This window comes from Streptomyces sp. NPDC050534, assembly GCF_044457745.1.
Taxonomy (GTDB): domain Bacteria; phylum Actinomycetota; class Actinomycetes; order Streptomycetales; family Streptomycetaceae; genus Streptomyces.
The window spans coordinates 1-57,671 of the sequence record NZ_JBITHF010000020.1; the positions used below are offsets into that span (position 1 = coordinate 1).

Consider the following 57,671-nt stretch of genomic DNA (forward strand, 5'->3'; position numbering starts at 1 on the left):
TGACTTTTGGCACGCTGTTGAGTTCTCAAGGAACGGACGCTTCCTTCGTACTCACCCTCTCGGGCTTTCCTCCGGGCGCTTCCCTTCGGTCTTGCTTTCCCGACTCTATCAGACCGTTTCCGTATCCGATTTCCTCGGCGCTTTCCAGGTTCCCGCTTTCGCGTTTCCCTTTCCGGCGGATCCGACTTTATCAGAGATTCTGAGTCGGATTTCCCGCCCCGCTCGGGGACTGGTTCCGGCGCACGAAGCGTCCGGGTTCCCGATCGGGCGGAGCCGTAAACGTACTGGAGCGGGGCGCCCCGATGCAAATCGAGGCGCCCCGCTGCCAGTTGACGCGTCCGTGGCGTCGAGTGTCGGTCAGACCTCCACGACCACCGGCAGGATCATCGGCCTGCGGCGATACGTGTCGGAGACCCACTTGCCCAGCGTGCGGCGGATGAGTTGCTGCAGCTGATGGGGCTCCACCACGCCGTCCTGCGCGGAGCGTTCGAGGACCTCGGTGACCTTCGGGATCACGGCGGTGAAGGCCGAGTCCTCGATTCCCGAGCCGCGGGCCTGGACGTGCGGGCCGCCCGTGATCTTGCCCGTGGACGAGTCCATGACCACGAAGACCGAGATGATGCCCTCGTCGCCGAGGATCTTGCGGTCCTTCAGGGCCGGCTCGCCGACGTCACCGACCGAGAGTCCGTCGACGTAGACGTAGCCCGCCTGGACCTTGCCCGAGATCTTCGCCTTGCCCTCGACGAGGTCGACGACCACGCCGTCCTCGGCGATGACGATGCGGTCGTGCGGGACGCCGGTGAGGGCTCCCAGTTCGGCGTTGGCCCGCAGATGGCGCCATTCGCCGTGCACCGGCATCAGGTTCTTCGGCCGGCAGATGTTGTAGAAGTACAGGAGCTCGCCCGCCGAGGCGTGGCCCGAGACGTGGACCTTGGCGTTGCCCTTGTGGATGACGTTGGCACCCCAGCGGGTCAGGCCGTTGATCACGCGGTAGACCGCGTTCTCGTTGCCCGGGATGAGCGACGAGGCCAGGATGACCGTGTCGCCGTCGACGATCCGGATCTGGTGATCGCGGTTGGCCATCCGGGACAGGGCCGCCATCGGTTCGCCCTGGGAACCCGTGCAGACCAGGACCACCTCGTGGTCGGGGAGGTCGTCGAGCGTCTTGACGTCGACCACGAGGCCCGGCGGGACCTTCAGATAGCCCAGGTCCCGGGCGATGCCCATGTTGCGGACCATCGAGCGGCCGACGAAGGCGACCCGCCGGCCGTACTCGTGGGCCGCGTCCAGGATCTGCTGGATGCGGTGGACGTGGCTGGCGAAGCTCGCCACGATGATCCGCTTGCGGGCGTTCGCGAAGACCTGACGCAGGACGTTGGAGATCTCGCGCTCGGGCGGGACGAAGCCCGGGACCTCGGCGTTGGTCGAGTCGGCGAGGAGCAGGTCGATGCCCTCCTCGCTCAGTCGCGCGAACGCGTGCAGATCCGTGAGGCGGTGGTCCAGCGGGAGCTGGTCCATCTTGAAGTCGCCGGTGTGCACCGCCATGCCGGCCGGTGTGCGGATGGCCACGGCGAGGGCGTCCGGGATCGAGTGGTTGACCGCGATGAACTCGCAGTCGAAGGGGCCGACGCGCTCGCGGTGTCCCTCGGCCACCTCCAGGGTGTAGGGGCGGATGCGGTGCTCCTGGAGCTTCGCCTCGATGAGGGCGAGGGTCAGCTTGGAGCCGATCAGCGGGATGTCGGGCTTCTCGCGGAGCAGGAAGGGGACACCGCCGATGTGGTCCTCGTGGCCGTGCGTGAGGACGATGCCGTCGATGTCGTCGAGACGGTCCCGGATCGACGAGAAGTCCGGGAGGATCAGGTCGATTCCGGGCTGCTCCTCCTCGGGGAACAGAACGCCGCAGTCGACGATCAGAAGACGGCCGCCGTATTCGAAGACCGTCATGTTTCGGCCGATCTCGCCGAGTCCGCCGAGCGGGGTGACCCGCAGGCCGCCTTCGGGGAGCGGCGGCGGCGAGCCGAGTTCAGGATGCGGATGACTCAAAAGACTCTCCTCACCACGCGCGCCACGTACCGGTGGGCACGTGGCGCGCGTGACGTTCGTGCATGAGCAGTTGTCGTTGTGGGGTGCAGGCACCGGTGGCCCGCCTATTCAGTTGTGAAGCCTGTGGTGCCAAGTCTGTTGTCAGAGCTGTACCCCGCCGGCGGCAAGATCGATCTTGAGCTGTGCAATCTCCTCGAGCGTGCACTCGACCATGGGTGCGCGCAGGGGTCCCGCGGGCAGGCCCTGGAGGGCGAGGGCGGCCTTGGTCGTCATGACGCCCTGGGTGCGGAACATGCCCGTGTAGACCGGGAGCAGCTTCTGGTGGATCTCGGTGGCCTTCTGTACGTCGCCCGAGACGAACGCGTCGACCAGGGCGCGCAGGTCGGGCGTGACGACGTGTCCGACGACCGAGACGAAGCCGACGGCGCCCACGGAGAGCAGCGGCAGGTTCAGCATGTCGTCGCCGGAGTACCAGGCGAGGGCGGAGCGTGCGATGGCCCAGCTGGAGCGGCCGAGGTCGCCCTTGGCGTCCTTGTTGGCGACGATGCGCGGGTGCTCGGCGAGCCGGACGAGCGTCTCGGTGTTGATCGGGACGCCGCTGCGGCCGGGGATGTCGTAGAGCATGACCGGCAGCTCGGCGGCGTCGGCGACGGCCGTGAAGTGCCGGTACAGGCCCTCCTGCGGGGGCTTGTTGTAGTACGGCGTGACGACGAGGAGGCCGTGCGCGCCGACCCTCTCGGCGGCCCGGGCCAGCTCGACGCTGTGGTGGGTGTCGTTGGTGCCGACGCCGGCGACCACGTGGGCCCGGTCGCCGACCGCCTCGAGGACCGCCCGTACGAGATCCGTTTTCTCCGCGTCGCTGGTGGTCGGGGACTCACCGGTGGTGCCGTTGATGATCAGGCCGTCGTTGCCTGCGTCCACCAGGTGGGTGGCGAGCCGCTGTGCGCCGTCGAGGTCGAGTGCGCCGTCCGCCGTGAAGGGCGTGACCATGGCGGTGAGGACCCTCCCGAAGGGGGTCTGCGGAGTCGAGGTCGGAGCCATGGGTAACACGCTACTCGCTGCTCCGTGTGCGGTCTGCCCTAGGGGTACGGGATAAGTCAGGACAAATGCGGAGCCCGGTACTGCCTGCTCGGGGGTTCAAGCAGTACCGGGTCCGTTTGATCAGGCTAGATGAACTTCTCCAAATGCCGCAATACGGACACTTCGCCAGACTGACCCGTACGTCTGTGCCCTGTCGGGGGGATGGGATTTGCTACGGCGCCACACGGCCGTTCGCGTTGAAGGCGGCGTACGTGAGGGGCATGAGCCTGGCCCACTCGGCCTCCATCTTCTCGCCGACCATCTCGATCTCGCGCTGCGGGAAGGAGGGGACCTTCGCCAGCTCGTGCTGGGTGCGCAGGCCGAGGAAGTGCATCAGCGAGCGGGCGTTGCACGTGGCGTACATCGAGGAGAACAGGCCCACCGGCAGGACCGCGCGGGCGACCTCGCGGGCGACGCCCTCCGCGAGGAGCTTCTGGTAGGCCGTGTACGCCTGCTCGTAGGTCTCCGCCAGCACGCTTGAGACCGAGGCCTGTTGTGCCGGCGTGCCCTCGACGAAGACGTACTTGCCCGGGCGGCCTTCCTGCACGAGCTTGCGCGACTCGCCGGGGACGTAGAAGACCGGCTCGAGCTCCCGGTAGCGGCCCGACTCCTCGTTGTACGACCAGCCCACGCGGTGCCGCATGAACTCGCGGAAGACGAAGATCGGGGCGCTGATGAAGAAGGTCATCGAGTTGTGCTCGAACGGGCTGCCGTGCCGGTCGCGCATCAGATAGTTGATCAGCCCCTTGGAGCGCTCGGGGTCCTTCTTGAGCTCCTCGAGGGACTGCTCGCCAAGGGTCGAAACGCGGGCAGCGAAGAGGACGTCGGCGTCCGATGCGCTGGATTTCACCAGCTCGACGGTGACATCACTGCGCATGAACGGCTTGGGGGCGTCGCCGGAGGTCACGAGGGTCCTTCCATCACGTCTTGGGTTCGCGCCCACTTTACGGGGAGCCCTCCACCACCGAGGCAGTACCTCAACTCTGTGACTTGTCGGAAATGCGGCACCTTTTGGGGCTCTCGACCGTCTGTGTAAATGACAGTCGTTCGTTCGATCCCCGAAGGGAGACGTAGCGTCCATGTTCCGTCGTCGTGAGCCCGTCCCGTTCGCCTTCGTCGCCGAGGCCGACAGGTTCCGCGGCAATGTCGCTCCACCGCCCCGTGAGCGGGCGTCCTTCGGTCAGATGGCCGCGCGCTCGCTGCTGGGGCTGACCATCCTCGCCGGGCTCGTGGGCGCGCTGGTCCTCGGTATGCCGGCGCTGTCCACCGACACCCACGCACCGGCCCAGCAGTCACAGGCCTCCCAAGGGCGCTGACTCCATCGGCCCCCCAAGGCTGGTGAGCTGGGACACAGCCGGATAACCTCACCGGGCACTGCCTACGTATGGAACGAGTGAGGACCAGCCGTGCCCCTGCCCTTCCTGACGGCCGACCGAGCTTTCGACACAGCCGACGATCTCGCGCTGCCGCACCACGACCGCGACCGCTGGCAGCGGCCCTACCGGCCCGGCCCGTGGCGCGTGGGCGCCGCCGCGCTGTGGCTCCTGCTCGCCTCGTTCGTGCTGTTCGCCGCGGTCATCATCGCGTTCACCGCGTCCGCCGCCGAGGCCGCCGTGGTCTTCGGCATCGCGCTGGCCGTCATCGTGGGTGCGCTGCGGCTGCTTCGTGTGGGCGCGTGGGTGAGTACGCGCGGGCTGCGCCATGTGAGCTTCTTCGGCACCCGTACGACGCCCTGGGACCGGGTCGGCGCCGTGCGGACGGTGCAGCAGCCGGTGCGCTGGCTCGGACTGCCGCGCACGGTGCAGGGTCAGGCGCTGATCCTCGTCCGCAAGGGCCGTACCGAGCAGGACACCTTGATGCTGATGACCACGCACAACGCCGACTTCCTGGCGCGGCACGGGTCGTTCGACCGGGCGGCGGACATGATCGAGGCGTGGGCGGCGGAGAACGGGCGGCACTGACCCGGCGCGCACGACGGTCACGTCGAAGGGGCCGGTCCGCGACAGCGCGGACCGGCCCCTTCGACGTACGAGAAGCCCTACGAGGGGTCAGGCTCCGGCCGGCTTGCCGTCGTGCAGCGCGATGGCCCGCTGCATCGCCTTGCGGGCCCGCGGGGTGTCGCGGGCGTCGTGGTAGGCGACCGCGAGCCGGAACCAGCTGCGCCAGTCGTCGGGGGCCGACTCCGTCTCGGCCTTGCGCTTGGCGAACACCTGGTCGGCCGAGTCACGGTCGATACGGCCGGAGGGTGTGCGCTCGAGCTCGTCGACGGGCAGGCCACCCTCGGCGTCGAGTTCGGCGGCGAGGGCGTTGGCCTTGCGGACGAACTGGGTGTTCTTCCACAGGAACCACAGGCCGATCACCGGCAGGATCAGCACCGCCACGCCGAAGGTGACGGTCAGCAGCGTGCCGGTCTGGATGAGCAGGACGCCGCGGCTGCCGACCAGGACGAAGTAGAAGACCAGGACGGCGGCCGTGATGACGTAGGAGATCTTCGCGCGCATGACGGTCGGTCGCTCAGCCCAGGTCCAGGAAGTGTTCCAGGCCGAAGGTCAGGCCCGGGGTCGTCACCACGCGGCGGGCGCCGAGCAGGATGCCCGGCATGAAGCTGCTGTGGTGCAGGGAGTCGTGGCGGATCGTCAGCGTCTCGCCCTCGCCGCCGAGCAGGACCTCCTGGTGGGCGAGGAGCCCGCGCAGGCGGACGGCGTGCACCGGGACGCCGTCGACGTTCGCGCCGCGCGCGCCGTCCAGGGCCGTCTCGGTGGCGTCCGGCGCGGGCGCCGAACCGGCCTTCCTGCGGGCCTCGGCGATGAGCTGGGCCGTGCGCGTGGCGGTGCCGGAGGGGGCGTCCACCTTCTTCGGGTGGTGCAGCTCGACGACCTCGACGGACTCGAAGTAGGGCGCGGCGATCTGCGCGAACTTCATGGTGAGGACGGCGCCGATGGAGAAGTTGGGCGCGATCAGCACACCGGTCTCCGGGGAGGCGGACAGCCGGTCCCGCAGCTGCGTGAGGCGCTCGTCGGTCCAGCCCGTCGTACCGACGACCGCGTGGATGCCGTGGCCCACGCAGTATTCGAGGTTGGCCATCACCGAGTCGGGGGTGGTCAGCTCGACGACCACCTGCGCGCCGGTCTCCGCGAGCGTCCCCAGCTGGTCGCCCCGGCCGAGGGCGGCCACCAGCTCCATGTCCTCGGCCGCCTCGACGGCCCGTACCGCCTCGGAGCCGATGCGTCCCTTCGCACCGAGGACCGCCACGCGCAGCTTGCTCATGTCTCTTGCTTCCTTACGGGAGTTACCGACGACGGATGTCAGGCGACGGCGTCGTGCAGACGGGACGCCTGCTTGTCCTTGAGCGGGCCGATGACCGACAGGGAGGGCCGCTGTCCCAGGATGTCGCGGGCGACCGCGCGGACGTCGTCCGGGGTGACCGACGCTATCCGGGTCAGCATGTCGTCGACGGACATCTGCTCGCCCCAGCACAGCTCGCTCTTGCCGATACGGTTCATCAGCGCGCCGGTGTCCTCAAGGCCCAGGACCGTGGAGCCCCGGAGCTGGCCGATGGCGCGGCCGATCTCCTCGTCGGTCAGACCGTGCTCGGCGACGTGGTCGAGCTCGTCGCGGCAGATCTTCAGCACGTCGTGGACCTGCGAGGGCCGGCAGCCGGCGTAGACGCCGAACAGGCCGCAGTCGGCGAAGCCGGAGGTGTACGAGTACACGCTGTAGGCCAGGCCGCGCTTCTCGCGGACCTCCTGGAACAGGCGGGAGGACATGCCGCCGCCGAGGGCGGTGTTCAGCACGCCGAGGGCCCAGCGGCGGTCGTCCGTGCGGGCCAGGCCGGGCATGCCGAGGACGACGTGCGCCTGTTCGGTCTTGCGGCCGAGCAGTTCGACGCGGCCCGAGGTGCGGATGGAGCGGCGGCCGTCGCGCGGGGCGATGGGGGTGGCCCCGGCGTCGCCCAGGGCGCCCGCCTTCTCGAAGGCGGCACGGACCTGCCGTACGACCTTGCCGTGGTCGATGTTGCCCGCGGCGGCCACGACCAGGTGGGTCGGGTCGTAGTGCTTCCGGTAGAAGCGGCGGATGCGTTCCGCGGTGAGGGCGTTGACCGTGTCGACGGTGCCGAGGACCGGGCGGCCGAGGGCGTTGTCGCCGAACATCGTGTGCGCGAACAGGTCGTGCACGCAGTCGCCGGGGTCGTCCTCGGTCATGGCGATCTCTTCGAGGATCGCGCCCCGCTCGACGTTGACGTCCTCTTCGAGGATGAGCGAGCCCGTCAGCATGTCGCAGACGACGTCTATGGCGAGCGGCAGGTCGGTGTCGAGCACGCGCGCGTAGTAGCACGTGTACTCCTTCGCCGTGAACGCGTTCATCTCGCCGCCCACCGCGTCGACGGCGGCGGAGATGTCCAGCGCGGACCTGCGACCGGTGCCCTTGAAGAGCAGGTGCTCCAGGTAGTGCGTGGCGCCGTTCAGGGCGGGGGTCTCGTCACGGGAGCCGACGTGCGCCCAGATGCCGAAGGTCGCGGAGCGGACCGAGGGCAGGGTCTCGGTGACGATGCGCAGGCCGCCCGGGAGGGTGGTCTTGCGGACCGTGCCGATGCCGTTCTCGCCCTTGATGAGGGTTTGGGTACGGGCGACGGCCCGCGCCTCCGAAGAGGTGCGGGCCGTCGCCTTGAAGCCACGGGACGTCACTTGTCGCCGTCGTCCTTCTTCTCGTCGCCTTCTTCGCCCTCGATGACCGGGATCAGGGAGAGCTTGCCGCGGGAGTCGATCTCGGCGATCTCGACCTGGACCTTGTGGCCCACACCGAGGACGTCCTCGACGTTCTCCACGCGCTTGCCGCCGGCGAGCTTGCGGATCTGCGAGATGTGCAGCAGACCGTCCTTGCCCGGGAGCAGCGACACGAACGCACCGAAGGTGGTCGTCTTCACGACCGTGCCCAGGTAGCGCTCGCCGACCTCCGGCATGGTCGGGTTGGCGATGCCGTTGATCGTCGTACGGGCGGCCTCGGCGGCCGGGCCGTCGGCGGCACCGATGTAGATGGTGCCGTCGTCCTCGATCGTGATCTCGGCGCCGGTGTCCTCCTGGATCTGGTTGATCATCTTGCCCTTGGGGCCGATGACCTCGCCGATCTTGTCGACCGGGATCTTGACCGTGATGATCCGCGGCGCGTTCGGGGACATCTCGTCCGGCGTGTCGATCGCTTCCATCATCACGTCGAGGATGTGGAGGCGGGCGTCGCGGGCCTGCTTCAGGGCGGCGGCCAGGACGGAGGCCGGGATGCCGTCCAGCTTGGTGTCGAGCTGGAGGGCGGTCACGAACTCCTTGGTGCCGGCGACCTTGAAGTCCATGTCGCCGAAGGCGTCCTCCGCACCGAGGATGTCGGTGAGGGTGACGTAGTGCGTCTCGCCCTCGATCTCCTGGGAGATCAGGCCCATGGCGATACCGGCGACCGGGGCCTTCAGCGGCACACCGGCGTTCAGCAGCGACATGGTGGAGGCGCAGACCGAGCCCATGGACGTCGAGCCGTTGGAGCTCAGCGCCTCGGAGACCTGGCGGATCGCGTACGGGAAGTCCTCGCGCGTCGGCAGGACCGGCACGAGGGCGCGCTCGGCGAGGGCGCCGTGGCCGATCTCGCGGCGCTTCGGGGAGCCGACGCGGCCGGTCTCACCGGTGGAGTACGGCGGGAAGTTGTAGTTGTGCATGTAGCGCTTGCGGGTCACCGGGGAGAGGGTGTCCAGCTGCTGCTCCATGCGGAGCATGTTGAGGGTGGTGACGCCCAGGATCTGGGTCTCGCCACGCTCGAACACCGCGGAACCGTGCACCCGCGGGATGGCCTCGACCTCGGCGGCGAGCGTACGGATGTCCGTGACGCCACGACCGTCGATGCGCTTCTTCTCCTTGATCACGCGCTCGCGGACGAGCTGCTTGGTCAGGGAGCGGTACGCGGCGGAGATCTCCTTCTCGCGGCCCTCGAACTCCGGCAGGAGCTTCTCGGCGGCGAGCGCCTTGACGCGGTCCAGCTCGGCCTCGCGCTCCTGCTTGCCGGCGATGGTCAGCGCGGAGGCGAGCTCCGGCTTGACGGCGGCGGTGAGGGCCTCGAGGACGTCGTCCTGGTAGTCCAGGAAGATCGGGAACTCGCCGACCGGCTTGGCGGCCTTGGCGGCGAGGTCGGACTGCGCCTTACACAGCACCTTGATGAAGGGCTTCGCGGCCTCGAGACCGGCGGCGACGACCTCCTCGGTGGGGGCCTCGGCGCCGCCCTTGACCAGCTGGATGGTCTTGTCGGTGGCCTCGGCCTCGACCATCATGATCGCGACGTCGCCGTCCTCCAGGGTGCGGCCCGCGACGACCATGTCGAAGACGGCGTCCTCGAGCTCGGTGTGCGTCGGGAAGGCCACCCACTGGCCGTTGATCAGCGCGACGCGGACGCCGCCGATCGGGCCGGAGAAGGGCAGACCGGCCAGCTGCGTGGACGCGGAGGCGGCGTTGATCGCCACGACGTCGTACAGGTGGTCGGGGTTGAGGGCCATGATCGTGCAGACGACCTGGATCTCGTTGCGCAGGCCCTTCTTGAAGGACGGGCGCAGCGGGCGGTCGATCAGACGGCAGGTGAGGATGGCGTCCTCGGAGGGACGGCCCTCACGGCGGAAGAAGCTGCCGGGGATCTTGCCGGCGGCGTACATCCGCTCCTCGACGTCCACCGTCAGCGGGAAGAAGTCGAGCTGGTCCTTGGGGTTCTTGGAGGCGGTGGTGGCCGACAGCACCATGGTGTCGTCGTCCAGGTACGCCACGGCGGAGCCGGCGGCCTGCTTGGCCAGGCGGCCCGTCTCGAAGCGGATGGTGCGGGTGCCGAAGGAACCGTTGTCGATGACGGCCTCGGCGTAGTGGGTCTCGTTCTCCACTAGCGTTTTCTCCTCGTCTTCGTCCCTCCTCGCCCGTGTGGCGGGGGGACGGTTGCGGAGAAGCGCTCCTTCTGGTGCGGGCCGGTCTTCGATCGAAGCACCCGGGGCTCGCCCGGGGGCCACTACCGAGGACCGGCGGCGGCGAGGCAGCGCTTCTCCTCGTTGTTTCTCGTGATGCCTGCCCCTGTGGGCACGGCACATCACGCTGTGTCGTACGTATTGCGTTGTGCTTCCACACTACAAAGCGGGAGTGACACTCCGCACGTTTCCATACGTACGGCAAAGGGAGCGGTCCCCACACCCGCGGGAACCGCTCCCTTCACGGCGTCTTACTTGGCGCCCGCCGCACCGCGGCGGATGCCCAGGCGGTCGACCAGCGCACGGAAGCGCTGGATGTCCTTCTTGGCCAGGTACTGCAGCAGGCGACGGCGCTGACCGACCAGGATCAGCAGACCACGGCGGGAGTGGTGGTCGTGCTTGTGGGTCTTGAGGTGCTCGGTCAGGTCCGAGATCCGGCGCGAGAGCATGGCGACCTGGACCTCGGGGGAGCCGGTGTCGCCCTCCTTCTGGCCGAACTCGGTGATGATCTGCTTCTTCGTAGCGGCGTCGAGCGACACTCGTACTCCTCGTGGTCTTCGTGACGGCCTTCGAGTGCCCCCGGTCTTTGTCTCGGGGGAGCTTCCGTAACTCGGGAGGCGGGGATCCGCTGGGCGCGGCCTCCAGAACCTGCAGATCTCTGCGATGGCTCCGGGGGTGCGTACACAAACGGCCGTCAGCCAGGGTACCAGGCAGTCGGGGGCCCTTTTGCCCAGGTCCGCGAAGCCGGAGGAAACCGGGAGAAAGCCGGAAGGCCGCGCGGACGCCCCCACTAGTGTGAGCGCACAGATCGTTCGCGTGCGCCGGGAACGCGCACGCAGGGAAGGGGTCGCTGCGCATGGCGGAGACGGAAGAGCAGATCAAGGCGCGCAAGGCGCGGGAGCGGGACGAGCTGTACGCCCTGGACATCTCCGGCGTGACGTGGCAGAGCGCGCCCGGCACCGAGGAGGACGAGGAGCGGGTCGAGATCGCCTACCTCCCCGACGGCGCCGTGGCCATGCGCTCCTCGCTCGACCCCGGCACCGTGCTGCGCTACACCGAGGCCGAGTGGCGTGCCTTCGTCCTCGGCGCACGGGACGGCGAGTTCGACCTGGAGTCCGCGCCGCACAGCGGGGGCCGGGCGGCCGACGCGTAGTTCCGGTGCGCGACGGGGTGGGGCCCCGTCCCGTCGCGCACCGCACAGCCCCTCGTCGCTCGCCTACTTCGCCGCGTTGCTCTCGATGCCGAGGACGAGGTACACCCACCTGGGCCGGCCCTTGGCGGGGCCGTCGACCTTCTTGACGCCGAAGAAGAGGCGCCCGTCCTCGACGAGGATGTCGTTGTACTCCGTCATCGTCATCAGCTCGGCCTCCTGCGGCAGTTCGTAGTAGAAGTACGGCGTCTCCCTGCCCGTCCGCGGGTCCAGGGCGACCAGCGCCGAGGGCGTGATGTGGTCGTCGGTCTGACGCAGGGCGAGGAGCCGCCCTCCGCTCATCCGCACGGGGTACAGCAGCGAGCCGGTGCCCGAGTCGAACTTCTTGGTGGTGTTCCCGGTCGCCAGGTCGAAGCCGATGATCCAGTTGGAGTTGGCCTTGTCGCCCGACTCCTTGCTGCGCAGGAAGACCTGGCCGTCGCCGACCGCGATGGTCGGGCAGTCGTCGATGGCGAGGTAGTCGTCGTAGGAGCACTCGCCCACGTAGGTGCCGCTCTGGAGGCGGATCGTGGCGCGGTTCCTGCCCCTGTCGTCGAGCGAGAGCATCTCCGAGATGCCGATCTGGCCGGCCTGGACGGCGAGGACGGCCGGTTTCGCGGACGGGATGTCGAGGTCCCGGATGCCCTTCGCGGCGGAGTAGGTCCACAGGACCCTGCCCGTCCTCGGGTCCATCTTGCGCGCCTTGTAGGTCACGGCGTCCGTCGAGTCGGCGGGGGCGTTGTCGTGCCAGCACTCCTGGCGGACGAGCAGCGCGCCGCCGCCCGCGGCGCCCATGTCCTGGCAGGGACCGGCCGACGTCGTGCGCCACAGCCGCCGGCCGGTGTCCATGCTGTAGCCGTCGGTGCCGCCGCCCCAGGTGACGGCGACCGTGCCGTGCGCCAGGGTCACGCTCGGGGTGTCCTGGTCGTCGCCGCCCGTCGCGAGGCCCTGCGCGTCTCCGTACTTGGAGTAGGGGAAGTCGGTCTCCCAGATCTCGCGGCCGTCGTCGAGGTCGAAGAAGGCGACGTGGTTGCAGTAGGCGCCGCCCCGGTCGTTGGCGCGGAAGAGGACGGCGGTGCGGTTCTCGCCCGTCACATGGCGGGTGTAGCCGCATATCGGGCCGTCGAGGGGGAGCTTCCACCTCTCGTCGCCCGGGGAGGCGTCGGTGCCGATGGACAGGCCGATGACGGTCTTGTTGATGCCCTTGGCGAGGATCTTGTCCGTGGCCCACATGCCGGGCATCTCGTAGTGCTCGCCCGGGCTCATGTCGTCCACCGAAAAGCGGAAGGCCATCTTTCCGGTGGTGCTCGCGGGCCGCCGCTCGACGGTCTCCCGAACGTCCAGCCGCCCCTGGCCGGTGGCGACCGGCCGGTCCGTCTTCGTACCGCCGTCACCGCCCCACAGGAGCCACCCGCCCGTGCCCAGCGCTGCGACGAGGACGGCCGCGAGCGGCAGCAGCAGCCACTTCCGGCGGCGCCTCTTCTCCTGCGTCCCCGCGTTGAGGGCGGACTGGGTGTACATCGAGGGGGGCGGGCCGAAGCTCACGCTGGGGTCCTTTTTCTGTGAAGCGGTCACGGAGGTTTTTGCGAAGTGGTCACGGAAGCGGCTCCCTATTTTGCCGGGCGGCGTGATCTCGTACGCGGGCGGGTGAGGTCCGCGGGCGTCAGGAGCCTTGTGCGGTACGGCAGTTCGAGGGATCGCGGGCGACCGCTTTCCTTCACGTCGTGTGCGCGGAGTTCACGAACAACGCCCGATTTGTTCACCAATACGTGGGCTGCGTAGGCCACTTCTGCGCTGGTTGTGACACAGCGGTCAGTCGCTCATGGGTGGGCGGGCCTGCCTGGATGAGGCTTCTGGTGATTAGGCTGGGAGAGTGCGCGTCGCCGGAGCCATGGACCAGGCGGCGGCGGCTCAGGGGGAAAGCCGGTGGAATCGGACGACCTCAGAACGACACAGGACGACAAGCAAGGGTCGCCCCAGCACGGCATGAGGGTGCTCGAGCACACCAGGAGGAATTGTGAGCAGCGATCGGGACGGGATCCGCGGGGGCTGGGCCACACCCGGCGATGACCAGCCCGACGCGGAGTCCGCCGTCGAGACGACGGGCGAGTTCACCATCGACTACGCGCCGCCCGCTTGGTACACGCAGAACGCGTCCGAGGGCGCGGGCGGTGGCGGTGGCGATGGCGATGCGTCCGAGGGCACGGCGTCCGGGAGTACGGCGTCCGGGGGTACGGCGTCGGCGTCGGGTGGTACGCCCGGTGACGGCGCGGGACGGCCCGGAGCCGCGTCAGGGGCTCCGTCCGCGCCGGGGTCTCCCTCCGACTTCTCGCTCTCCTCGCTGCCGGGGCTGACTCCGCCGGCTCACTCGTTGCCGAAGCCGGCCGCGTCCGACGGTCCGGCTCCGGCGGCGCCGGCTCCCGGAGCGCCGTTCACGCCGCCTCCGCCGGCACCTGCGCCCGGGACTCCCTTCACGCCTCCCGCCGCGGCACCCGCGCCGGGGGCGCCTTTTACGCCGCCTGCGCCTGCGCCTGGCGCGCCGTTCACACCTCCTGCGCCGTCGGCGCCGCCCGCTCCCCCTACGCCACCCACGCCACCCACGCGGCCGAGCGGTGGGCCGGGGGCGGTGCCCAGGCTTCCGGTGGGGAGCGGGTTCGAGCCTCAGCGGGAGGCTGCCCCTACCGCGGAATCCGCTGGCTCCGCCCCCGGGGAGGAGCCCGGGAGCGGCGATCTGGAGAGCGGCGCCACCATGCGGTTCTCCTCCGTCGCACTGAAGCGGGAGATCGCGGAACGCGCCGCCGCCGCCGAGGCGGAGGCCAAGCTGTGGCAGCCGGGCGGGGCCGCCGCGGAGAGCACGGCTCCCGAAGAGGCCGAGGGTGACGGCGACGAGGTCACGGACGTGGCCGCGTCTCCCGAGGCCGATGCCGAGGGTGAGGAGGTCGAGTCCGGCGAAGGCAACGACGGCGGCGCCGAGTTCGGCTCGGCCGACACGTCCGGCTCGGCCGACACGTACGACGTGGCCGACGTGTCCGACGTTGCCGAACTCCCGGAGCCCTCCGATGCCCCGGCGGAAGCCGAGGACGACTCCTCCGAGGAGGAGGTCGCGGAGCCCGCGGCGGCCACGCCCGAGGACGACGGCGTGCCGGAGGAGGACGAGGCAGCTCCGGCGGCGGACGACGCAGCTCCGGCGGAAGCCGAGGCAGAAACCGAGACCGGGGCCGAGCCCGCCGACATGGTGGTCGAGGACGCGGTGCCCGAGCGTGCCGAGCCCTCCGACGCCGTGCCCGCGGACGCGCCTTCCGAGACCGCTGATCCCGAGGCCGGCGAGCCCCAGGACGCGGCTCCTGAGAGCGCCGAGCCCCAGGACGCCGTCCCGAGCGCGGCCGACGTCCCGCAGGACGCGCCGCCCGTCTGGACTCCCCCGCCGGCGCCGCAGGGCGGGCTCCCGCCGTTGCCGCCGTCGTACCAGCCCGCCGCGCCCGCTCCCGCCGCCCACTGGCCCGCACAGACGCAGCCGCCGCAGCAGCCCCCGCAGGCGGCTCCCCCGGTACCCGCGGCGCAGCAGCCCGCGGGCGCCGGCCAGAGCGGTCCGTCCGTGCCGCCGCAGCAACAGCCGCCGCAGCAGCCGCACTTCCAGCCCCAGGCCCCGCAGCCGGCGCCCGCGGCGTGGAACCAGCCGCCCGCCCCCGCGCCCAACCCGCAGGGTGGCTACGGCTTCCCGCAGCCCGGCGAAGCCCCGCCCCCCGCGCCGAACGCGCAGGGCGGCTACGGCTTCCCGCAGCCCGGCGAAGCCCCGCCCCCCGCGCCGAACGCGCAGGGCGGTTACGGCTTCCCGAACCCGGGCGCCCCCGCGCCCACTGCTCCGCCGACCCCCAACTCCCCAGCACAGCACGGCGGTTACGGCTTCCCGCAGCCCCCGGCACCGCAGGCGCAACCTCAGCCCGGCCTCCCCCCGCAGCCGCCGCAGCCTCATGCACCGGCGCATGGACAGGCCCCCCAGCCCGCTCCGCCCGCCCCCGGCGGATACGGCTTCCCGCAGCAGCCCCCGGCCCACCCCGGCGCCGCCCCGCAGGGACAGCCCCAGCCGAACCAGCAGGCCCCGCAGGCACCGCAGCAGCCGCAAGCCCCGCAGGCACCGCAGCAGCCGCAGACCCCGCAGCAGCCCGTGGACCCGCGGGCCGGGGCCGCCTGGCCGCAGCCCATGCAGCACGACCAGCGGCAGGTGACCAACCCCGGTGCCGCACCGCTGGGTTACACCGCCGCCGTGGAGCTGTCCTCGGACCGGCTGATCAACAAGAAGCAGAAGGCGAAGAGCGGGCGGCCCGCGGCCGCGCCGAGCCGGTTCAAGATCGGCGGGAAGAAGGAGGAGGCCGAGCGGAACCGCAAGCTCGAGCTGATCCGGACGCCCGTGCTGTCCTGCTACCGGATCGCGGTCATCAGCCTCAAGGGCGGTGTCGGCAAGACCACGACCACCACCGCGCTCGGCTCCACGCTCGCCACGGAGCGGCAGGACAAGATCCTCGCGATCGACGCCAACCCGGACGCCGGCACGCTCGGGCGCCGGGTGCGCCGCGAGACCGGGGCGACGATCCGTGACCTCGTCCAGGCGATCCCGTACCTCAACTCGTACATGGACATCCGCCGGTTCACCTCGCAGGCGCCGTCCGGCCTCGAGATCATCGCCAACGACGTCGACCCGGCCGTCTCCACGACGTTCAACGACGAGGACTACCGGCGCGCGATCGACGTGCTCGGCAAGCAGTATCCGGTCATCCTCACCGACTCGGGCACGGGCCTGCTCTACAGCGCCATGCGCGGTGTGCTCGACCTCGCCGACCAGCTCATCATCATCTCGACGCCGTCCGTGGACGGTGCGAGCAGCGCCTCTACGACGCTGGACTGGCTGTCCGCGCACGGGTACGCCGACCTGGTGTCGAGGTCCCTCACCGTCATCTCCGGCGTACGCGAGACCGGCAAGATGATCAAGGTTGAGGACATCGTCGGCCACTTCGAGACGCGCTGCCGCGGTGTCGTGGTCGTGCCCTTCGACGAGCACCTCGCCGCCGGTGCCGAGGTCGACCTCGACATGATGCGGCCCAAGGTGCGGGAGGCGTACTTCAACCTCGCGGCGATGGTCGCCGAGGACTTCGTACGGCACCAGCAGATGCACGGCCTGTGGACGAGCGACGGCAACCCGCCGCCGGTCGCCGCCCCGCCGATGCCGGGCCAGCAGTACGCCCCCGGTCAGCCGGTTCCCGGGCAGCAGGCCCCGGGTCAGCCGGGGCCGTACCCCCAGGCACCCCAGCCGCCCCAGCCCGGCCCGCAGCCGTACCCGCAACCGGGCGGGCAGCCCTACCCGCAGCAGCCGGGACAGCCGGGACAGCCCTACGCCCAGCCGGGACAGCCGCCGGTCCAGCAGCCGCCCGCCCAGCCCGGGCAGGCGTACCCGCCGCAGCCGGGAGCTCCCGAGCAGCCCGGCTACGGCTACCCGCAGGCCCCTCCCCCGCCGCAGCAGTAGCCCGTGAAACACGAAAGGGCGGCCGGTGCCCACGGGCACCGGCCGCCCTTTCGTCGTCGTAGAAGGAACTACTCCGCGGCCGCCACCAGTTCGCGGCACCGCTTCACGTCCTCGCCCATCTGCTCGAGCAGGGCCTCCAGCGATTCGAACTTCGCCTGTCCGCGCACGAAGGCGAGGAAGTCGACGGCCACGTGCAGGCCGTAGAGGTCAAGGCCGACGCGGTCGATGGCATACGCCTCCACCGTGCGCTCGGTGCCGTCGAACTGCGGGTTGGTGCCGACGGAGATCGCGGCCGGCATCGACTCGCCCTGGGCGTGCAGCCAGCCGGCGTAGACGCCGTCGGCGGGGATGGCGGTGTGGGGCAGCGTCTCGACGTTGGCCGTCGGGAAGCCCAGTTCACGGCCGCGCTGGGCGCCTCGCACCACCACGCCCTCCACACGGTGCGGACGGCCCAGGATCTCCGCCGCGCCCTCGACGTCGCCCCCGGCGACCAGGCGCCGGGTCAGGGTGGAGGAGAAGGGTTCGCCGCCGCCCGCCTCGCCGCTGACGTACAGGTCTACGACCTCGACGTCGAAGTCGTAGACCTTGCCCTGCTCGACGAGGAACTCGACGTTGCCCGCGGCCTTGTGGCCGAAGCGGAAGTTGGGGCCCTCGACGACCGCCTTGGCGTGCAGCTTGTCGACCAGGACCTTGACCACGAAGTCGGCCGGCGACAGCTTCGAGAACTCGGTGGTGAAGGGGAGGATGAGCACCGCGTCCACACCCAGCCCGGCCATCAGCTCGGCGCGGCGGTGGTGCGGGGCGAGCAGCGGCGGGTGGCTGCCGGGGCGGACGACCTCGCTGGGATGGGGGTCGAAGGTGACGACCACGGAGGGAACGCCCAGCTCGCGCGCGCGGTCCACGGCATGCCGGATGATCAGCTGGTGACCGCGGTGGACTCCGTCGTAGGAGCCGATGGTGACGACGCTGCGCCCCCAGTCCTCGGGGATGTCCTCCATGCCACGCCAGCGCTGCACTGTGACCGCTCCTCGAACCCGTATCCGTATCTTTCGACCTCTTACGCAGGTCTAAGGGTGCCATGCCGGGCGCGGACCGCCCTCATCGGCATGGTGGCTGTGACCCGACGCACGCGGGAGCACGGCTCAGGCGGGCACGCGTACGCCCGAAAGGTTCTCGATCGTCCGGCGGGTACTGGGGCCGACCACCGCAGCCCATGCCTGGGGGGCGTCGGCCAGCCAGCCGGCCATGCGGGCGGCGAAGCCGGGGACGTGCCGGCCCAGGTCGACCAGTCCGCGGTCGAAGCGGGTCGCGCCGTCCGGGGTCCGGACCAGGAGGAGGCCGGTGCGGTGCACCAGGTCGCGCACGTCGTCCCCGGAGCGCCGTCCCGTGGCGTGCAGCAGGGCGTCCAGGACGGCGGGGGCCTCCTCGCGGGCCAGGAGGAAGTCGAGGAGCTCGCGGCGCAGCAGGCGGGAGGCGGGCGCGCCGGGGGCTGCGACGACGGCGGCGAGCGCGGCCCGCACCTCTTCCGGGCCGCCGTCGAGGAGCCCGGTGACCAGGGGCAGGAGCACGGCCCGGGCGGGCGGCCCCTGGTCGAGCCGCCGGTCTACGTAGGCGGCGACGTCCGCGGCGGTCTCCGGGTGCTCCCGCACCGCCTCGCGCACCAGGACGGCGACCCTTCGCGCGAGCGAGGGCGTGGTGACGTCGGCGAGCGTGCGCAGCGCCCGCCCGGCGCCCGGCCTGCGCAGCCGCTCGCGGAAGGCGTCGAGGACCGGCTCCGGGTGCGTGGCCAGCGCGGGGACCAGTGCGCTCGGCGGGAAGCGCGGGTCGTCGGCCGCGAAGTGCCGCAGCGCCCGCGGGAGATGGCGGGCACGCGTGCGTGGATCGCGTACGAGGAGCGCGAGCGCGCCGCCGTGCAGCGTGCAGTCGGCGGGGCGCGCGAGCAGGGCGAGGGCGGCGTACCGCAGCAGTTCGCGGTCGGCCTCGATGCGGACGTGCGGCGCGGCGCACAGGCCGTACGACACCGCCGCCACCCGCCGCGCGGGCCGCTCGTCGTGGGCCCACCGGTCGACGGCCCGGCACACCGCGGAGGGCTCGTCCTCCGCCAGCACGGCGAGCAGTTCGTCGGCCCGCCGGTGCGCGCTCTCGACGAGCACCTCGGTCAGTTCGTCCAGGGCGAGATGCCGATGCGTGTGCAGCAGCGCCTGCGCCGCCTCGGCGACGGTCGCGTGCGGCGTCGCGGGGAGCGGCCGGTCGTCGTCGAACCACTGGGTGAGGAGCGACTGTACGGCGGTGGGGTCCGCGGCGAGGAGGTGTGAGACGGCGTCCAGGAAACGGGGGCCGGTCTCCTGCGGGGGGCCGTCGGCCAGGAGGAGACCGCGGAGCAGGTCGAGGCGGCCGGCCTGCGGAAGGGCCAGGGCGGTCCAGAAGCCCGGGCCGAAGGCGGCCAGGGCGTCGGGGACGGCACGTGAATCGCCTTCGGGTTCCGGGGAGTTCGGGCCGTCCTGCCCGCGCGCCGCCACCAGCCGCTCCACGAGCAGGCCCAGGACCTCCTCGTAGGGCGTGGCGTCCGGTACGCGCAGCAGGGTCTCCGTGAGGAGGCGGGCGGCCCACCAGGACCGCGGGTCCGCGTCCAGGGCGAGTGCCAACTCCCGCAGCCGGTCGGCGAGTCGGTGGGGTCCGTGCTGCCGGGCGAGCAGGAGCAGGGCCTGCACGACGGGGCCGATGCGGTGGTGCGGGACGGAGAGGAGGCGGTCGCCGTCCGGGGTGCGGCGGTGGACCAGCGCCTTGAGGGCCTCGTCGAGGTCGAGGTGCATGCCCTGGATCCAGTCGGCGAGCTCCTCGTGGGCGAAGCGGTAGCCGCTGCCCGCGGGGACCAGGAGTCCCTCGGTGAGGACGGCGGACGCCCAGCCGGTGCCGCCGCCCAGCCGCGCGGGCGCCTGGCCCCAAGGGAACACCGCCTCGAACGTCTCCCGGTCCAGCTCTCCCTGCCCGGGGCCGAGGCTGCGGCGGGCGGCCTCGTGGACCTGTCCGGCGACCTTCGCGGCGAGACGCCGTACGGCGGTGCCGCGCAGGCCGTTCTCGGCGGCCAGCCGCACGGCGACGCGCAGGCACATCAGGTCGAGGTGCGCGGAGAGGACGTCGTCGCGGTCCACGCGCGCGTGGGAGGCGTCGGGGAGGGCGGCGCGGACCTCCGAGAGCAGCCGCAGGGTGAGGGGGTGGCAGGCGTCGGAGTCCGCCAGGGCGCCCTCGGGGATGCCGTACCGCGCGTGGGCCGTGCGTGCCTCGTCCGCCCGCAGGTCGCCGAGGCGCACGCACGACGGCAGCCCTCCGAAGGCGGCTCCTCCGTACAGCGACTCCTCCGGGAACTCCGCTCCGGCCCGCTCCCAGTACTCCGCCCGGCACGCCACCACGAGCCGCGCCCCGGTCTCCCCCAGCCAGCTCGCGGTCCCCTGCGTCCACTCCCGCAGGCCGTGGGCCAGCACGGGCGGCATCTCCTCGGGGCCGTCCAGGAGGAGCAGCAGCGGACGGCCCGCGGCCCGGGCGACCTCCGCCAGGCGCTCCGGAGTGAGGTCGCCGGGCTCTCCGGCCGGCCCGGACGACGCGACGATGCGGGCGGCGCGGGTCAGCGCCCGGCGGGCCGCGTCCGCGACCGAGGTGTCGTCGTCCTTCAGGTCGGCGCCGCGCAGCCACAGGGTGGGGGCCGGTGCGGCGCCGCGGGCGCGCCGGGCGGCGAGGGACGCGAGTTCCGTCGTACGGCCGCTGCCCGGTGCCCCGACGAGGCCGAGGACGGCGGCCGGGCCGCGCTCGAACGCGGCGAACTCCCGTGCCGTCACGTCCCGTTCGACCGGCTCGACCGCGTCGCCCGCCCGTCCGGCGTGCGTCGCCAGTGCTCCCGGAGGTCCGTCCTGGCCCACCGATGTGGCCGTCAGCTCCAGTACGCCCGCCAGGTTGAGGTCGGCCCCGTAGGCGGGCACCGTCGCCGCGTTCCGGGCGAGCAGGTCGGCGAGTGGGCCGCCGGGTGCGGCGAGGGTCCCCTCGTCCGGGCGAAGCGGGGAGTGGGGGCGGAGCGGGACGGCGAACCCGACGTCGCGGTGGCCGGAGTGGAGCGCGGTGCCGAGGACGCCCACCACGGCGCCGGTCCCGGCGTCCAGCACCGGTCCTCCGGCCGCCCCGCCGCCCAGCCGCAGCGCGTCGCGGCCGTCCGTGCCGATCGCCAGCTCCATGGCCTCGTCGAGGAGGTGGAACCGGTCCGTCGCCGCATAGGTCACGGAGGTCGCGTGGAGCACCCGTGCCTCGCGCCAGCATCCGGCGGCGATCCGCACGTACGTGCCCGACTCGACCCGGTCCCGCACCGTGACCGGCAGCGGGTCCACGTCCAGGCCCTCGGTGCGTACGAGGGCCAGGTCCAGGGCGGGCAGCGGGGTCACCGCGTCCGCGGTCACCAGGCAGGTGCGGTCGCCGGAGGCGTGCAGGACCAGCCGGGCGAGACCGTCGACGGCCTCGTGGCTGGTGATCACGGTGCCGTGGTGGTCGGCGACGAAGCCGGTGCCGCGGGGGCGGCCGGCCAGGTCGCGGATGCGGACCACGGCGGCGTCCAGGACCGGAGGGTCCACGGCACGCGCGCGTCCGGTCCGCACGTCGTCCGTCTGCCGGTGTCCGCCCCCGGTCGTCCGCGGGCCCCGTCCCGCCATGGCCGAACCTCCCCGCCGTACACCTGTGCCCACACTTCGACGGTAGGCGCGTGGTGATCAGCGGGACAGATCGCAGTGCGAACGCGCCCCCTTCCGCTCCCTCGGTTCACTCCGAGCGCCTGCCCGCACGGGTGAACAGGCGGGGGCGGGTGGATACACCCTAGGGGTGGGGGAACCGAGGGGGGACCGTGGAGCGGCGGCGCAACCCCGTGTTCGCCGCTCCACGGACACACGGCCCCGGTGCCCCTCGCGATGCCTCAGCCGAAGACGGCCAGGCTCTTCGCCTTGCCCTTCTGTTCCTCGACGAGCGCGAGCAGGCTCCCGTCGGGGTCGAAGACGGCCACGGGGCCGCCGCCCGCGTACACCTCGGGCATCTCGAGCCGTACGCCGTTGGTGAGCAACCGGGCCCTGCGGGCGTCGACGTCCCAGCGCGGGAACGCGGCGGCGGCCGCCTCGGCGATCGGCAGCACGGCCAGCTCCTGCTGGAGCTGCTCCAGCGTCCGGGCGGCGTCCAGCTTGTACGGGCCGACGCGGGTGCGGCGCAGCGCGGTGAGGTGGCCGCCGACGCCCAGGCCGGCGCCCAGGTCCCGGGCCAGGGCCCGGATGTAGGTGCCGGAGGAGCAGACGACGGAGACCACGAGGTCCAGCACCGGGGTGCCGTCCTCGGCGACGGCGTCCCGCATGTCGTACACCTCGAAGGACGAGACGGTGACCGGCCTGGCCGGGATCTCGAACTCCTCGCCCTCCCGGGCCCGCTTGTAGGAGCGCACGCCGTCGATCTTGATGGCGCTCACCTTCGACGGCACCTGCATGATGGCGCCGGTCAGCTTGGCGATCCCGGCGTCGACGGCCTCGCGGGTGACCTTCGAGGCGTCGTGCGACCCCGTGATCTCGCCCTCTGCGTCGTCCGTGACCGTCGTCTGCCCGAGACGGATCGTGCCCAGGTACTCCTTCTCGGTCAGCGCGAGGTGACCGAGCAGCTTGGTGGCCCGCTCGACGCCGAGCACGAGCACGCCCGTCGCCATGGGGTCGAGGGTGCCGGCGTGCCCGACGCGGCGGGTGCGGGCGATGCCGCGCATCTTGGCGACCACGTCGTGCGAGGTGAAGCCCGAGGGCTTGTCGACGACGACAAGCCCGTCGGGCGTCCGGATCTGCTGGGTCATTCGGTGGCGTCGTCCTCGTCCTCGCCCGGCTTCCTGTACGGGTCCGCGTCGCCCGCGTAGGTGGCGCCGGCCGAGACCTCGCGCACCTGCTCGTCGGACATCCGGGCCTTGTCGAGGAGGTCCTCGATGGTCTTGGCGGTGTCCGGCAGGGCGTCGGCCACGAAGGTCAGCGTCGGCGTGAACTTCACGCCCGCCGCCGCACCGACCGCGGAGCGCAGAACGCCCTTGGCGCTCTCCAGGCCGGCGGCCGCCGCCGCCCGCTCCTCGTCGTCCCCGTACACCGTGTAGAAGACGGTCGCCTCCCTCAGGTCCCCGGTGACCCGGGTGTCCGTGATGGTGACGTTCGAGCCGAGCCGCGGGTCCTTGATCCCGCGCAGCAGCTTCTGGGCCACCACCTCTCGGATGAGGTCCGCCAGCCTCTTGGCGCGCGCGTTGTCGGCCACTGGTCCGTCTCCTTAAGTGCTTTCTTCTTGCTTCAGTCTTCGTCGCTGTGGAGCCTGCGTCGAACCGAGAGCAGTTCCACCTCGGGCCGCCCGGCGACCAGCCGCTCGCAGCGGTCCAGTACGTCGGTGAGGTGCTCCCATTCCCCCGAGACCACCGCGAGCCCGATCTCGGTTCTGCGGTGGAGGTGCTGATGGCCCGTCTCCGCCACGCTCACCGCGTACTTCCGCTGGAGCTCGGCCACGATCGGACGGACGAGAGAGCGTTTCTCCTTGAGCGAGTGGACGTCGCCGAGGAGCAGGTCGAAGGACAGTGTCCCCACATACATGTGTGTACCCGGATGTCCCGCCGGTTCGGGGTATGGGCGCCGCTCCGACGCCGATACCGGAACCGTACACGCAACGGCCGGGGCCGATCGACGGAAATTCGCTCCCGCCGACCGGCCCCGATCGCGTGCTGGATCAGACGCGCGGCTTCTCCCGCATCTCGTACGTCGCGATGACGTCGTCGACCTTGATGTCGTTGAAGTTGCCGAGGTTGATACCGCCCTCGAACCCTTCGCGAATCTCGGTGACGTCGTCCTTGAAGCGACGCAGACCCTCGATGTTGAGGTTCTCCGCGATGACCTTGCCGTCGCGGACGAGGCGCGCCTTGGTGTTGCGCTTGACCTCGCCGGAGCGGATGAGAACACCCGCGATGTTGCCCAGCTTGGACGACTTGAAGACCTCGCGGATCTCCGCCGTACCGAGCTCGACCTCCTCGAACTCCGGCTTCAGCATGCCCTTCAGGGCCGCCTCGATCTCCTCGATCGCCTGGTAGATGACCGAGTAGTACCGGACGTCCACACCCTCGCGCTCGGCCATCTGCGCCGCGCGGCCGGCCGCGCGGACGTTGAAGCCGATCACGATGGCGTCGGAGCCCATCGCCAGGTCGATGTCCGACTCCGTGACCGCACCGACGCCGCGGTGCAGGACGCGGATGTCGACCTCTTCGCCGACGTCCAGCTGGAGCAGGGACGACTCGAGTGCCTCGACGGAACCGGAAGCGTCACCCTTGATGATGAGGTTGAGCTGCTGGACCTCGCCGGCCTTGAGCACCTTGTCCAGGTCCTCGAGGGAGACACGGCGCGTGCGCTTGGCGAACGCGGCGTTGCGCTCACGGGCGGCACGCTTCTCGGCGATCTGACGGGCCGTACGGTCCTCGTCCACCACCAGGAAGTTGTCGCCCGCACCCGGGACGTTGGTCAGGCCCAGGACCTGGACCGGCGTCGACGGGCCGGCCTCGGCGACGTTGTTGCCGTTGTCGTCGAGCATGGCGCGCACACGGCCGTAGGCGTCGCCCACGACCATCGTGTCGCCGACCCGCAGCGTGCCTCGCTGGACGAGGACCGTCGACACGGCACCGCGGCCGCGGTCGAGGCGGGACTCGATCGAGATGCCCTGCGCGTCCTGGTTCGGGTTGGCCCGCAGGTCGAGCGAGGCGTCCGCGGTGAGGACCACGGCCTCCAGCAGCGAGTCGATGTGCAGACCCTGCTTGGCGGAGATGTCGACGAACATGGTGTCGCCGCCGTACTCCTCGGCCACCAGGCCGTACTCGGTCAGCTGACCGCGCACCTTGGTCGGGTCGGCACCCTCGACGTCGATCTTGTTGACCGCGACGACGATCGGGACGTCGGCCGCCTTGGCGTGGTTGAGCGCCTCGACCGTCTGCGGCATGACGCCGTCGTTGGCCGCGACGACCAGGATCGCGATGTCGGTCGACTTCGCACCACGGGCACGCATGGCGGTGAACGCCTCGTGACCCGGGGTGTCGATGAAGGTGATCTTGCGCTCTTCGTCGTTGACCTCGGTCGCGACCTGGTAGGCACCGATGTGCTGGGTGATGCCGCCGGCCTCGCCCGCGATGACGTTCGTCTTGCGGATGGCGTCGAGCAGTCGGGTCTTACCGTGGTCGACGTGACCCATGACGGTCACGACCGGCGGACGGACGACCAGGTCCTCTTCGCCGCCCTCGTCCTCGCCGAACTCGATGTCGAAGGACTCGAGCAGCTCGCGGTCCTCCTCCTCGGGGCTGACGATCTGAACCGTGTAGTTCATCTCGTCGGCGAGAAGCTGCAGCGTCTCGTCGGAGACGGACTGCGTGGCCGTGACCATCTCGCCGAGGTTCATCATGACCGCGACGAGCGACGCCGGGTTGGCGTTGATCTTCTCCGCGAAGTCGGTGAGGGAGGCACCGCGCGACAGGCGAATGGACTCGCCGTTGCCGCGAGGCAGCATCACGCCGCCGACCGACGGGGCCTGCATGGCCTCGTACTCCTGGCGCCTCTGCCGCTTCGACTTGCGGCCACGGCGCGCGGGACCGCCGGGACGGCCGAAGGCGCCCTGCGTGCCACCACGACCGCCCGGACCACCGGGACGACCGCCGAAGCCGGGACGGCCACCGCCGCCACCGGGACCGCCGGGACGACCGGCGAAGCCGCCGCCGCCACCGCCGCCACCGGGACGACCGGCGAAGCCGCCGCCACCGCCGCCGCCACCGGGACGACCGGCGAAGCCGCCGCCGCCCGGACGACCGCCGCCGCCACCACCGGGACGACCGCCGCCGCCGGGACCGCGGCCACCGGGGCCACCGCCGCCGGGACGCGGGCCGGCAGCAGGACGCTGCGGCATCATGCCGGGGTTGGGACGCGGGCCGCCGGGGCCGCCGCCGGGACGGGGACCGCCGCCCTGCGGGCGAGGCATGCCGCCCGGGGTCGGACGCGAGCCGCCCGGAGCCTGCGGACGGGGACCGCCCGCGGCACCCTGCGGACGCGGGCCCTGACCGGCGCCCTGCGGACGCGGAGCGCCACCGGGGGCACCCGGGCCGCCGGGACGCGGGGCACCGCCCGGACGGGGCGCCTGCGGGCGCGCCATGCCGGTGGAGCCGCCGGAGGTGAAGGGGTTGTTGCCCGGACGGGGACCGGCCGGACGGGCGCCGGGCCGCTGGCCCTGGCCGCCGGGACGTCCACCGCCGGAACGCTCGCCGCCACGGCCCTGGCCACCCTGGCCGGAACCGGCCGGACGGGCGCCGGGACGCGGAGCCTGGCCGCCCGGACGCGGAGCGCCGGGACGGGCACCGGCGGCCGGAGCACCGGCAGCCGGGGCGGCTGGAGCCGCCGGAGGTGCCGTGAACTCGGGCGCGGCCGGAGCCGGGGACGCCGGGGCGGGCCGCGGCGCGGGCTTCGGGCCCGGAGTGGGACGGGGGCCGGGAGCAGCCGGCGCGGCGGAGGCCGCGGGCTTCTCGTCGGCGGCCGGCTTGGGGGCCGGCGGGCGCGGGGCAGCCGGACGGGCGGCCTGCGCGGAAGAGGGGGCTGCCGGCCTCGCCGGGGCAGCCTTGCGGGCGGAGGCGGGCTTGCCGCCTCCGTTGCCCTGCTGGAGGGCGTCCGTCAGCTTACGGACTACGGGCGCTTCGATGGTCGAAGACGCCGAACGGACGAATTCACCGAGTTCTTGGAGCTTGGCCATGACGACCTTGCTCTCCACCCCGAACTCCTTGGCGAGTTCGTATACCCGGACCTTAGCCACTTCGCTCCTTTTAGGTCCGGGTGCGTCCGGACCGTCGCTACTTCATGGGCGTACTCATCGCGTGCTCATCGAGTGCTCATCGCAATCTCGACCTACTTCCAACTCGCGGGGTACCAGGGCCGCACGGGGTTCCGTACGACGCTTCTTACGGTGTCGGCTGCTCGACGTAGAGGCGCAACGCCTTGGTGTCGAGCGCTCCCGGGGCGCGCAGCGCCCGCGTGAACGCCCGGCGACGTACCGCCAGGTCGAGACAGACCACGGCGGGGTGCACGTAAGCACCCCGGCCGGGCAGCGTACCGCGATGATCGGGGACGCATTCACCCTCGACCGCCACAGTGCGCAGCAGATCCTTCTTGGCCGCTCGCTGCCTGCACCCCACACAGGTGCGTTCAGGGCATGCGCGGGCGCGCGTCCGGCCAGACACTCCTAAGTCTACCTCCCCGGAGCGACCTCACCCCTTTGGGGCAAGAATCGAACACTTCCGCGCATACAACTGTCGTGATCTGAGCCATACGCGGCTCGGATCTATTCCCCGCGCTGCTCCCCGTGCTGCTCCGCGGGCTGCTCGGTGTCGGGGCGGATGTCGATCCGCCAGCCGGTGAGCCGGGCCGCAAGCCGGGCATTCTGCCCTTCCTTGCCGATCGCCAGCGACAGCTGGTAGTCCGGCACCGTCACGCGCGCGGAGCGGGCGGCGAGGTCGACGACCTCGACCTTGGAGACCCGCGCCGGCGACAGCGCGTTCGCCACCATCTCGGCCGGGTCGTCGGACCAGTCGACGATGTCGATCTTCTCGCCGTTCAGCTCGCCCATCACGTTGCGCACCCGGCCGCCCATGGGGCCGATGCAGGCGCCCTTGGCGTTCAGGCCCGAACGGGTGGAGCGGACGGCGATCTTGGTGCGGTGGCCGGCCTCACGGGCGATCGCGGCGATCTCCACGGAGCCGTCGGCGATCTCCGGCACCTCCAGGGCGAAGAGCTTCTTCACCAGGCTGGGGTGGGTGCGAGAGAGGGTGACGGACGGGCCGCGGACCCCCTTCGCCACTCGTACGACGTACGAGCGCAGCCGCATCCCGTGCGCATACGTCTCGCCCGGCACCTGCTCCTGCACCGGCAGGATGGCCTCGAGGCGGCCGATGTCCACCAGCACGTTCTTTGGGTCGCGGCCCTGCTGGACCACGCCGGTGACGATGTCGCCCTCGCGGCCGGCGTACTCGCCGAGCGTCGCGTCGTCCTCGGCGTCGCGCAGCCGCTGCAGGATGACCTGCTTGGCGGTGGTGGCGGCGATACGGCCGAAGCCGGACGGGGTGTCGTCGAACTCGCGGGCCTCCTGGCCCTCTTCGAGGTCCTCGGGGTCCTCCTTCGCCCACACGGTCACATGTCCGGTCTCCCGGTTGAGCTCCACGCGCGCGTGTCGGCGGCTTCCCTCGGTGCGGTGATAGGCGATGAGGAGGGCCGACTCGATCGCCTCGACCAGCAGGTCGAAGGAGATCTCCTTCTCCCGTACCAAGCCCCGCAGGGCACTCATGTCGATGTCCACGGCTACGCCTCCTCTTCCTTCTGGTTGGGCTTCTCGTTGTCCTTGCGGCTGAACTCGACCTGCACGCGCGCCCTGCCGATATCGGAGAAGACGAGTCTGCGGCTGGTGGCCTTGCGGCCCTTGACCCCGGGCACCTCCAGGTCGAGGCCCTCGTCGTCGACCTTCAGGATTCTGGCCACCAGCTCGTCACCCTCGGCCAGTTGGAACTTCACCAGGCGGTCCAGGGCACGCACGTAGTGCCGGTGCTCCGTGAGGAGACGCTCCGCGCCGGGGGTTCCGACCTCGAGGGTGTACTCGCCGGCGCCCATCGCGTCCGTCTCGTCGAGCTTCGCCGAGAGCTCACGGCTCACATCGGCGATCTGGTCCAGGTCGGCACCCGTGTCCGAGTCGACGACCACGCGCAGCACCCGCTTCCGTCCGACGGAGTCCACTGCGATCTCTTCGAGATCCAGCCCCTGGGAGGTGACGAGCGGTTCCAGGAGCTCTCGCAGCCTCTCGCTCTGGGTGGTGCTCATCCGGGTGACTCCTCGGCCGCGTGTGCTGTTGTGGGAAGGTCGCGTGTCTGGTCAAAGGGTATCCGGTCGCAGAGGGTGTTGCGTCCTGCCTCCGGCGGTGGGGCCACGGCGCCGTCCGGCCCGGGGGGCCGCTCTGCTCGGGCGAGTGCGGGTCGTGTGTGGTTGATCGCGCAGTTCCCCGCGCCCCTCGAGGCGGGCTGTCGAGCCGGTGATATGACGTGGGCCACTTCGCGGGTAACGTGATCAACGGCGGTTCCCGCCCATGTGTTCGTACGCACCCCCCGAGGACGTCAGCCGTGTCGTACCCCCCACCCTTGCGGGTCCCCTCGGGGCCTCGCCGAAGAGCCCTGCTCGTCTCCGCCGCCGGGGCCGCCCTGCTGGCGGGATGTACCGGCGGCCGGGAGTCCGAGGAGAGTGCCGCCGGGAGCCAGTCGGTGACCCGCAAGGCGCGGGCGCTGGCGGCGCGTGAGAGTGCGGGGATGGTCGGGCGGTACGACGCCGTGATCGCCACGCATCCGCAGGTGGCCGAGCGGCTGGGGCCGTTGCGGGCCGAGGTCGTGCGGCATACGGAGGCGTTCGGGGGGACGTCCGCGAAGGGGAGCACGGGGACGGCGTCGCCGTCGGCGTCCGGCGCGGTCTCACCCACCCCGGCCACCGAGAAGGACGCCCTGGCCGAGCTCGCCGCCGCCGAACGGGCCCTGTCCGACCGGCGCATGGCGGCGCTCCTGGACGTGCCGGGCGAGCTGGCGCGGCTGCTGGCCTCGGTGGCGGCGGCCGGAGCGGCGCACGCGTACCTGCTGACGGAGGATGCCGGATGAGCGGCGGGACGGACGAGAAGGAGCTCAAGGCCCTGCAGGCGGCGCTGGCCGCCGAGCATGCGGCCGTGTACGGCTACGGCGTCGTCGGCGGGCGGATCCGCGAGGGACGGCGTGCCGAGGCGCGGTCGGCGTACGACGCGCACCGGGCCCGGCGGGACGCGCTGACCCGCCGGGTCCGGGACCTGGGCGGCACCCCGGTGGCCGCGGCGCCCGCGTACGCGCTGCCGTTCCCGGTGCCGGACTCGGGCGCGGCCCTGCGGTTCGCCGGCGAGCTGGAGGAGCGGGTGGCCGCGGTGTACTCCGACCTCGTGCGGGCAACCGGGGGCGAGCAGCGGCGTTCGGCCGCCGAGGCGCTGCGGGAGGCGGCGGTGCGGGCGGTGCGCTGGAGCGGCGAGAGCGTAGCCTTCCCTGGGCTCGCCGAGCGGGCGACCACGGCCTCGCCCTCGTCGGCGCCCACGGCGTAACGCGTACTGGAAGGGAACGACTCGCGCATGGCTTTCGAACCGCCGCAGCGTCTGGTCAGGGCGCTCGGCGAGACGGCACCCGACGGCGACGACTGGCTGGAGAAGCTGCCCGAAGTGGCGCAACAGGCCGTCGCGCTACGCGAGTTGACCGTGGAGCGGGTGCAGGTGCCCGGTGGGCGCAGCAGCCTGGTCCTGCTGGTGCGCAGGCCGGGCGGCACCCCCGCGGTGCTCAAGCTGGCACCGCCCCGGGCCCGGCCGGAGAGCGAGCGGGGCGCTCTCGCGCACTGGGGCGGGACGGGTGCGGTGCAGCTGCTCGACGAGCCCCCGTTGGAGGGTGTGCTGCTGCTGGAGCGGCTGAACCCGGACGTGTCCGTGCGGTCGCTGCCCGAGGCGAAGGCGTTGCTGGAGGCGGCGGGGACGCTGCGGCGGTTGTGGGTCGAGCCGCCTGCCGCCCACTCCTTCGAGACCGTCGCCGAACGGACGGGGCGGCAGGCCGGAGCGATGCGGGCGACCGCGTCCGGCTTCGGCGACGTGGCGGCGCTGGTGGACGCGGCGCTGGCCGCGCGCGAGTCGCTGCTGGCGGCGCCGCCCGAGCACCGGCTGCTGCACGGGACGTTCCGGCAGAGCAAGGTGCTGGCCGCGGAGCGGATGCCGTGGCTGGCGGTCGGGCCCGATCCGGTCGTCGGTGAGTGTGCCTTCGACCTGGCGCGGCTGGTGCGGGACCGGGTGGAGGACCTGATCGCCTCGCCGTCGGGGGCGTCGATCATCAGGCGGCGGGTGAAGCGGCTCGCGGAATCGCTGGACGTGGATCAGGAGCGGTTGCGGCGGTGGACGCTGTTCCGGGCCGTGGAGTCCGGTGTACGGGCGCTCCGGGTGGGGCGGTCGAAGGACGCGGAGCTGCTGCTGGAGTTCGCCGGCTGGCTCTAGGCCGGGGGTCGCTGCGGGTTTTGGGTGCGCCCCCGCCGCGCAGGCCGCCCGGGCCGCCACCTGAGCGGACTCAGGTGGCGGTGCACGGGCCCGGAGAGCTTCCTGAGGAGGTTCCTCAAGCGGTCAGGCGGGCGATCGCCTCGTCCACCGTCAGCTCCTCGCGCTCACCGGTCCTGCGGTCCTTGAGCTCCAGCACCCCGTCGGCGGCGCGGCGGCCCGCGACCAGGATCTTCGGTACGCCGATCAGCTCGGAGTCGGTGAACTTCACGCCCGGGGAGACCCCGGCCCGGTCGTCGACCAGGACGCGCAGCCCGGCCGCCCGCAGTTTCTCGGAGACCTCGAGGGCCAGCTCGGTCTGCAGGGCCTTGCCCGCGGCGACCACGTGCACGTCGGCCGGCGCGACCTCGGCCGGCCAGCACAGGCCCTGCTCGTCGGCGGTCTGCTCGGCGAGGGCCGCGACCGCGCGGGAGACGCCGATGCCGTAGGAGCCCATGGTGACGCGGACCGGCTTGCCGTTCTGGCCGAGGACGTCGAGCTTGAGGGCGTCGGCGTACTTGCGGCCGAGCTGGAAGATGTGGCCGATCTCGATGGCGCGGTCCAGCCTGAGGCCGGTGCCGCACTTCGGGCAGGGGTCGCCGTCCTGGACGACCACGACGTCGACGTACTCGCCGACCTCGAAGTCCCGCCCGGCCACGACGTTCTTGGCGTGCACGCCCGGCTTGTTGGCGCCGGTGGTCCAGGCGGTCCCGGGGGCCACGCGCGGGTCGGCGATGTACTTCACCTTCTCGCCCAGGCCCTGCGGGCCGACGTAGCCGCGGACCAGGTCCGGGCGGCCCGCGAAGTCGGCCTCGGTCACCATCTCCACGAGCGCCGGGGCGAAGTGCGCCTCGACCTTGCCCATGTCGACCTCGCGGTCGCCCGGGACACCGACGGCGACGATCTCGCCGTCGACCTTCACCAGGAGGTTCTTCAGCGTGGCGGAGGCCGGGACACCGAGGAACGCGGCGAGCGTCTCGATGGTCGGGGTGTCCGGGGTGTCGAGCTCCTCGACGGCCGGCACACCGGAGCCGTCCACCGGCTTCAGCTCGTACGTGATCGCCTCGGTGTTGGCCGCGAAGTCGCAGTTCGGGCAGTCGGCGAAGGTGTCCTCGCCGGCCTCGGCCGGGGCGAGGAACTCCTCCGACTTGGAGCCGCCCATGGCGCCCGCGGTCGCGGCACAGATGCGGTAGTCGAGGCCGAGGCGCTCGAAGATCCGCTGGTAGGCCTCGCGGTGCAGGGCGTAGGAGCGGGCGAGCCCCTCGTCCTCGGTGTCGAAGGAGTACGAGTCCTTCATCAGGAACTCGCGGCCGCGCAGGATGCCGGCCCGCGGACGGGCCTCGTCACGGTACTTGTGCTGGATCTGGTAGAGGACGACCGGCAGGTCCTTGTACGAGGACGCCTGGTCCTTCACCAGGAGGGTGAAGATCTCCTCGTGGGTCGGTCCGAGGAGGTAGTCGCCGCCCTTGCGGTCCTTGAGGCGGAACAGCTCGGGGCCGTACTCCTGCCAGCGGCCGGTCGCCTCGTACGGCTCCCGCGGCAGCAGGGCGGGGAGCAGCACTTCCTGGGCGCCGATCGCGTCCATCTCCTCGCGGACGATGCGCTCGACGTTGGCGAGGACCTTCTTGCCGAGCGGCAGCCAGCTCCAGATCCCGGCCGCGGTACGGCGGACGTAGCCGGCCCGGACGAGCAGTTTGTGGCTGAGGACCTCGGCGTCCGCCGGGTCGTCACGCAACGTCTTGGCCATCAACTGGGACATGCGCTGGACCGGTGCGTTCGCCATGGTTCTCGTACTCCTGCTGCGTCTAGGTGATGGCAGGAGGTTAGCCGGGGGGCCGCATCCGGTGGAAATCGGTTAACGGTGGCGCAGCGGCAGCGGGGCGCCCATCACCGCGTACGGCTTCGGGGCGCTCGGGAAGAGGACCTGGCGGGCGAGGTCCTCGTAACCGAGGGAGTGGTAGAGGCCGCGGGCCGGGCTGTCCACGTCGATCGCCGAGAGGATCGAGCGGGGCTCGGCGGCGCCGTCGGTGATGGTCGTGATCAGACTGCGGCCGATGCCGCGGTTCTGGTGGCCCGGGTGGACGTGCAGTTCGGTGATCACGAACGAGTCGTCGAGCCAGCTCTCGTGGCCCTGCGCGCGCACGTACGGCTCCACGACGGTGGACCACCAGTGCGTGCGGTCGTTCGGCATGCCGTAGACGAAGCCGACCAGGCGGTCCTCGATGGTGGCGCCGAGAGCGCGGGCCCCCGGATACGTCATGTGCCGCAGGACGATCTGCCGGCGTACGGCGACCTCGTCGGCGCCCAGTCCGAAGGCCAGGGCCTGCACGGCGAGCGCCTCGTCGACCCGGGCGGACAGATCGAGGGGGCCGATCACGACGTCGTCGGGCCGGCGGTGTCCGTGGCCGGGAAAGCGCAGCATGCCGGGGAGACTACAGGGCTCGTACGAGGGTCAGAACAGCACTGTGAGGTGCGGCTAGAACAGAACACTCATGAACGCGCCGACCTCCTGGAAGCCCACCCGCCGGTACGCCCTGCGCGCCGGGGTGTTGAAGTCGTTGACGTAGAGGCTGGCGATCGGGGCCACGTCGGCGAGCGCGTAGCGGAGCACGGCCGCCATGCCGGGGGCGGCGACTCCCTGCCCACGGTACTCGGGCGCCACCCACACGCCCTGGATCTGGCAGGCGTGGGCGGTGGCCGCGCCGATCTCGGCCTTGAAGACGACCTTGCCGTGCTCGTCGAGGCGCGCGAACGAGCGGCCGGAGCCGACGAGTTCGGCGACCCGCGCCTGGTACAGCAGCCCGCCGTCCCCGGCCAGCGGCGAGACGCCGACCTCCTCGGTGAACATCGCCACGCACGCCGGCATGATCGTCTCCACCTCGTCCTTGCGGATGCGGCGGACGTACGGATCCGGGGCGATGCCGTCGGGCATGCGGTCGGTGACCATGAGGGGCTGCTGGGCGCGGACCTCGCGGGCCGGGCCCCAGCCGGGTTCCAGCAGGCTCCACAGCTGGGCGGTGGGCTCGACGGGCCCGACGATCGACGAGCAGCGGCGGCCGGCCCTGCGGGCGCGGTCGGCGAAGGCGCGCACGGCGCGCGGAGTGGCGCAGATCGGGACGAGGTTGGCGCCCGCGTAGCAGAGGGAGGTCAGCATGCCCTCCTCGTAGAAGCCCCACATCTCGCCGCCGAGGCGCCACGGGTCGAGGCCCGCGACCTGGACCCGTGACGTCACGAAGGCGTTCGCGACAGGCTCACGATCGAGGATGGCGAGCGCGGAGTCCAGGTCGCTCGGTTCGAGCACCCGGGAGGTGGTCTGGGTCAACACTCGGGGGGCCTCACGCTGCGGGTTCTGCTGATCTCCGCACTGTACCTGCGGAAGCTTTGCAGCGCCGCCCCCGTCCGTCGTCAAGTGGGGCTTGGCTGTTGTGGCCGTCCGGGGGCTGCGCCCCCGGGCCCCCGCTTCGGCCTGGACGGCCTCGTCCTCAAGCGCCGGACGGGCCGAGATCGCCGACCGGCGCTGCGAAACGTTTCGGTCAGCCCGCCACCGAGACCGACGGCTCTCCGGACTCCGTGCCCTCCGCCTGCATCTGCTCGGCGATCTTCATCGCTTCCTCGATGAGGGTCTCGACGATCTTGGACTCGGGGACGGTCTTGATGACCTCGCCCTTGACGAAGATCTGGCCCTTGCCGTTGCCGGAGGCGACGCCGAGGTCGGCCTCGCGGGCCTCGCCCGGGCCGTTCACCACGCAGCCCATGACGGCGACGCGCAGCGGGACCTCCATGCCGGTCAGGCCCGCCGTGACCTCCTCGGCCAGCTTGTAGACGTCGACCTGGGCGCGGCCGCAGGACGGGCAGGAGACGATCTCCAGGCCGCGCTGCCTGAGGTTCAGGGACTCCAGGATCTGGTTGCCGACCTTGACCTCCTCGACCGGCGGGGCCGACAGGGAGACGCGGATGGTGTCGCCGATGCCCTGGGAGAGGAGGGCGCCGAAGGCGACTGCCGACTTGATGGTGCCCTGGAAGGCGGGGCCGGCCTCCGTCACGCCGAGGTGCAGCGGGTAGTCGCACTGGGCGGCGAGCTGCTTGTACGCCTCGATCATCACGACCGGGTCGTTGTGCTTGACCGAGATCTTGATGTCGCGGAAGTCGTGCTCCTCGAAGAGGGACGCCTCCCACAGGGCGCTCTCGACGAGGGCCTCGGGGGTCGCCTTGCCGTACTTCTGGAGCAGGCGGCGGTCGAGGGAGCCGGCGTTCACGCCGATGCGGATCGGGGTGCCGTGGTCCTTGGCCGCCCGCGCGATCTCCTTGACCTTGTCGTCGAACTGCTTGATGTTGCCGGGGTTCACGCGGACCGCGGCGCAGCCCGCCTCGATCGCGGCGAACACGTACTTCGGCTGGAAGTGGATGTCGGCGATGACCGGGATCTGCGACTTCTTGGCGATGGTCGCGAGCACGTCCGCGTCGTCCTGCGTAGGACAGGCGACCCGCACGATCTGGCAGCCGGAGGCGGTGAGCTCGGCGATCTGCTGGAGCGTCGCGCCGACGTCGGACGTACGGGTCGTGGTCATCGACTGCACGGACACGGGGGCGTCCCCGCCCACGGCCACGGATCCGACCTGGATCTGCCGGCTCTTGCGCCGCTCGGCGATCTTGGTCGGAACGGACGGCATGCCGAGAGAAATCGCAGTCATCTGCTGTGCAACCCCAAGTCGTGGATCAAGGTCCGGTCCCGTCAGCAGCGGGCTCCAGACTTTGAGATTACGGCACGTGCGCAGGCCCGGGCACATCGCAGCCTCAAACCCACTCAATGGGAGGGCGGCCCGGAACAAAGCGTTCCAGGCCGCCCCGAACACCACATGACTAGGTGATTTTCACCGGGTTGACGACGTCAGCGACCAGCACGAGGAGCGTGAAGCAGACGAACACCCCCGCCACCACGTACGCCACCGGCATGAGCTTCGCCACGTCGAACGGGCCCGGGTCCGGGCGGCGCAGGACTCGGGCGAGGTTGCGGCGCAGGGACTCCCAGAGGGCGCCGGCGATGTGGCCGCCGTCGAGAGGGAGGAGGGGGAGCATGTTGAACAGGAACAGCGAGAGGTTGAAGCCGGCGATCAGCATCAGGGCCGTGGCCAGCTGCTGCGTGGGCGGGATGTCGAGGGTGAAGATCTCACCGCCGACGCGGGCCGCGCCGACCACACCCATCGGGGAGTCCGGCTGGCGGGGGGCGCCGTCGAAGGCCGCGTTCCACAGGGCCGGGATCTTGCCGGGCAGGGCCGCGAGGGAGTCGACGGCCTCGCCGATCCGGTCGCCCATCCAGGTCACGGACTCGCCGAAGTCCTGGCGGACCACACCGTTGGCCGCGCTGAAGCCGAGGAAGCCCGCGGTGACGAACTTGCCGGGGACCACCTGGCCGCTGGAGTCCTTCTTGGCGACCTGGTTGCTGGCGATCTTCGCGTGCAGCGTGACGTCCTGGCCCTTGCGGTCGACGACGATCGCCACGTCCTTGCCCGGGGTGGCGCGGATGAGGTCGGAGAGCTTGTTCCAGTCGTGCGTCCGCACCCCGTTGAAGGAGACGATCTTGTCGCCGGCCCTGAGGCCCGCAGCCGCGGCCGGGGACGCCGGGTCGCCCTTCTTGCAGGCGTCGCGGTTCTGGCTCTGGGCGATGACGCACTTCGAGACCGAGCTGACCGTGGTGGTCTGCTGGGCGATGCCGAAGCCCATCAGGACCGTGAGGAACAGCGCCACGGCCAGGATGAGGTTCATGAAGGGTCCCGCGAACATCACGATGACCCGCTTCCAGGGCGAGCGCTTGTAGAAGAGCCGGGACTCGTCCCCGGGCTGGAGCTCCTCGAAGGCCGCCGAGCGGGCGTCCTCGATCATGCCGCGCCAGGGGGACGTGGAGCGCGCGGTGATCCGGCCGTCGTCGCCGGGCGGGAACATGCCGATCATGCGGATGTAGCCGCCGAACGGGATGGCCTTGAAGCCGTACTCGGTGTCGCCCTTCTTCCGTGACCAGATGGTCGGGCCGAAGCCCACCATGTACTGCGGCACACGGATGCCGAAGAGCTTGGCGGTGGACAGGTGCCCCAGCTCGTGCCACGCGATCGAGACCAGCAGGCCGACCACGAAGATCACTATGCCGAGGACCATCATCAGGGATGTCATGCACGCGCCTCCGCGGTGGCCGAAGCCGTCTGCGCCGTCAGTTCCCGGGCCCGGGCCCGTGCCCAGGTCTCCGCTTCGAGGACGTCCGGCACGGTGAGTGAAGTTCCCGTGGGCGGGGTGCCGTGTTCCTCGACCACTCTGGTCACGGTCTCCATGATCCCGTTGAAGGGCAGCGCTCCGCTGCGGAACGCCTCCACGCACTCCTCATTGGCCGCATTGAACACCGCCGGGGCGGTGCCCGCGAGTTCACCCACGTGCCGGGCGAGGTTCACCGACGGGAAGGCGTCGTTGTCCAGCGGGAAGAACTCCCACGTCGACGCCTTGCTCCAGTCGAAGGCCGGGGCCGCGTCGGGGATCCGCTCGGGCCAGCCGAGGCCGATGGCGATCGGCCCGCGCATGTCGGGGGGCGTCGCCTGGGCGATCGTCGATCCGTCCGTGAACTCAATCATCGAGTGGACATACGACTGGGGATGCACGACCACCTCAATGCGGCTGAAGGGAATGTCGTAGAGGAGGTGCGCCTCGATCACTTCCAGCCCCTTGTTCACCAGGGTCGCCGAGTTGATCGTGATCACCGGGCCCATGGCCCAGGTGGGGTGCGCGAGCGCGTCCTCGACGGTGACGTTCGCCAGCTGCTCCTTCGTACGGCCGCGGAAGGGGCCGCCGGAGGCCGTCACGACGATCTTCCGTACGTCCGCGCGCGTGCCGGCCGCCAGCGCCTGGAACAGGGCCGCGTGCTCGGAGTCGACCGGGATGATCTGCCCGGGCTTGGCGAGCGCCTTGACGAGCGGGCCGCCGACGATGAGCGATTCCTTGTTGGCGAGCGCGAGGGTGCGGCCCGCCTCCAGGGCAGCGAGGGTCGGGGCGAGGCCGATGGAGCCGGTGATGCCGTTGAGGACGGTGTGACAGTCGGAGCCTGCAAGCTGACTGGCCGCCTCCGTGCCGGCGAGGATCTCCGGCAGCGGCTCCCCCGCGCCGTACCGCGCGGCGAGCGCCTCGCGCAGCTCGGGCACCGCGTCCTCGCGGGCGACCGCCACGGTCCGCACCCGCAGCCGGTGCGCCTGCTCCGCGAGGAGGGCGACCCGGCCGCCGTTGGCCGAGAGCCCGGTGACCCGGAAGCGGTCGGGATTGCGCAGTACGAGGTCGATGGCCTGGGTGCCGATCGACCCGGTGGAGCCGAGGATCACCACGTCCTTCGGGCCGCTGCCCCCCACGGGGTCGTAGACGAGGTGCGGGTCGGCGAGTGGGGCTGGACTGTCGCTCATCCCTCCATTGTCGCCGAGGCGCGCCGCCAGGAGGACAGTGCGTCGCTCGGTTGGGTGGCTTGTCGGGCTCCGCCGGGTTGCGGCGGGATCTCCCCTTGTGTGGACGGCATGAAGATCATGCGCCGGGGGGATCCCGCCGGGACGTGCGGCGGGTCAGCCGATGGGGCGGTGCAGGTTGTCCCCCTGTGAGGGTCCGGGGTCGGATGCGGCGATCCAGGGCCCCTCGCCCGAGGGGTCGACGATGCCCTCCTCCAGCCACTCGTAGGTGCCCGACATCACGCCCTTGACGACCTTGCGGTCGAGGTCGTCGGTGTTGTTCCACAGGCGCCCGAAGAGCTCCTCGACGCGGATGCGGGACTGGCGGCAGAAGGCGTCGGCGAGCTGGTAGGCCTCTCGGCCGTGGTCGCCCTGGCTGCGCAGGAGTTCGGCCCGTACGCAGGCCGCGCTCATCGCGAACAGCTCGGCGCCGATGTCCACGACGCGGCCCAGGAAGCCCTGCTTGGTCTCCATCTTCCCCTGCCACCGGGACATGGCGTAGAAGGTGGCGCGGGCCAGCTTGCGGGCGTGCCGCTCGACGTAGCGCAGGTGCCCGGAGAGGTCGACCTCGCGCTTGAACTCGCCGTAGGAGACCGGGAGCTGGCCGGGGCCCGCGACCAGTTTCGGGAGCCACTTGGCGTAGAAGACGCCCGCGTTGGCGCCCGCCTTCGCCTTGTCCTGGAGGGACTTGTCGGGGTCGATGAGGTCGCCGGCGACGGTGAGGTGGGCGTCGACCGCCTCGCGGGCGATCAGAAGGTGCATGATCTCCGTCGAACCCTCGAAGATGCGGTTGATCCGCAGGTCGCGCAGGACCTGCTCGGCGGGCACCGCGCGCTCGCCCCGGGCCTTGAGGGACGCCGCGGTCTCGAAGCCGCGGCCGCCGCGGATCTGGACGAGTTCGTCGGCGATGAGCCAGCCCATCTCGGAGGCGTAGAGCTTGGCGAGCGCGCCCTCGATGCGGATGTCGTTGCGGTTCTCGTCGGCCATCTGGCTGGAGAGGTCGAGTACGGCCTCCAGGGCGAAGGTCGTCGCCGCGATGAAGGAGATCTTGGCGCCGACGGCCTCGTGGTGGGCGATGGGCTTGCCCCACTGCTCACGGGCCGCGGACCACTCGCGGGCGATCTTCAGGCACCACTTGCCGGCGGCGACGCAGGACGCGGGCAGCGACAGGCGGCCGGTGTTCAGCGTGGTGAGCGCGATCTTCAGGCCCGCGCCCTCGGGGCCGATGCGGTTGGCGGCGGGGACCCGGACCTGGTGGAAGCGGGTGACGCCGTTCTCGATGCCGCGCAGGCCCATGAAGGCGTTGCGGTTCTCGACGGTGATGCCGGGCGAGTTGGTCTCCACGACGAAGGCGGTGATGCCGCCCTTGCGGCCCTCGCCCTTCGGTACCCGCGCCATCACGACGAGCAGGTCTGCGACGACGCCGTTGGTGGTCCACAGCTTCACCCCGTCGAGGACGTAGTCGTCCCCGTCGGGCACCGCGGTGGTCGCGAGGCGGGCCGGGTCGGAGCCGACGTCCGGCTCGGTGAGCAGGAAGGCGCTGATGTCGGTGCGGGCGCACCGGGGCAGGAACTGGTCCTTCTGCTCCTGCGTGCCGAACAGCTTCAGCGGCTGCGGTACGCCGATCGACTGGTGCGCCGACAGCAGCACCCCGATCGCCGGGCTGGCGGAGCCCGCCAGGGTCAGTGCCTTGTTGTAGTACACCTGGGTGAGGCCGAGGCCGCCGTACTTGGTGTCGATCTTCATGCCGAGGGCGCCGATCTCCTTGAGGCCGCTGATGACCTCGTCGGGGATGCGGGCCTCGCGCTCGATCAGCGCCGCGTCGACCTTCGTCTCGCAGAAGTCGCGCAGTTTGGCGAGGAACTCCTCGCCGCGCTGGGCGGCCTCGTCGGTCGGCATGGGGTGGGGATGGATGAGGTCGAGCCGGAAGCGGCCGAGGAACAGTTCCTTGGCGAAGCTGGGCTTGCGCCACTCCTGTTCCCGGGCCGCCTCCGCCACCTGGCGGGCCTCACGTTCGGAGACGGTGGGTTTGCTGGATGGTGCGGACATGAGGCACACCTCGCCGCGAATCGGGATCTTGGGCCTTATCGGTTACCGACGGGTTCTACCCGATCGTATGTACCCGATCCGGGGCGGCCTCACCACCCCTGGGGCACGGTCGTTGAGCCGAATTGACGAAGTACCACCCGCCGTCCGGGCGCCGGGCTCTTGCACACGGGGTCCCTTCGGGGGGACGGTTCGGGTTCGGGAGACTCCCGCAGAGGAATGATGTCGAAGCGCTTCGACAACCTATGGACACCCACTCCCGCTGAAGCTAGTGTCGAACCACCCTCACCCGCCCCTGTTCGCACTGCGCACTGTCGAAGCGCTTCACATCACTTGGAGAGCTGGATGGTCACCCTCGCCGAGGTCGCCCAGCACGCCGGAGTCTCGGCGAGCACGGTGAGCTATGTCCTCAGCGGCAAGCGGTCCATCTCCACGGACACCCGGCAGCGGGTCGAGCAGAGCATCCGCGAGCTCGGCTACCACCCGAACGCGGGCGCGCGGGCCCTGGCCAGCAGCAGGTCGAACATCATCGCCCTGATGGTCCCGCTGCGCACCGACATGTACGTGCCGGTGATGATGGAGATCGCCATCGCGGTCGCCACCACGGCCCGCACGCACGGGTACGACGTCCTGCTGCTGACCGGCGAGGAGGGGCCCGACGCGGTGCGCCGGGTCACCGGCAGCGGGCTCGCCGACGCGATGATCCTGATGGACGTCGAGCTCGACGACGAGCGGCTGCCGCTGCTGCGGGGGAGCGGGCAGCCGTCCGTGCTCATCGGGCTCCCCGCCGACACCACCGGACTGACCTGCGTCGACCTGGACTTCAGGGCGACGGGCGCGCTGTGCGTCGAGCACCTGGCGATGCTCGGCCACCGCGACATCGCTGTCATCGGCGAGGCGCCCGCGGTCTACGAGCGGCACACCGGCTTCGCGGAGCGCACGCTCGACGGACTGCGTTCCCGCGCCCAGGAGCTGGGCGTACGGCTGCTGCACCGGCCGTGCGAGGGCGGATACGACGCCATGGCCGTCACCCTCGCCCGCATCCTCGACGAGCGCCCGGGCACCACGGGCTTCGTCGTGCAGAACGAGTCGGCGGTCGAGCCACTGCTCGCCCTGCTGCGCCAGCAGGGCCGCGCCGTGCCCGAGGACGTCTCGGTGGTCGCGGTCTGCCCGGAGCAGGTCGCCGTCCAGGCCTCGGTGCGGCTGACGTCGGTCGCCATCCCCGCGCAGGAGATGGGCCGGCACGCGGTGGAGCGGCTGGTCGCCAAGCTCGACGGCCGCGGGGCCGACGAAGTCGTACTGATCTCCCCCGAGTTGACGGTCCGGGCGAGCACGGGCCCGGCGGCCTCGAGCCCGTCCTGATCTCCGTCTTCCTTGCCCTCCGGGCACCCTCATGTCCTTTCGGGAGCACCCTTCGTGAATCAGCCTGCCGAAAACCAGACCCAGGTCAGCCTCGCGCAGTCGTCCCCCACCGTCGGCACGTTCCGCGAGCGGGACGGCGCCCTGGAGTGGAGCGGCCGTCAGGAGACCCTTCGCATCGAGCCGTGGGGCCCGGACGCGGTCCGGGTCCGGGCCCGGCTCGGCGGACCGCTCCTCGAAGGGCTGCCGGGCGCCCTGCTCGAGGAGCCTCCGGCCACCGAGAGCTCGGTCAAGATCGGTGACGCGGAAGCGCAGTTGACGGTCGGCGCGCTGACCGTCCACGTCGGCGCCGAGGGCCTGATCCGCTTCCTGCGCACCGACGACCTCTCGGAGATCCTGGCCGAGGAACGCGCCCACTTCTGGTGGCCGGGCTCGCGCCTCTACACCGCCGTCGGAGGCGGCCACCACCGTCTGGAGCAGCGCTTCGCCGCCTACGACGACGAGAAGCTCTTCGGCCTGGGCCAGCACCAGCACGGCCGCCTCGACCAGAAGGGCCTGGTCGTCGACCTGGTCCAGCGCAACGCCGAGGTCAGCGTCCCGGTGCTCTCCTCCAGCCGCGGCTACACCCTGCTGTGGAACAACCCGGCGATCGGCCGCGTGGAGCTGGCGTACAACGGCACGCGCTGGGTGGCCGACTCGGCCCGCCAGATCGACTACTGGATCACCGCGGGCGGTCCGGCCGACGGCCAGCGCCGCTACAGCGCGGTCACGGGCCGGACGCCGATGCTGCCGGAGTGGGCGGCGGGCTTCTGGCAGTGCAAGCTTCGCTACCGCACCCAGGACGAACTCCTCGCCGTGGCACGGGAGTACAGGCGGCGCGGCCTGCCCATCTCCGCGATCGTCTGCGACTTCTTCCACTGGACCCACCTCGGCGAGTGGAGGTTCGACCCGGCCGAGTGGCCGGATCCGGCGGCGATGGTCCGCGAACTGGACGACATGGGCGTCAAGTTGGTGGTCAGCGTCTGGCCGTCGGTGTCGCCGCTGAGCGAGAACCACCCCGTGATGGAGCAGCGCGGCCACTTCATCGGCACCCAGTACGGCCCGACGGCCCACGCCGACTGGCCGGACAAGGACGTCGCCTCCACCGTCCAGGTCGCCTTCTACGACGCCACGAACCCCGAGGCGCGTGAGTTCGTCTGGTCGAAGGTCCGCGACAACTACCTTGTGCCGTACGGCATCACGGCCTTCTGGCTGGACGCCTGCGAGCCCGAGCTCAAGCCCGGCTTCCAGGAGAACCTGCGCTACTGGACGGGCCCCGGCCTGGAGGTCGGCAACAGCTACCCGGCGGAGAACTCCCGTACCTTCCACGAGGGCCTGCGCGCGTCCGGTGAGACCGAGGTGGTCACGCTCAACCGCTCGGCCTGGGCGGGCAGCCAGCGCTACGGCGCCGCCCTGTGGTCCGGCGACATCGGCACCGACTTCCCGACCCTGCGCCGCCAGATCGCGGCGGGTCTCAACACCGCGCTGTCCGGCATCCCCTGGTGGAACACGGACATCGGCGGCTTCCACGGCGGCGACCCGGACGACCCGGCCTACCGCGAGGTCATGATCCGCTGGTTCCAGTTCGGCGCCCTGTCCCCGCTGATGCGTATGCACGGCTTCCGCGACCCGGGCATGCCGCTGGGCCCGGGGATGACCGGCGGCCCGAACGAGGTGTGGTCGTACGGCGAGGAGGCCGGCGCGATCATGGAGCGGTATCTGCGGCTGCGTGAGCGCCTGAAGCCCTACGTCCTCAAGGTCATGCGGGAGGCGCACGAGGAGGGGCTGCCGGTGATGCGGCCGCTGTTCCTGGAGTTCCCCGACGACCGGACGGCCTGGACGGCCGACGACGCGTACCTCTTCGGCCGGGACCTGCTGGTGGCACCGGTGCTCACGGCCGGCGCCACGGCCCGGTCGGCGTACCTTCCGGCGGGTGCGGCCTGGACGGACGCGTGGACCGGTGAGACGTACGACGGCGGCCGGACCGTGACGGTGGACGCCCCCCTGGAGCGGATCCCGCTGTTCCTGCGGGACGGGGCGCGGTTGCCCGTCGCCGGGTGAGACGCGCCGCCGCGCCGCCCCGCACGGCGGGCGGCACGGCGGCGATCAGGCTCAACTGCTGCTGACACTCTCGCTGTTGACGGTGAAGTTCAGGCCGCCGGACGAGGACGTGATCTCGAAGCCGAACTGCAGGTCTCCGACGGTCACGTTGCCGAACCAGCCCTTGGTGTCCTTGATCCACTTCAGGATCGGCAGGATGTCGACGGTGCCGGAGCTGGAGTTGGAGGTGCGGACGAACGAGAACACGTCGTTGGAGCCGTTGTTGCCCTTGTAGACGGTCCAGGTGTGACCGCCCAGCGTGAGGGTGCCCTGCGAGGTGCCGAGCGGACCGACGGCTCCGGTCTTGTTCATCCAGAGCATGATCTCGTACTTGTAGTTGGTGTCCCAGATGTCGTAGGCGGTCTCGTACGCGCCGGACGACGGGACCGTGACGTTGTAGCCGCTGGAGAGCGAACCGAGCGAGGTGATCGACTTGTTGATCACCTTCTTGGCGTTGGGGTAGGACTTGATGCCACCGGTGTTGGGGTGGTTGGCGTTGACCCCCCAGTTGGTGCCGGAGTTGGCCCAGATGCACTGGGTGCCGGCGCCGGAGCCCCAGATGTCGTTGTAGAGCGTGTAGCCGCCCAGGGTGGTGCTGCCCCACTGGTCGCAGGAGCTCCAGACGGCGGCCGAGGCCGGGGCGGAGGCGAGGCTCACGGTGGCGCCGAGTGCGAGCGCGGGGGCGATCAGCGCCATGGTGATCCTGCGGGCGAGTGTGCGTGTTGCCATGGTGTCCCTTCCATGGGTGGGGGGAAGTGCACGGTTCACCACGTCCTCAGAGTGAGGACGTGGTCCTCTCCGGCGACCAGGTCGAGCGGGCGGGCGCCGGAGGAAGTCCGGAGTTCGACGCGGTGGGTACGGCTGGGGCGGATCACCGCGGTCGCTTCGTGCGGGGTCCAGATGAGGTCGAGCGCGGCCCCGAACCGCGTGCGTACGCCGAGGAGTTGTCCCTGCGGGTACGCGGCCGGGAGCGCGGGCAGCAGGACCAGCCGGTCCGGGGTGGACTGCACGAGCATCTCGACGAGCACGGCGGGCAGGGTGTGCGAGGCGTCCGCGTTGTAGACGTCGCGGCGCGGGTAGTGCGCGCTCATCAGGGAGGCGTGGAAGAAGTCGCCTCCGAGCACCTGGCCGAGCGCGTGCGCGACCCGCTCGCCGTCCCGCAGCCGGGCGGCGACCAGGGCGTGGTGCAGATGGCCGTGCGCGGAGTCGTTCTCGGCGCCGCGCAGTTCGAGCGCGCGACGGGCGGCGGCCGCAAGGTCCGGGGTGTCGTACGGGTTGATCTCGTCCAGCGGCCAGACGCCGTAGAGATGGCTGAGGTGGCGGTGGTCGTAGGTGTCGTCGAGGCCGGGCCAGGCCCACTCGGCGAGGGCGCCGTCCGCGTTGATCCGGTGCGGGGGCAGCCGCTCGGCGAGCGCCCGCCAGCGGCCGGCCTGCGGGGTGTCCGGGTGGTGGCCGGCGGCGGTCAGCAGGGCGTGCCGGGCGGCCGAGAGGTCCATGGCCGCGTTGATCGCCCCCCAGCCGGCGCCCGCGGGACGGTTCTCGGGCGAGTAGGAGGGCACGACGACCAGCCGGCCGTCCTCGTCGGCCCGGGTGAGGAAGTCCTCGTAGAACAGGGCCACTTGGGCGAGTGCGTGGGTGGTGCGCGGGTCCCTGGTGCCGCTCGCCTCGTCGTGGTCGACGAGCGGTTTGAGCAGCCAGTCGGCGCCCGCGGTCCACAGGTGCAGCGGGTACTCGTGGCTGAAGTGGTACGACAGCCCGGACTCGCCGTCGGTGTGGGCGGGGGCGACCACGCCCCGGGCGCCGAAGACCGTGCGGGCGTTCTCGGCCCAGTCGGCGAGCTGCCGGCCGATCAGCGTGGCGTGCGCCTCGGTGACCTCGGGCAGGGCGGCGGCCACCGCGGACGCCGTCTGGAGGTTGAGGTTCGCGTCGTTGGTGAACGCGCCGGACCAGGCGGTGTTCCAGTCGCCGGTCCACAGGCCGGTCAGCCGGGGCGGGAAGAGGCCGCTTGCGGAGAGCAGATGGTGGCGGCCCGCGGCGAAGAGCCGCTCCAGGAGGGCGGGGCTGCCGGGGCGGGCGAGCAACTCCGAGCCCGGCAGGGCGCGTTCGGCGGGATCGGCGCCCAGGTCGAGGGTGACGCGCTCGTAGGCGGTCCGGTGCAGGGCGGTGTGCCGGCCGAGGAGCCCGGTGTACGGGTCCGCCTCCCCCTCCGGCAGCAGGCCCCGCAGGTCGCGGGCGTGCGGTGCGGTGTCCAGCTCCCCGGTGTGCCGCAGCACCCGCGTCAGCAGCAGGACCGACTCGGCTCCGGTGACCCGCACTCCCGGAGGGGTGAGCATCGTACGGCCGCCGGTGACCACGACGAGGGTGAGCCCGGTGTAGCCCGTCTCGCTGCCCGGATACCTGACCCGCACCGTGAGCAGGGCGCCCTCCGCGGTGAGCAGGGCGCCGTCGCCCACGGCGAGGCCCGCGGGCGCGCCCGGGAGGCGATGGTCCAGGGCGATGTCCACGTCCGGGACCGCGAGGTGCTGGACGATCACGTCGTCCGCCCGCGACACGAGGACCCGGCTGCGCCGGCCCTCGCAGACCGTCTCCGCGACACCCGTGGTGAAGTCGACGCAGCGGCGGTAGCCGCGCGGCTCCTCGGCGGGCGTCCCGCGCAGCCGGATCTGGAACGCCGGGTGGAAGGGCTGCACCCACTGAAGGCCGCGTCCGTCGGTGAAGTCCTCGGCGGCGTGGAGCTCGCCCGCCAGCAACCGGTCCTGCAGCGCGGAGAGTCGTGCGGCCAGCTGCGGCGGGCGGGCACTCTCGCCGCCGTTGGGGCGGACCAGGGTGTGATGGGTGACGACGATCCGTTCGTCGTCCGGTCCTCCGAACATGAGGGTGCCGTGACGGCCGTTGCCGCTCAGGAATCCGTCCTCCCAGCGGCTCGCGGGAAGCGGCTCCCAGGTTCCGTGGACGAGGCTCATGACCGCAGCACCGCCACTCCGTACCGGCCGAGGGTGAGCTCGTCCTCGACGGCCGTCCCGGTCAGCAGGTCGCGGTGGGTGCCCGGCACCTGCACGGTGACCGACTCGCGGCCATGGTTGAGGACGAAGAGCAGGTCGCCGCGGCGGACCGCCTCGACCTGGTCGGGCAGGCCGTCCAGGACGGGACGGAGTCCGGCGTCGCTCGCGATCCGGGCCAGCAGGCCGCGCAGCGCGTGCGGCTCGGGAAGCGTCGAGACGTACCAGGCACGCCCCCTGCGCAGCACGGCGGGCAGTCCGTCGAGCTCGCCGCCCTTGTACCTGGCCTCGACCGAGGCGTTCGCGGCGGCCTCGATCTCCTCCGACCACAGGGTCCCGCGCAGGCCGTCGGCCCCCGCGCTCTCCCCCGTCTCCAGCGGCCACCACTCGTGCAGCGTGCGGATGCCGAACAGCTCGCGCAGGCGCGGGTCCATGCCGCCGGGGCGCACCCGGTCGTCCTCGTCGGCGACGCCGGTGAGGAAGCCGCAGACGAGGGTGCCGCCACCCCGGACGTAGGCGAGGAGGTTGTCGATCGCCGCGTCCGTGAGGGCGTACAGCTGAGGGGCGACGACCAGTGCGTACGGGCTGAGATCGTGCTCGGGATGGGCGAAGTCGGTGGTGAGGTGGCCTTGCCACAGGGCGCGGTGCCAGCTGGTGAGGACCTGGGAGTAGTCGACCCGGGTGGACAGCCGGCCCTCGTGGGCGCCGGCCCACCAGGAGTGCCAGTCGTGCAGGATCGCGATGCCGCTCGGGCTGTGGGTGCCCGCCACCGCCCCACCGATCGCGGCGAGTTCGGCACCGAGCCGTTCGACCTCCTGGAAGGTGCGTCCCTCCGGCCCCGCGTGGCCGACCATCCCGGAGTGGAACTTCTCGGCGCCCTGCCGGGACTGGCGCCACTGGAAGTAGCAGACGGCGTCGGCGCCGCGGGCGACGGCCTGGAGGGACCAGAGGCGGTTGAGGCCGCGCGGTTTGGGGTGGTTGACGCCCCGCCAGTTGACGGGCCCCGCCGCCTGTTCCATCAGCATCCAGGGGCCGCGGGCCTGCGAGCGGGTCATGTCCTGGACCAGGGCGCCGTGCTGGGCGCCGAAGGGGTCGCGCGGGTCGGGGTAGAGGTCGACCGAGACGACGTCCTCCTCCTCGGCCCACCGCCAGGCGTCCTGCCCGGCCCACAGCGGCATGAAGTTGGTGGTGACCGGGGTGTGCGGGCTGTGCCGGCGGACGATGTCGCGCTCGGCGGCGTAACACTCCAGGAGCATGTCGGAGGTGAACCGCTTGAAGTCCAGCACCTGACCCGGGTTCTTCAGGTAGTGCGCACGGCGGGGCGGCAGGATCTCCTCCCACTCGCCGTAGCCCTGACTCCAGAAGGCCGTTCCCCAGGCGGAGTTGACGGCGTCGAGGGTGCCGTACCTGTTCCGCAGCCAGTGGCGGAAGCGGGCGGCGGCCTCGTCGCCCCAGTCGTAGGTGCAGTACTCGTTGTTGATGTGCCACATGGTGAGGGCGGGGTGGCCGCCGTAGCGGGCGGCGAGGTCCTCGGTGATGGCGGCGGCGTGGCGCCGGTAGGCGGCGCTGGAGTGCGAGAAGTGCTGGCGCCCGCCCCACCATTCCGTACGGCCGTCCTCGTCGCGGGGCAGGGTCTGCGGGTGCAGCCGTCCCAGCCAGGGCGGTGGCGAGGAGGTGGGGGTGGCGAGGACGACTGCGATGCCGTTGTCGTGCATCAGCTTCATGAGCCGGTCCAGCCACCCGAACTCCCGTGCACCCGGCCTGGGTTCGAGCCGAGACCACGAAAACACTCCGAGGGTCACGGAGTTGACCCCGGCGTCCTTCATCAGACGGACGTCCTCGGCCCACATCTCCTCGGGCCACTGCTCGGGGTTGTAGTCCCCGCCGAAGAGGATGCGCCCACGGGTCACGTCACCGAGCCCGGTCATCCCTTGATCGCCCCGGTGAGCATGCCCTTCTTGAAGTGCCGCTGCACGAACGGCGACAGCACGGCCACCGGCAGCAGGGCCATCACCATGACGGCCATCTGCACGGCCAGGCCCGACAGTTGCCCCGTCTTGATGGCCTGGCCCAGCCCCACGGGCGCCTGCTGCTTCTGCACGAGCTGGATCATGACGTTCTGCAACGGCATCATGTCCTGGTCGTTCAGGTACAGGGACGCGTTGAACCAGGCGCTCCAGTACCCGACGGCGTAGAACAGCGTGATGACGGCGAGCACCGCCCGGGACAGCGGCATCACGATCTGCCACAGGATCCGGAAGTCGCCTGCCCCGTCGATCCGCGCGCTGTCGGTCAGTTCCTGCGAGATGCCCATGAAGAACCCGCGCAGCACCAGGATGTTGAAGACGCTCACGGCGCTCGGCAGGATCAGGGCGAGATAGCTGTCGGTCAGCCCCAGGGACTGGACCAGCAGATACGTGGGGATCAGTCCCGCGCTGAAGAACATCGTCGCCAGCAGCATCATCAGCAGCCAGCGGTGGCCGAGCGAGCCGACGCGCGAGAGGCCGTAGGCGCACAGGACGGACACCGTCATCGAGAAGACCGTGCCGACCAGCGTGACCAGGATGCTGATGATCGCGGCCCGGGTGACCTGGCCGCCGCTCAGCAGCTCCCTGTAGGCGACGAACGTGACGCCCTTCGGGATCATCACCAGGCCGCCCGCCTCGTCGATCGTCTTCCGTGAGGACAGGCTGGTGACGAGGACGATCCAGAGCGGGAAGAGGATGCCGAGACAGGCCAGGGTCAGGACCAGGCCCTTGCCGGCCAGGCCGGCCCTGTTCGGCTCCTCCTCCCACACGGGGCGCGGCGGGGCGGCCCACGGGGACGGCTCCCGCACCGGCGGGTTGTCGATGACGGCGGTCACTTCTTGTACACCCCCTGCTCGCCCATGAGATGGGCCACCTTGTTCGCGGCGAGGACCAGCCCGAGGCTGACCACGCCCTTGATCAGGCCGGCGGCGGCCGCGTAGCCGAAGTCCTGGTTGCGCACGCCGTTCCACCACACGAAGGTGTCGAGGACCTCCGCCGCACCCGGGCCGACGGCGTCGCGCTGGAGCAGGATCTGCTCGAAGCCGACGGTCAGGGCGTCACCCACGCGCAGCACCAGCAGCAGCGCGACCACGGGCCGCAGCGCGGGCAGGGTGACGTGCCACATGCGCCGCCAGCGCCCGGCGCCGTCCATCGCGGCGGCCTCGTAGAGGTCGGGGCTGACCGACGCCAGCGCCGCGAGGAAGACGATGATCCCCCAGCCGGCGTCCTTCCAGACGCCCTCCGCCGTGACGAGGAACTTGAAGGTGGACGGGTCGGTCATGATGTCCAGCCCGTCGTACCCGTGTTGGCGCAGCAGCTGCGACAACACGCCCGCCCCGCCGAAGAGTTGCTGGAAGACGGCGATCACGAGCACCCAGGAGAAGAAGTGCGGGAGGTACATGATCGCCTGCGAGAGCGCCCGTACCCGGGGCCGGACCACGCTGTTGATGAGCAGCGCGAGCGCGATCGGGATCGGGAAGAACAGCACCAGCTGCAGGGAGAACAGCACCAGCGTGTTCTGCACCGCGTTCCAGAAGGACGAGTCCTCGAAGATCCGCTGGAAGTTCTCCAGGCCGACCCAGGGGCTGTGCAGCATGGAGACGATGCCGTTGTCGCTGATGTAGGGGTCGTAGTCCTGGAAGGCGACGACGTTGCCGAGGATCGGCAGGTAGTTGAAGAGCAGGATCAGCAGGACCGCCGGCAGCGTCATCAGCAGCAGGAGGCGGTCGCGTCTGAATCTGAGGCGCAGACCCAGCTTCCCGGTCCTCGCCCTCTTCGTCGTCCTCCCGGTTCCGGTGGCGCCGCCGGACGCCGCCGGGATCCGGTCCGCGGGGTCGTGTGCCTCGGCCCTGCTGCGAGGCACCGTGCTGTGGGACACGGCCGTTCTCCTTGCGTCGGGGCCTGGTCAGCTCGCCGAGGAGCCGTTGTCGTCGAGCAGCTTCATGTACCAGTCGCGCAGCCTGTCGCCGCCCTTGCTCTTCCAGTCGGCGACGGCCTGCTGCATGTCGCCGATCTTCTTGCGGCCGCGGGTGACGTCGTCCTCGAGCTGCTCGAAGTCGTTGCCGAGGTTGGTGTAGCGGGACGGCTCGGTGATCATCTGGCCGTAGAAGCTGGACTTCCTGGTGAAGGCGCCCATCCGCTGCTGCCACTCGACCTGGGCCTTGGCGACGTCGGGGAAGTCGGGGTGGGCGATGGTGGCGGCCGGGCTCGCGACCATGACGTAGGCGTTGAGGACCTCGTTGTTGCCCTGGGTGGTCTTGGTGGGCACGCCGTTCTTGACGGTGTAGTCGGTGCCCTCGGGACCGTAGTTGGTGAGCATGTACTCCTTGGTGCCGTACGGCGCGGCCGTGACGTTGGCGACGGCCAGCGCGTCACGGATCACGGACTCCGACGCCTTCTTGTTGATGAAGGCGAAGATGCCCGCGGGCTGTTCGGCCCAGAGGTGCGGGTCGCCGCCGTCGTGGCCGAAGACGTCCATGCCCCAGATCTTGTACTCCGGGTTCTGGGTGGCCTGTTCGGCGGTGCGGCTCCACCACTGGCTGATGTTGTTGGGGTAGATCAGGAACTCGCCGGCCGCGAACTTGGGGCCCGGGTCGGGGGCGTTCTTGCCCATCAGGGAGTCGGGATGCACGACCCCGGCGGCGAAGAGCTTGCGGGTCCACTCCAGCGCCTCGAGGTACTCGTCGGTCTCGATGCGGTTGACCAGCTTGCCGCCGACGAGGTTCCAGCCGAGCGGCTTCTCGCTGCCGGAGAGCACGCCGAAGGCCTGGAAGGCCGTCCACTTCATGTCCATGCAGGCCCAGCGCTTGGCCTTGGCGTTCGTGATCTCCTTCGCCAGGGACATGAACTCGTCTGCGGAGCGGGGGACTTGGTAGCCCTCCTTGTCGAAGACGTCCTTGCGGTAGAGGGGCACGATGCCGGTGACGTACGGGGAGGGCTGCGGCAGGCCGCGCAGCTTGCCGCCGATGATGCAGCGCCGCCAGGCGTCGGTCGGGACGGCGGCGAGGTTCGGGTAGTCCTTGATCCCGTCGCCGGAGAGATAGGGGCCGAGGTCGGCGAACTTGCCGATGATGGCGGTGGGTATCTTGCCGCCCATGTTCCAGCTCGGGACGACCACCATGTCCGGTACGTCGCTGGAGGCCAGGACCGCGCCGAGCTTCTGGTCGTAGGTGTTGCCGTCCTGGTTCTGCCAGACGACGTCGACGCCGATCAGGTCGTTCATCGCCTTGTAGTAGGCGTTGTTCTGCTTGGGCGGTGACCCCCAGAAGGGCGACATGACGGTGAGCTTGCCGCCCTTGCCGAGCTTCTTGGGGACCGAGGTCTTGAGGGTGGTGAGGTCGAGCTTGCCGGTGAAGCCGATCGCCGAGCCGTTCTTCGCCGGGATGTCCGGGCTCACCACGTCGCCGGCGACGTAGGACGGCAGCAGCTTCCTCGCGTCCTTGCCCCCGGAGGACCCTCCCCCCGACGTGCTGTCGGACCCGCCGCAGGCGGCAAGCAGCGGCATCCCGCCCGCCACCGCGGCGGTGGCGACCGCCGAGGAGGCGAGGAAGCTTCTCCGGCTGGGACCGGAGGAGCCGGACGAGGGGGAAGCGGCGTTCGGCGTCATTGCGTCAACCCTTCATGGCGCACCAGGACACCCGGCGGTGGCCGTCGGCTGCGGTGTCTCGAGTGGAACTGGCTGAGCGGAAGCGGTTCCTGGACCCCTGCACGGACCCTCTGCACGTGACCCCTGCAGGCGAATTCGACAGTCGAAGCGCTTCGATGTCGGTGTGAGGTTAAGTGAACACCAGGGGGTGCACAAGGGCCGCTCCCAAGATTCCTCGGCGCCTCCACGACCGACCAATTCTCATGCGGCGCCTGAAGTAAAGGTGAGGATCCCTTGACACCCGGCGGTCCCTCGAATCAGCATCGAAGCGCTTCGAAAGCGCCCCGCCGCTTCATCACAAAGGGATCCCACGTGACCGCACAGACGCCGCCCACGCCGCCGTTCCGCGATCCGCAACTGCCGTTCGCGAAGCGCATCGACGACCTGCTTCAGCGGCTCACGCCCGACGAGAAGATCTCCTTCCTGCACCAGTTCGCACCGGCGGTGGACCGGCTGGGCGTCGGCGCCTTCCGCACCGGGCAGGAGGCGTTGCACGGGGTCGCCTGGATGGGCCCGGCCACCGTCTTCCCGCAGGCGGTCGGCCTCGGCGCCACCTGGAACACCGATCTCGTACGGCGGATCGGCGAGGCGGTCTCCAAGGAGGCCCGTGCGATGCGCGCCCACGACGACCGCGTGGGCCTCAACGTCTGGTCCCCCACGGTGAACCTGCTGCGCCATCCCCTGTGGGGCCGCAACGAGGAGGGCTACTCCGAGGACCCGAAGCTGACGTCCGCGATCGCCACCGCGTACACCCGGGGCCTGCGCGGCGAGCACCCCGTGTACTGGCGCACGGCGCCCGTGCTCAAGCACTGGCTCGCCCACAACAACGAGACGGACCGGGCGACCTCGTCCAGCTCGGTCCGCCCGCGCGTGCTGCACGAGTACGACCTGCGCGCCTTCCGCGAGACGGTCGAGGCGGGCGCGGTGGCCGGGGTGATGCCCGCGTACAACCTCGTCAACGGCCGCCCCAACCACGTCTCCCCGTATCTGCGCGAGCAGTTGCGCACCTGGACCGAGGAGGACCTGCTGGTCTGCTCGGACGCGGGCGCGCCCTCCAACCTGGTCGATTCCGAGCACTACTTCGCCACCCATGAGGAGGCGACGGCGGCCGCACTGCGGGCGGGCGTCGACAGCTTCACCGACCACGGCACGGACAGCACGCAGATCGTCGCGCGGGTCAAGAAGGCTTGCGAAAAAGGGCTGTTGACCGAGGACGACATCGACACCGCGGTCCGCCGCCAGCTTTCCGTGCGCTTCCGGCTCGGCGAGTTCGACCCGCACGACGATCCGCACGCCGGCATCGAGGACTTCGACACCCCGGCGCACCGCGCGCTCGCCCAGGAGGCGGCGGAGCAGGCGATCGTGCTCCTGAAGAACGAGGGGCTGCTGCCGCTGGCCCCCGACACCCGCATCGCCGTGGTGGGCCTCCTCGCCGACGAGTGCAAGCTCGACTGGTACAGCGGCACGCTCCTGCACCGCTCCACCCCGCTGGAGGGCCTGTACGAGCGGTTCGGCGCCGAGCGCGTGCGGTTCGCGGAGGGCGTGGACCGGGTCCGGCTGAAGACGTGCGCCGGTACGTTCCTGCACGTGGTGCCGTCGGACGCCGCCGACGAGGCGCGCGGTGCGGAGGGCGCCCTGGACCCGGCCCTGCTCGCGGGCCGCACCGACCTGCCCCCGCTCACCACGGACGCCGTGGGCACCGAGTTCGCGCTGACCGACTGGGGCGAGGGCGTGCTGACGCTGCGCGCGCCCGACGGCCGCTACCTGTCGGTCGCCGGGGACGGCCGCGTACGCGCCTCCGCGGACCAGCCGGGCGGCTGGGTGGTGCAGGAGACGTTCCGCCTGGAACCCCACGACGGCGGCCACCTCCTCCGGCACCTGGGTACGGGTCGCCATGTCTCAGTCGCCGCCGACGGGGTGAAGGTTGCCGACGCGGACCCGGAGACGTTCGAACTCGTCGTGACCGAGCGCGGTGAGGACGCGGTGGCCCGGGCCGCCGCGCAGGCCGACGTGGTGCTGGTGGTCGCGGGCAACGACCCGCACATCAACGGCCGCGAGACCGAGGACCGTACGACGCTGCGGCTCCCCGCCCACCAGGAGCGCCTCCTGCGCGCGGCCCGCGCCGCGAACCCGCGCACGGCGCTGGCGCTGACCTCCGCGTATCCGTACGCCGTCGACACCGCGGCCCTCCCGGCGGTGCTGTGGACCGCGCACGGCGGCCAGGCCGCGGGCACCGCGCTGGCCCGGGTGCTGTCCGGCGACGTCTCCCCCGCGGGCCGCCTCCCGCAGACCTGGTACGAGACGGACGCCGACCTGCCCGGCCTGCTGGACTACGACGTGATCGGCGGCCGGCAGACCTATCTGTACTTCGAGGGGACGCCGCTGTTCCCGTTCGGCCACGGCCTGTCCTACGCGTCCTTCTCCTACGACGGCCTGGCGGTCCGGATCGACGACGCGGCGGTGCACGTCTCCTTCACGGTCACCAACACCGGTGACATCACCGCCGACGAGGTCGCGCAGCTCTACACACGCGCCGTGGAACCGTCGGCGCCACGCCCGCGCCGCGAGCTGGTCGCGCACCGCCGGGTCACCCTGGCGCCGGGCGCACGGGCCGACCTGGCCTTCCAAGTCCCGCTGTCCGCCTTCGAGTTCTGGGACGTGGCCCGCGGCGGACGGCGGCTGGAGCCGGGCCCGTACGAACTGCTGGCGGGCGCCTCCAGCGAGGACGTCCGGCTGCGTACGACGGTGCTTCTGGACGGCGAGCCCGCCGCCCCGCGGCCGGTCCTCCAACGCGGCCTGGACGCGGCCGACTTCGACGAGCAGAGCGGGGCCGTACTCGTCGACCGCGCGAGGACGTCCGGGGACGCGGTGACACCGGCCGACGGAAGGAGCGCCGAACTGGTCTATCGGGACTGCGACTTCGGGGACGGCGTCACGGAGGTGAGGGTCTCGGTGGCGGGCGGGGGTGTCGTCGATCTCTCCCTGGACGGTGGCGCGCCGCTCGCCTCACTGTCGTCGGAGGGCACGGCCCCGGACGACCCGTACGCGTACACGACACTCGGCGCCGGCCTCGTCGCCGCCGGCGTGCGCGACGTCCACCTCAGACTGCGCGGCCCCCTGCGGCTCGCGCATGTCGGCTTCTCCGGTTGAGGGGCCGGCGGGCCGGCAGAAGGGGCCCGGCACCGGAAGGCATCGGTGCCGGGCCCCTTCGCGGACCGGCTCGGGGAGCCGGACCGGTGAGGACTAGAGAGCCAGTCCGGTGAGGACCAGAACACGCTCGTACGTGTAGTCGTCCATCGCGAACTTCACGCCCTCGCGGCCCACGCCGGACTGCTTGGCGCCGCCGTACGGCATCTGGTCGGCGCGGTAGGAGGGGACGTCGCCGACGACGACGCCACCGACCTCCAGCGCGCGGTGGGCGCGGAAGGCGGCCTGGAGGTCGTGGGTGAACACACCTGCCTGGAGGCCGTACTTGGAGTCGTTGACCGCGGCGAACGCCTCGGCCTCGCCGTTCACCTTCCGCACGGTGAGGACGGGTCCGAAGACCTCCTCGCAGGAGATGGTCACGTCGGCCGGCACGTCGGCGAGGACGGTCGGCGCGTAGGAGGCGCCGTCGCGGTCGCCGCCGGTGAGGAGCGTGGCGCCGGCCTCGACGGCCTCCTTCACCCACGACTCGACGCGCTTGGCCGCGTCCTCGCTGACCAGCGGGCCGACGTCGGTCTTGTCGTCGCCCGGGTCGCCGGTCCCCTGGGCCTCGACGGCGGCGACGATGCGCGGCAGCAGGCGGTCGTACACGGACACGTCCGCGATGACTCGCTGCACCGAGATGCAGGACTGGCCGCCCTGGTAGTTGGAGAAGGTGGCGATGCGGGTGGCCGCCCAGTCGAGGTCGGCGTCGGAGGCGTAGTCGCCGAGGACGACGGCCGCGCCGTTGCCGCCGAGCTCCAGGGTGCAGTGCTTGCGCGGCACCGAGTCCATGATCGCGTAGCCGACCTTCTCGGAACCGGTGAAGGAGATGACCGGCAGGCGCTCGTCCCGGACGAGGGCGGGCATCTTGTCGTTGGCGACCGGGAGGATGCTCCAGGAGCCGGCCGGGAGGTCGGTCTCGGCGAGCAGGTCACCGATGATCAGGCCGGAGAGCGGGGTGGCCGGGGCCGGCTTCAGGATGATCGGCGCGCCGGCCGCGATCGCCGGGGCGATCTTGTGGGCGCAGAGGTTGAGTGGGAAGTTGAAGGGCGCGATGCCGAGGACGACGCCCTTGGGGAAGCGCCGGGTGAGGGCGAGCCGGCCCTGGCCGCCGGCGTCGGTGTCGAGGCGCTGGGCCTCGCCGCCGTTGAAGCGCCGGGCCTCCTCCGCGGCGAACCGGAAGACGGAGACGGCGCGGCCGACCTCGCCGCGGGCCCACTTGATCGGCTTGCCGTTCTCGGCGGAGATCAGCTGGGCGATCTCCTCGGTGCGCTCGGCCAGGCGCTGGCTGACGTGGTCGAGGGCGGCGGCGCGGACGTGGGCGGGGGTGGCGGCGAAGTCGTCGAGTACGGCGTGGGCGGCAGCGACGGCCTCCTCGACCTGGGCGTCCGTCGGCACGCTGACCTTGCCGACGAGCCGGCCGTCCCACGGGGAGGTGACGTCGAAGGTGTCGTCGCCCGTGGCCTGGCGGCCGGCGAGCCAGAAGGCGGTGGTGGAAGTCATGAGGTCCCGGCCCTTCCGCGGTAGAGGGTGTGCAGGGTGGTCCGGGACCACGGTAGGACGGTGGAGGCGGGGGCGTATTTGGCCGCTGCGTAGTGGACGGGTCCGGGCGTACGACGGTTCGTCGAAGTCACCTGGGACGCCCGGCAGCCACGCCGGCCGGCCACCTCACCCCACGCGCCCGCCGCTCACTCCGTCGACGTCGCCTTCAGCGCCAGCCACAGCTCCATCCGGACGTCCGGATCGTCCAGGGACCGTCCCAGGATCTCCTCCACCCGCCGCATCCGGTAGCGGAGCGTGTGCCGGTGGACGCCCAGGTCCGCCGCCGCCGCGTCCCACTGGC

General features: G+C 71.3%; 43 protein-coding genes and 1 pseudogene (1 of these 44 running past the window's edge). 11 read left to right on the forward strand and 33 right to left on the reverse strand.

Translation table 11 applies throughout. The features are described 5' to 3' along the window. Positions 1-357 precede the first annotated feature (357 nt). The 3 genes from ACIBN2_RS42715 to thyX form a co-directional block, all read right to left on the reverse strand. Positions 358-2,043 carry a ribonuclease J gene (locus tag ACIBN2_RS42715; protein WP_399143042.1) on the reverse strand — a complete coding sequence of 562 codons (1,686 nt, stop codon included), beginning with the start codon at positions 2,041-2,043 and terminating at the stop codon, positions 358-360. Positions 2,044-2,184: 141 nt separating this feature from the next. Further along, positions 2,185-3,084: a 4-hydroxy-tetrahydrodipicolinate synthase gene (dapA, locus tag ACIBN2_RS42720; RefSeq protein WP_399143044.1), complete on the reverse strand. Its 900-nt coding sequence runs from the start codon at positions 3,082-3,084 to the stop codon at positions 2,185-2,187. Positions 3,085-3,295: 211 nt separating this feature from the next. Next, a complete protein-coding gene (thyX, locus tag ACIBN2_RS42725) occupies positions 3,296-4,000 on the reverse strand; it encodes an FAD-dependent thymidylate synthase (protein WP_399143218.1) in 705 nt (234 codons plus the stop codon). Positions 4,001-4,202: 202 nt separating this feature from the next. Here thyX and ACIBN2_RS42730 point away from each other — a divergent pair, with 202 nt between their 5' ends. Together ACIBN2_RS42730 and ACIBN2_RS42735 are read left to right on the forward strand one after the other, a co-directional pair. Further along, positions 4,203-4,439 carry a hypothetical protein gene (locus tag ACIBN2_RS42730; protein ID WP_399143046.1) on the forward strand — a complete coding sequence of 79 codons (237 nt, stop codon included), beginning with the start codon at positions 4,203-4,205 and terminating at the stop codon, positions 4,437-4,439. Positions 4,440-4,529: 90 nt separating this feature from the next. Further along, positions 4,530-5,084 (forward strand): hypothetical protein, encoded by a 555-nt coding sequence (locus ACIBN2_RS42735; protein ID WP_399143047.1) that lies wholly within the window; start codon positions 4,530-4,532, stop codon positions 5,082-5,084. Positions 5,085-5,171: 87 nt separating this feature from the next. On the opposite strand, the gene ACIBN2_RS42740 is transcribed toward ACIBN2_RS42735, so the two are convergent. The 5 genes from ACIBN2_RS42740 to rpsO all read right to left on the reverse strand — a co-directional run bounded on the left by ACIBN2_RS42740 (position 5,172) and on the right by rpsO (position 10,638). Beyond that, positions 5,172-5,624: a hypothetical protein gene (locus ACIBN2_RS42740; protein ID WP_399143049.1), complete on the reverse strand. Its 453-nt coding sequence runs from the start codon at positions 5,622-5,624 to the stop codon at positions 5,172-5,174. A 13-nt stretch (positions 5,625-5,637) separates the two neighbouring features. Next, positions 5,638-6,390 (reverse strand): 4-hydroxy-tetrahydrodipicolinate reductase, encoded by a 753-nt coding sequence (dapB, locus tag ACIBN2_RS42745; protein WP_399143050.1) that lies wholly within the window; start codon positions 6,388-6,390, stop codon positions 5,638-5,640. Between the two features lie 38 nt (positions 6,391-6,428). Continuing rightward, positions 6,429-7,808 carry a M16 family metallopeptidase gene (locus ACIBN2_RS42750; protein WP_399143052.1) on the reverse strand — a complete coding sequence of 460 codons (1,380 nt, stop codon included), beginning with the start codon at positions 7,806-7,808 and terminating at the stop codon, positions 6,429-6,431. Further along, positions 7,805-10,021 (reverse strand): polyribonucleotide nucleotidyltransferase, encoded by a 2,217-nt coding sequence (locus ACIBN2_RS42755; protein WP_399143054.1) that lies wholly within the window; start codon positions 10,019-10,021, stop codon positions 7,805-7,807. The genes ACIBN2_RS42750 and ACIBN2_RS42755 overlap by 4 nt, the downstream gene beginning before the upstream one ends. Positions 10,022-10,350: 329 nt before the next feature. Continuing rightward, the gene (rpsO, locus tag ACIBN2_RS42760; protein ID WP_030945091.1) at positions 10,351-10,638 is read right to left on the reverse strand and encodes a 30S ribosomal protein S15; all 288 of its coding nucleotides are present in this window, start codon (positions 10,636-10,638) and stop codon (positions 10,351-10,353) included. Between the two features lie 317 nt (positions 10,639-10,955). Here rpsO and ACIBN2_RS42765 point away from each other — a divergent pair, with 317 nt between their 5' ends. Continuing rightward, entirely contained in the window at positions 10,956-11,252 is a 297-nt protein-coding gene (locus tag ACIBN2_RS42765; RefSeq protein ID WP_399143056.1) for a DUF397 domain-containing protein, read from the forward strand. A 63-nt stretch (positions 11,253-11,315) separates the two neighbouring features. Here the strand turns inward: ACIBN2_RS42765 and ACIBN2_RS42770 are convergent, their stop codons facing one another. Continuing rightward, entirely contained in the window at positions 11,316-12,833 is a 1,518-nt protein-coding gene (locus ACIBN2_RS42770; protein ID WP_399143058.1) for a PQQ-binding-like beta-propeller repeat protein, read from the reverse strand. 472 nt (positions 12,834-13,305) lie between these two features. Between ACIBN2_RS42770 and ACIBN2_RS42775 the strand changes: the two are divergent. Both ACIBN2_RS42775 and ACIBN2_RS42780 read left to right on the forward strand, forming a co-directional pair. Then, positions 13,306-13,434 (forward strand): annotated as a pseudogene (locus ACIBN2_RS42775) (SCO5717 family growth-regulating ATPase); the annotation flags it as partial. Between the two features lie 603 nt (positions 13,435-14,037). Beyond that, the gene (locus ACIBN2_RS42780; RefSeq protein WP_399143220.1) at positions 14,038-16,806 is read left to right on the forward strand and encodes a MinD/ParA family protein; all 2,769 of its coding nucleotides are present in this window, start codon (positions 14,038-14,040) and stop codon (positions 16,804-16,806) included. 68 nt (positions 16,807-16,874) lie between these two features. Here the strand turns inward: ACIBN2_RS42780 and ACIBN2_RS42785 are convergent, their stop codons facing one another. From ACIBN2_RS42785 to rimP, 9 genes are all read right to left on the reverse strand, one after another. Further along, positions 16,875-17,822: a bifunctional riboflavin kinase/FAD synthetase gene (locus ACIBN2_RS42785; protein ID WP_399143059.1), complete on the reverse strand. Its 948-nt coding sequence runs from the start codon at positions 17,820-17,822 to the stop codon at positions 16,875-16,877. Positions 17,823-17,948: 126 nt separating this feature from the next. Next, positions 17,949-21,497 (reverse strand): trypsin-like peptidase domain-containing protein, encoded by a 3,549-nt coding sequence (locus ACIBN2_RS42790; RefSeq protein WP_399143061.1) that lies wholly within the window; start codon positions 21,495-21,497, stop codon positions 17,949-17,951. A 257-nt stretch (positions 21,498-21,754) separates the two neighbouring features. Continuing rightward, complete coding sequence (gene truB, locus ACIBN2_RS42795) at positions 21,755-22,660, reverse strand: tRNA pseudouridine(55) synthase TruB (RefSeq protein ID WP_399143062.1); 906 nt, start codon at positions 22,658-22,660, stop codon at positions 21,755-21,757. Further along, the gene (gene rbfA, locus ACIBN2_RS42800; RefSeq protein ID WP_399143063.1) at positions 22,657-23,103 is read right to left on the reverse strand and encodes a 30S ribosome-binding factor RbfA; all 447 of its coding nucleotides are present in this window, start codon (positions 23,101-23,103) and stop codon (positions 22,657-22,659) included. Before rbfA ends, truB begins: the two co-directional genes overlap by 4 nt. Positions 23,104-23,135: 32 nt before the next feature. Next, a complete protein-coding gene (locus tag ACIBN2_RS42805) occupies positions 23,136-23,429 on the reverse strand; it encodes a DUF503 domain-containing protein (RefSeq protein WP_399143065.1) in 294 nt (97 codons plus the stop codon). A 133-nt stretch (positions 23,430-23,562) separates the two neighbouring features. After that, positions 23,563-26,664: a translation initiation factor IF-2 gene (gene infB / locus ACIBN2_RS42810; RefSeq protein ID WP_399143067.1), complete on the reverse strand. Its 3,102-nt coding sequence runs from the start codon at positions 26,662-26,664 to the stop codon at positions 23,563-23,565. Between the two features lie 145 nt (positions 26,665-26,809). Beyond that, positions 26,810-27,088: a YlxR family protein gene (locus ACIBN2_RS42815; protein WP_399143069.1), complete on the reverse strand. Its 279-nt coding sequence runs from the start codon at positions 27,086-27,088 to the stop codon at positions 26,810-26,812. A gap of 101 nt (positions 27,089-27,189) precedes the next feature. Beyond that, the gene (nusA, locus tag ACIBN2_RS42820; RefSeq protein ID WP_399143071.1) at positions 27,190-28,200 is read right to left on the reverse strand and encodes a transcription termination factor NusA; all 1,011 of its coding nucleotides are present in this window, start codon (positions 28,198-28,200) and stop codon (positions 27,190-27,192) included. Between the two features lie 2 nt (positions 28,201-28,202). Continuing rightward, on the reverse strand, positions 28,203-28,715 hold the full coding sequence (gene rimP / locus ACIBN2_RS42825) for a ribosome maturation factor RimP (protein ID WP_399143073.1): 513 nt from the start codon (positions 28,713-28,715) through the stop codon (positions 28,203-28,205). Positions 28,716-29,011: 296 nt separating this feature from the next. On the opposite strand from rimP, the gene ACIBN2_RS42830 reads away from it, so the two are divergent. Genes ACIBN2_RS42830 through ACIBN2_RS42840 form a run of 3 tightly spaced genes read left to right on the forward strand, consistent with a single transcriptional unit; the run spans position 29,012 to position 30,924 of the window. Further along, complete coding sequence (locus ACIBN2_RS42830; protein WP_399143075.1) at positions 29,012-29,533, forward strand: hypothetical protein; 522 nt, start codon at positions 29,012-29,014, stop codon at positions 29,531-29,533. Further along, positions 29,530-29,997 carry a ferritin-like domain-containing protein gene (locus ACIBN2_RS42835; protein WP_399143077.1) on the forward strand — a complete coding sequence of 156 codons (468 nt, stop codon included), beginning with the start codon at positions 29,530-29,532 and terminating at the stop codon, positions 29,995-29,997. Before ACIBN2_RS42830 ends, ACIBN2_RS42835 begins: the two co-directional genes overlap by 4 nt. Positions 29,998-30,024: 27 nt before the next feature. Next, on the forward strand, positions 30,025-30,924 hold the full coding sequence (locus ACIBN2_RS42840) for an aminoglycoside phosphotransferase family protein (RefSeq protein ID WP_399143079.1): 900 nt from the start codon (positions 30,025-30,027) through the stop codon (positions 30,922-30,924). Between the two features lie 115 nt (positions 30,925-31,039). Here the strand turns inward: ACIBN2_RS42840 and ACIBN2_RS42845 are convergent, their stop codons facing one another. The 7 genes from ACIBN2_RS42845 to ACIBN2_RS42875 form a co-directional block, all read right to left on the reverse strand. Beyond that, entirely contained in the window at positions 31,040-32,743 is a 1,704-nt protein-coding gene (locus ACIBN2_RS42845) for a proline--tRNA ligase (RefSeq protein WP_399143081.1), read from the reverse strand. Positions 32,744-32,815: 72 nt separating this feature from the next. Beyond that, the gene (locus ACIBN2_RS42850) at positions 32,816-33,382 is read right to left on the reverse strand and encodes a GNAT family N-acetyltransferase (protein WP_399143082.1); all 567 of its coding nucleotides are present in this window, start codon (positions 33,380-33,382) and stop codon (positions 32,816-32,818) included. Between the two features lie 54 nt (positions 33,383-33,436). Next, positions 33,437-34,285, reverse strand: a complete 849-nt coding sequence (locus ACIBN2_RS42855; protein WP_399143084.1) for a GNAT family N-acetyltransferase — start codon at positions 34,283-34,285, stop codon at positions 33,437-33,439. 208 nt (positions 34,286-34,493) lie between these two features. Then, the gene (gene ispG, locus ACIBN2_RS42860; protein WP_399143085.1) at positions 34,494-35,651 is read right to left on the reverse strand and encodes a flavodoxin-dependent (E)-4-hydroxy-3-methylbut-2-enyl-diphosphate synthase; all 1,158 of its coding nucleotides are present in this window, start codon (positions 35,649-35,651) and stop codon (positions 34,494-34,496) included. A 169-nt stretch (positions 35,652-35,820) separates the two neighbouring features. Beyond that, positions 35,821-37,113 carry a M50 family metallopeptidase gene (locus tag ACIBN2_RS42865; RefSeq protein ID WP_399143222.1) on the reverse strand — a complete coding sequence of 431 codons (1,293 nt, stop codon included), beginning with the start codon at positions 37,111-37,113 and terminating at the stop codon, positions 35,821-35,823. A gap of 8 nt (positions 37,114-37,121) precedes the next feature. Then, on the reverse strand, positions 37,122-38,390 hold the full coding sequence (gene dxr, locus ACIBN2_RS42870; protein ID WP_399143087.1) for a 1-deoxy-D-xylulose-5-phosphate reductoisomerase: 1,269 nt from the start codon (positions 38,388-38,390) through the stop codon (positions 37,122-37,124). A 153-nt stretch (positions 38,391-38,543) separates the two neighbouring features. Next, positions 38,544-40,475: an acyl-CoA dehydrogenase family protein gene (locus ACIBN2_RS42875; RefSeq protein WP_399143089.1), complete on the reverse strand. Its 1,932-nt coding sequence runs from the start codon at positions 40,473-40,475 to the stop codon at positions 38,544-38,546. 342 nt (positions 40,476-40,817) lie between these two features. Between ACIBN2_RS42875 and ACIBN2_RS42880 the strand changes: the two genes are divergently transcribed. Both ACIBN2_RS42880 and ACIBN2_RS42885 read left to right on the forward strand, forming a co-directional pair. After that, positions 40,818-41,834 carry a LacI family DNA-binding transcriptional regulator gene (locus ACIBN2_RS42880; protein WP_399143091.1) on the forward strand — a complete coding sequence of 339 codons (1,017 nt, stop codon included), beginning with the start codon at positions 40,818-40,820 and terminating at the stop codon, positions 41,832-41,834. A 54-nt stretch (positions 41,835-41,888) separates the two neighbouring features. After that, complete coding sequence (locus ACIBN2_RS42885) at positions 41,889-43,931, forward strand: TIM-barrel domain-containing protein (protein ID WP_399143092.1); 2,043 nt, start codon at positions 41,889-41,891, stop codon at positions 43,929-43,931. Positions 43,932-43,982: 51 nt separating this feature from the next. Here the strand turns inward: ACIBN2_RS42885 and ACIBN2_RS42890 are convergent, their stop codons facing one another. From ACIBN2_RS42890 to ACIBN2_RS42915, 6 genes are read right to left on the reverse strand one after another with little or no spacing between them, the layout of a single operon-like run. Continuing rightward, positions 43,983-44,699, reverse strand: coding sequence for a hypothetical protein (locus tag ACIBN2_RS42890; RefSeq protein WP_399143093.1), 717 nt, complete (start codon positions 44,697-44,699; stop codon positions 43,983-43,985). A gap of 35 nt (positions 44,700-44,734) precedes the next feature. Next, a complete protein-coding gene (locus ACIBN2_RS42895) occupies positions 44,735-46,933 on the reverse strand; it encodes a glycosyl hydrolase family 95 catalytic domain-containing protein (RefSeq protein ID WP_399143095.1) in 2,199 nt (732 codons plus the stop codon). Next, the gene (locus tag ACIBN2_RS42900) at positions 46,930-48,897 is read right to left on the reverse strand and encodes a beta-galactosidase (protein WP_399143097.1); all 1,968 of its coding nucleotides are present in this window, start codon (positions 48,895-48,897) and stop codon (positions 46,930-46,932) included. The genes ACIBN2_RS42895 and ACIBN2_RS42900 overlap by 4 nt, the downstream gene beginning before the upstream one ends. Further along, a complete protein-coding gene (locus ACIBN2_RS42905; protein WP_399143098.1) occupies positions 48,894-49,832 on the reverse strand; it encodes a carbohydrate ABC transporter permease in 939 nt (312 codons plus the stop codon). Before ACIBN2_RS42905 ends, ACIBN2_RS42900 begins: the two co-directional genes overlap by 4 nt. Continuing rightward, positions 49,829-50,875 carry an ABC transporter permease gene (locus ACIBN2_RS42910; RefSeq protein WP_399143099.1) on the reverse strand — a complete coding sequence of 349 codons (1,047 nt, stop codon included), beginning with the start codon at positions 50,873-50,875 and terminating at the stop codon, positions 49,829-49,831. The genes ACIBN2_RS42905 and ACIBN2_RS42910 overlap by 4 nt, the downstream gene beginning before the upstream one ends. A 27-nt stretch (positions 50,876-50,902) precedes the next feature. Further along, positions 50,903-52,603: an extracellular solute-binding protein gene (locus ACIBN2_RS42915; protein ID WP_399143100.1), complete on the reverse strand. Its 1,701-nt coding sequence runs from the start codon at positions 52,601-52,603 to the stop codon at positions 50,903-50,905. A 351-nt stretch (positions 52,604-52,954) separates the two neighbouring features. Between ACIBN2_RS42915 and ACIBN2_RS42920 the strand changes: the two genes are divergently transcribed. Further along, the gene (locus ACIBN2_RS42920) at positions 52,955-55,792 is read left to right on the forward strand and encodes a glycoside hydrolase family 3 C-terminal domain-containing protein (RefSeq protein ID WP_399143101.1); all 2,838 of its coding nucleotides are present in this window, start codon (positions 52,955-52,957) and stop codon (positions 55,790-55,792) included. A gap of 93 nt (positions 55,793-55,885) precedes the next feature. Here ACIBN2_RS42920 and ACIBN2_RS42925 read toward each other — a convergent pair whose 3' ends face one another. Continuing rightward, on the reverse strand, positions 55,886-57,331 hold the full coding sequence (locus ACIBN2_RS42925) for an aldehyde dehydrogenase family protein (RefSeq protein WP_399143103.1): 1,446 nt from the start codon (positions 57,329-57,331) through the stop codon (positions 55,886-55,888). Between the two features lie 185 nt (positions 57,332-57,516). Next, a protein-coding gene (locus tag ACIBN2_RS42930; protein WP_399143104.1) for a PucR family transcriptional regulator crosses the window boundary here: on the reverse strand, positions 57,517-57,671 show its final stretch. The gene runs 1,450 nt beyond the window's last position; 155 of the gene's 1,605 nt are visible here — the last part of the coding sequence; the start codon falls outside the window, past its right edge — the gene reads right to left on this strand; its stop codon occupies positions 57,517-57,519.

Coding starts and splice junctions, on each gene's coding strand:
- ACIBN2_RS42740 (WP_399143049.1), bottom strand. CDS start 5,624: ATGCGCGCGAAGATCTCCTACGTCATCACGGCCGCCGTCCTGGTCTTC.
- ACIBN2_RS42850 (WP_399143082.1), bottom strand. CDS start 33,382: ATGCTGCGCTTTCCCGGCCACGGACACCGCCGGCCCGACGACGTCGTG.
- ACIBN2_RS42865 (WP_399143222.1), bottom strand. CDS start 37,113: ATGATGGTCCTCGGCATAGTGATCTTCGTGGTCGGCCTGCTGGTCTCG.
- ACIBN2_RS42765 (WP_399143056.1), top strand. CDS start 10,956: ATGGCGGAGACGGAAGAGCAGATCAAGGCGCGCAAGGCGCGGGAGCGG.
- ACIBN2_RS42900 (WP_399143097.1), bottom strand. CDS start 48,897: ATGACCGGGCTCGGTGACGTGACCCGTGGGCGCATCCTCTTCGGCGGG.
- ACIBN2_RS42880 (WP_399143091.1), top strand. CDS start 40,818: ATGGTCACCCTCGCCGAGGTCGCCCAGCACGCCGGAGTCTCGGCGAGC.
- ACIBN2_RS42790 (WP_399143061.1), bottom strand. CDS start 21,497: ATGGCGGGACGGGGCCCGCGGACGACCGGGGGCGGACACCGGCAGACG.
- dapA (WP_399143044.1), bottom strand. CDS start 3,084: ATGGCTCCGACCTCGACTCCGCAGACCCCCTTCGGGAGGGTCCTCACC.
- ACIBN2_RS42915 (WP_399143100.1), bottom strand. CDS start 52,603: ATGACGCCGAACGCCGCTTCCCCCTCGTCCGGCTCCTCCGGTCCCAGC.
- thyX (WP_399143218.1), bottom strand. CDS start 4,000: ATGCGCAGTGATGTCACCGTCGAGCTGGTGAAATCCAGCGCATCGGAC.
- ACIBN2_RS42925 (WP_399143103.1), bottom strand. CDS start 57,331: ATGACTTCCACCACCGCCTTCTGGCTCGCCGGCCGCCAGGCCACGGGC.
- ACIBN2_RS42875 (WP_399143089.1), bottom strand. CDS start 40,475: ATGTCCGCACCATCCAGCAAACCCACCGTCTCCGAACGTGAGGCCCGC.
- rimP (WP_399143073.1), bottom strand. CDS start 28,715: ATGAGCACCACCCAGAGCGAGAGGCTGCGAGAGCTCCTGGAACCGCTC.
- dxr (WP_399143087.1), bottom strand. CDS start 38,390: ATGAGCGACAGTCCAGCCCCACTCGCCGACCCGCACCTCGTCTACGAC.
- ACIBN2_RS42805 (WP_399143065.1), bottom strand. CDS start 23,429: ATGTATGTGGGGACACTGTCCTTCGACCTGCTCCTCGGCGACGTCCAC.
- truB (WP_399143062.1), bottom strand. CDS start 22,660: ATGACCCAGCAGATCCGGACGCCCGACGGGCTTGTCGTCGTCGACAAG.
- ACIBN2_RS42845 (WP_399143081.1), bottom strand. CDS start 32,743: ATGGCGAACGCACCGGTCCAGCGCATGTCCCAGTTGATGGCCAAGACG.
- ACIBN2_RS42840 (WP_399143079.1), top strand. CDS start 30,025: ATGGCTTTCGAACCGCCGCAGCGTCTGGTCAGGGCGCTCGGCGAGACG.
- ACIBN2_RS42890 (WP_399143093.1), bottom strand. CDS start 44,699: ATGGCAACACGCACACTCGCCCGCAGGATCACCATGGCGCTGATCGCC.
- ACIBN2_RS42835 (WP_399143077.1), top strand. CDS start 29,530: ATGAGCGGCGGGACGGACGAGAAGGAGCTCAAGGCCCTGCAGGCGGCG.
- ACIBN2_RS42895 (WP_399143095.1), bottom strand. CDS start 46,933: ATGAGCCTCGTCCACGGAACCTGGGAGCCGCTTCCCGCGAGCCGCTGG.
- ACIBN2_RS42780 (WP_399143220.1), top strand. CDS start 14,038: ATGCGGTTCTCCTCCGTCGCACTGAAGCGGGAGATCGCGGAACGCGCC.
- ACIBN2_RS42730 (WP_399143046.1), top strand. CDS start 4,203: ATGTTCCGTCGTCGTGAGCCCGTCCCGTTCGCCTTCGTCGCCGAGGCC.
- dapB (WP_399143050.1), bottom strand. CDS start 6,390: ATGAGCAAGCTGCGCGTGGCGGTCCTCGGTGCGAAGGGACGCATCGGC.
- ispG (WP_399143085.1), bottom strand. CDS start 35,651: ATGACTGCGATTTCTCTCGGCATGCCGTCCGTTCCGACCAAGATCGCC.